57 protein-coding genes (1 of these 57 cut by a window edge) are annotated in these 57478 nt (G+C 31.2%); 31 read left to right on the top strand and 26 right to left on the bottom strand.

Going from position 1 to position 57478, the window contains the following annotated elements; translation table 11 throughout:
* Nucleotides 1–70: 70 nt before the first annotated feature.
* Nucleotides 71–1963 carry a phosphoglycerate dehydrogenase gene (serA, locus tag ACTPNM_RS12805; protein WP_274640559.1) on the top strand — a complete coding sequence of 631 codons (1893 nt, stop codon included), beginning with the start codon at nucleotides 71–73 and terminating at the stop codon, nucleotides 1961–1963.
* A gap of 69 nt (nucleotides 1964–2032) precedes the next feature.
* On the opposite strand, the gene ACTPNM_RS12800 is transcribed toward serA, so the two are convergent.
* Genes ACTPNM_RS12800 through ACTPNM_RS12790 form a run of 3 tightly spaced genes read right to left on the bottom strand, consistent with a single transcriptional unit; the run spans nucleotide 2033 to nucleotide 3897 of the window.
* Nucleotides 2033–2485: a DoxX family protein gene (locus tag ACTPNM_RS12800; protein ID WP_440122193.1), complete on the bottom strand. Its 453-nt coding sequence runs from the start codon at nucleotides 2483–2485 to the stop codon at nucleotides 2033–2035.
* 59 nt (nucleotides 2486–2544) lie between these two features.
* Complete coding sequence (locus tag ACTPNM_RS12795) at nucleotides 2545–3111, bottom strand: Crp/Fnr family transcriptional regulator (protein ID WP_440122191.1); 567 nt, start codon at nucleotides 3109–3111, stop codon at nucleotides 2545–2547.
* Between the two features lie 9 nt (nucleotides 3112–3120).
* Entirely contained in the window at nucleotides 3121–3897 is a 777-nt protein-coding gene (locus ACTPNM_RS12790; protein WP_440122189.1) for an IclR family transcriptional regulator, read from the bottom strand.
* A 148-nt stretch (nucleotides 3898–4045) separates the two neighbouring features.
* On the opposite strand from ACTPNM_RS12790, the gene kynU reads away from it, so the two are divergent.
* Genes kynU through ACTPNM_RS12775 form a run of 3 tightly spaced genes read left to right on the top strand, consistent with a single transcriptional unit; the run spans nucleotide 4046 to nucleotide 7895 of the window.
* Nucleotides 4046–5305: a kynureninase gene (gene kynU, locus ACTPNM_RS12785; RefSeq protein WP_440122188.1), complete on the top strand. Its 1260-nt coding sequence runs from the start codon at nucleotides 4046–4048 to the stop codon at nucleotides 5303–5305.
* Entirely contained in the window at nucleotides 5306–6505 is a 1200-nt protein-coding gene (locus tag ACTPNM_RS12780; RefSeq protein WP_440122186.1) for a S41 family peptidase, read from the top strand.
* Entirely contained in the window at nucleotides 6498–7895 is a 1398-nt protein-coding gene (locus ACTPNM_RS12775; RefSeq protein ID WP_440122185.1) for an FAD-dependent monooxygenase, read from the top strand. The genes ACTPNM_RS12780 and ACTPNM_RS12775 overlap by 8 nt, the downstream gene beginning before the upstream one ends.
* Nucleotide 7896: 1 nt before the next feature.
* Here ACTPNM_RS12775 and ACTPNM_RS12770 read toward each other — a convergent pair whose 3' ends face one another.
* Entirely contained in the window at nucleotides 7897–8655 is a 759-nt protein-coding gene (locus tag ACTPNM_RS12770) for a helix-turn-helix domain-containing protein (RefSeq protein WP_440122184.1), read from the bottom strand.
* Nucleotides 8656–8888: 233 nt separating this feature from the next.
* Between ACTPNM_RS12770 and ACTPNM_RS12765 the strand changes: the two genes are divergently transcribed.
* The 14 genes from ACTPNM_RS12765 to ACTPNM_RS12700 all read left to right on the top strand — a co-directional run bounded on the left by ACTPNM_RS12765 (nucleotide 8889) and on the right by ACTPNM_RS12700 (nucleotide 24778).
* Complete coding sequence (locus ACTPNM_RS12765) at nucleotides 8889–9284, top strand: molecular chaperone Tir (protein ID WP_440122183.1); 396 nt, start codon at nucleotides 8889–8891, stop codon at nucleotides 9282–9284.
* A gap of 12 nt (nucleotides 9285–9296) precedes the next feature.
* Entirely contained in the window at nucleotides 9297–10010 is a 714-nt protein-coding gene (locus ACTPNM_RS12760) for a PspA/IM30 family protein (protein WP_440122182.1), read from the top strand.
* Between the two features lie 2 nt (nucleotides 10011–10012).
* Nucleotides 10013–10723 carry a hypothetical protein gene (locus ACTPNM_RS12755; protein ID WP_440122181.1) on the top strand — a complete coding sequence of 237 codons (711 nt, stop codon included), beginning with the start codon at nucleotides 10013–10015 and terminating at the stop codon, nucleotides 10721–10723.
* Nucleotides 10724–10750: 27 nt separating this feature from the next.
* On the top strand, nucleotides 10751–12820 hold the full coding sequence (locus ACTPNM_RS12750; protein WP_440122180.1) for a flotillin family protein: 2070 nt from the start codon (nucleotides 10751–10753) through the stop codon (nucleotides 12818–12820).
* An 81-nt stretch (nucleotides 12821–12901) separates the two neighbouring features.
* Nucleotides 12902–17740 carry a DNA repair ATPase gene (locus ACTPNM_RS12745; protein ID WP_440122179.1) on the top strand — a complete coding sequence of 1613 codons (4839 nt, stop codon included), beginning with the start codon at nucleotides 12902–12904 and terminating at the stop codon, nucleotides 17738–17740.
* 12 nt (nucleotides 17741–17752) lie between these two features.
* Nucleotides 17753–18271, top strand: a complete 519-nt coding sequence (locus ACTPNM_RS12740; protein WP_440122178.1) for a DUF1697 domain-containing protein — start codon at nucleotides 17753–17755, stop codon at nucleotides 18269–18271.
* 65 nt (nucleotides 18272–18336) lie between these two features.
* The gene (locus tag ACTPNM_RS12735) at nucleotides 18337–18747 is read left to right on the top strand and encodes a RidA family protein (protein WP_440122177.1); all 411 of its coding nucleotides are present in this window, start codon (nucleotides 18337–18339) and stop codon (nucleotides 18745–18747) included.
* A gap of 40 nt (nucleotides 18748–18787) precedes the next feature.
* On the top strand, nucleotides 18788–19444 hold the full coding sequence (locus ACTPNM_RS12730) for a hypothetical protein (RefSeq protein WP_440122176.1): 657 nt from the start codon (nucleotides 18788–18790) through the stop codon (nucleotides 19442–19444).
* A 68-nt stretch (nucleotides 19445–19512) separates the two neighbouring features.
* On the top strand, nucleotides 19513–20955 hold the full coding sequence (locus tag ACTPNM_RS12725; RefSeq protein ID WP_440122174.1) for an aldehyde dehydrogenase: 1443 nt from the start codon (nucleotides 19513–19515) through the stop codon (nucleotides 20953–20955).
* Nucleotides 20948–21166, top strand: a complete 219-nt coding sequence (locus ACTPNM_RS12720) for a DUF6500 family protein (RefSeq protein ID WP_028893065.1) — start codon at nucleotides 20948–20950, stop codon at nucleotides 21164–21166. Before ACTPNM_RS12725 ends, ACTPNM_RS12720 begins: the two co-directional genes overlap by 8 nt.
* 1 nt (nucleotide 21167) lies before the next feature.
* Nucleotides 21168–21944 (top strand): SDR family oxidoreductase, encoded by a 777-nt coding sequence (locus ACTPNM_RS12715; protein WP_440122173.1) that lies wholly within the window; start codon nucleotides 21168–21170, stop codon nucleotides 21942–21944.
* A 96-nt stretch (nucleotides 21945–22040) separates the two neighbouring features.
* Nucleotides 22041–22568: a 3-hydroxyanthranilate 3,4-dioxygenase gene (locus ACTPNM_RS12710; RefSeq protein WP_047789336.1), complete on the top strand. Its 528-nt coding sequence runs from the start codon at nucleotides 22041–22043 to the stop codon at nucleotides 22566–22568.
* Between the two features lie 20 nt (nucleotides 22569–22588).
* On the top strand, nucleotides 22589–23674 hold the full coding sequence (locus ACTPNM_RS12705) for an amidohydrolase family protein (protein ID WP_274640547.1): 1086 nt from the start codon (nucleotides 22589–22591) through the stop codon (nucleotides 23672–23674).
* Nucleotides 23675–24778: a hypothetical protein gene (locus ACTPNM_RS12700; protein ID WP_440122172.1), complete on the top strand. Its 1104-nt coding sequence runs from the start codon at nucleotides 23675–23677 to the stop codon at nucleotides 24776–24778.
* Here the strand turns inward: ACTPNM_RS12700 and ACTPNM_RS12695 are convergent.
* The 4 genes from ACTPNM_RS12695 to ACTPNM_RS12680 are packed head-to-tail and all read right to left on the bottom strand — an operon-like array spanning nucleotide 24773 to nucleotide 29913.
* Entirely contained in the window at nucleotides 24773–26170 is a 1398-nt protein-coding gene (locus tag ACTPNM_RS12695) for a TolC family protein (RefSeq protein ID WP_440122170.1), read from the bottom strand. The two genes, ACTPNM_RS12700 and ACTPNM_RS12695, sit on opposite strands and share 6 nt — an antisense overlap.
* Before the next feature lie 34 nt (nucleotides 26171–26204).
* Nucleotides 26205–27566, bottom strand: a complete 1362-nt coding sequence (locus ACTPNM_RS12690) for an HlyD family secretion protein (RefSeq protein ID WP_440122169.1) — start codon at nucleotides 27564–27566, stop codon at nucleotides 26205–26207.
* A 6-nt stretch (nucleotides 27567–27572) separates the two neighbouring features.
* On the bottom strand, nucleotides 27573–29243 hold the full coding sequence (locus tag ACTPNM_RS12685; protein WP_440122168.1) for a peptidase domain-containing ABC transporter: 1671 nt from the start codon (nucleotides 29241–29243) through the stop codon (nucleotides 27573–27575).
* Nucleotides 29227–29913, bottom strand: coding sequence for a TetR/AcrR family transcriptional regulator (locus ACTPNM_RS12680; protein WP_440122167.1), 687 nt, complete (start codon nucleotides 29911–29913; stop codon nucleotides 29227–29229). The genes ACTPNM_RS12685 and ACTPNM_RS12680 overlap by 17 nt, the downstream gene beginning before the upstream one ends.
* A gap of 198 nt (nucleotides 29914–30111) precedes the next feature.
* On the opposite strand from ACTPNM_RS12680, the gene ACTPNM_RS12675 reads away from it, so the two are divergent.
* A complete protein-coding gene (locus ACTPNM_RS12675) occupies nucleotides 30112–31650 on the top strand; it encodes a peptide MFS transporter (RefSeq protein ID WP_440122166.1) in 1539 nt (512 codons plus the stop codon).
* Nucleotides 31651–31705: 55 nt separating this feature from the next.
* On the opposite strand, the gene ACTPNM_RS12670 is transcribed toward ACTPNM_RS12675, so the two are convergent.
* From ACTPNM_RS12670 to rsfS, 6 genes are read right to left on the bottom strand one after another with little or no spacing between them, the layout of a single operon-like run.
* Nucleotides 31706–32338 (bottom strand): YceI family protein, encoded by a 633-nt coding sequence (locus ACTPNM_RS12670; protein WP_440122165.1) that lies wholly within the window; start codon nucleotides 32336–32338, stop codon nucleotides 31706–31708.
* 5 nt (nucleotides 32339–32343) lie between these two features.
* Complete coding sequence (locus ACTPNM_RS12665) at nucleotides 32344–32601, bottom strand: acyl-CoA-binding protein (protein WP_274640539.1); 258 nt, start codon at nucleotides 32599–32601, stop codon at nucleotides 32344–32346.
* A 28-nt stretch (nucleotides 32602–32629) separates the two neighbouring features.
* Nucleotides 32630–33424, bottom strand: coding sequence for a phosphatidate cytidylyltransferase (locus tag ACTPNM_RS12660; RefSeq protein WP_440122164.1), 795 nt, complete (start codon nucleotides 33422–33424; stop codon nucleotides 32630–32632).
* A 3-nt stretch (nucleotides 33425–33427) separates the two neighbouring features.
* Complete coding sequence (locus ACTPNM_RS12655; protein ID WP_440122162.1) at nucleotides 33428–34018, bottom strand: hypothetical protein; 591 nt, start codon at nucleotides 34016–34018, stop codon at nucleotides 33428–33430.
* Nucleotides 34019–34028: 10 nt separating this feature from the next.
* On the bottom strand, nucleotides 34029–35954 hold the full coding sequence (gene ftsH / locus ACTPNM_RS12650; protein WP_274640536.1) for an ATP-dependent zinc metalloprotease FtsH: 1926 nt from the start codon (nucleotides 35952–35954) through the stop codon (nucleotides 34029–34031).
* 25 nt (nucleotides 35955–35979) lie between these two features.
* Entirely contained in the window at nucleotides 35980–36348 is a 369-nt protein-coding gene (gene rsfS, locus ACTPNM_RS12645) for a ribosome silencing factor (protein ID WP_047789323.1), read from the bottom strand.
* An 86-nt stretch (nucleotides 36349–36434) separates the two neighbouring features.
* Here rsfS and ACTPNM_RS12640 point away from each other — a divergent pair, with 86 nt between their 5' ends.
* The gene (locus tag ACTPNM_RS12640) at nucleotides 36435–37172 is read left to right on the top strand and encodes a biotin--[acetyl-CoA-carboxylase] ligase (protein WP_440122161.1); all 738 of its coding nucleotides are present in this window, start codon (nucleotides 36435–36437) and stop codon (nucleotides 37170–37172) included.
* Here ACTPNM_RS12640 and ACTPNM_RS12635 read toward each other — a convergent pair.
* Both ACTPNM_RS12635 and pyrE read right to left on the bottom strand, forming a co-directional pair.
* Entirely contained in the window at nucleotides 37167–37556 is a 390-nt protein-coding gene (locus ACTPNM_RS12635) for an SRPBCC family protein (RefSeq protein WP_440122159.1), read from the bottom strand. The two genes, ACTPNM_RS12640 and ACTPNM_RS12635, sit on opposite strands and share 6 nt — an antisense overlap.
* A gap of 10 nt (nucleotides 37557–37566) precedes the next feature.
* The gene (pyrE, locus tag ACTPNM_RS12630; RefSeq protein WP_274640533.1) at nucleotides 37567–38217 is read right to left on the bottom strand and encodes an orotate phosphoribosyltransferase; all 651 of its coding nucleotides are present in this window, start codon (nucleotides 38215–38217) and stop codon (nucleotides 37567–37569) included.
* Between the two features lie 7 nt (nucleotides 38218–38224).
* Between pyrE and ACTPNM_RS12625 the strand changes: the two genes are divergently transcribed.
* From ACTPNM_RS12625 to ACTPNM_RS12610, 4 genes are all read left to right on the top strand, one after another.
* Nucleotides 38225–38830, top strand: coding sequence for an NUDIX hydrolase (locus ACTPNM_RS12625; protein WP_440122157.1), 606 nt, complete (start codon nucleotides 38225–38227; stop codon nucleotides 38828–38830).
* A 136-nt stretch (nucleotides 38831–38966) separates the two neighbouring features.
* A complete protein-coding gene (gene dnaK, locus ACTPNM_RS12620) occupies nucleotides 38967–40874 on the top strand; it encodes a molecular chaperone DnaK (protein ID WP_440122156.1) in 1908 nt (635 codons plus the stop codon).
* A gap of 75 nt (nucleotides 40875–40949) precedes the next feature.
* Nucleotides 40950–41372: a secondary thiamine-phosphate synthase enzyme YjbQ gene (locus ACTPNM_RS12615; RefSeq protein WP_440122155.1), complete on the top strand. Its 423-nt coding sequence runs from the start codon at nucleotides 40950–40952 to the stop codon at nucleotides 41370–41372.
* Nucleotides 41373–41900, top strand: a complete 528-nt coding sequence (locus ACTPNM_RS12610; RefSeq protein ID WP_440122154.1) for a hypothetical protein — start codon at nucleotides 41373–41375, stop codon at nucleotides 41898–41900.
* Here ACTPNM_RS12610 and ACTPNM_RS12605 read toward each other — a convergent pair.
* On the bottom strand, nucleotides 41895–42329 hold the full coding sequence (locus ACTPNM_RS12605; protein ID WP_440122153.1) for a DUF7738 domain-containing protein: 435 nt from the start codon (nucleotides 42327–42329) through the stop codon (nucleotides 41895–41897). The two genes, ACTPNM_RS12610 and ACTPNM_RS12605, sit on opposite strands and share 6 nt — an antisense overlap.
* Before the next feature lie 114 nt (nucleotides 42330–42443).
* On the opposite strand from ACTPNM_RS12605, the gene ACTPNM_RS12600 reads away from it, so the two are divergent.
* The 4 genes from ACTPNM_RS12600 to ACTPNM_RS12585 all read left to right on the top strand — a co-directional run bounded on the left by ACTPNM_RS12600 (nucleotide 42444) and on the right by ACTPNM_RS12585 (nucleotide 45863).
* The gene (locus ACTPNM_RS12600; protein ID WP_274640522.1) at nucleotides 42444–43757 is read left to right on the top strand and encodes an NAD(P)/FAD-dependent oxidoreductase; all 1314 of its coding nucleotides are present in this window, start codon (nucleotides 42444–42446) and stop codon (nucleotides 43755–43757) included.
* On the top strand, nucleotides 43744–44052 hold the full coding sequence (locus ACTPNM_RS12595; RefSeq protein WP_274640521.1) for a hypothetical protein: 309 nt from the start codon (nucleotides 43744–43746) through the stop codon (nucleotides 44050–44052). The genes ACTPNM_RS12600 and ACTPNM_RS12595 overlap by 14 nt, the downstream gene beginning before the upstream one ends.
* 367 nt (nucleotides 44053–44419) lie before the next feature.
* A complete protein-coding gene (locus tag ACTPNM_RS12590; protein WP_440122152.1) occupies nucleotides 44420–44965 on the top strand; it encodes an alpha/beta hydrolase in 546 nt (181 codons plus the stop codon).
* Nucleotides 44940–45863 (top strand): AraC family transcriptional regulator, encoded by a 924-nt coding sequence (locus ACTPNM_RS12585; RefSeq protein ID WP_274640519.1) that lies wholly within the window; start codon nucleotides 44940–44942, stop codon nucleotides 45861–45863. Before ACTPNM_RS12590 ends, ACTPNM_RS12585 begins: the two co-directional genes overlap by 26 nt.
* A gap of 138 nt (nucleotides 45864–46001) precedes the next feature.
* On the opposite strand, the gene ACTPNM_RS12580 is transcribed toward ACTPNM_RS12585, so the two are convergent.
* The 7 genes from ACTPNM_RS12580 to tpx all read right to left on the bottom strand — a co-directional run bounded on the left by ACTPNM_RS12580 (nucleotide 46002) and on the right by tpx (nucleotide 53478).
* The gene (locus ACTPNM_RS12580) at nucleotides 46002–46310 is read right to left on the bottom strand and encodes a hypothetical protein (RefSeq protein ID WP_440122151.1); all 309 of its coding nucleotides are present in this window, start codon (nucleotides 46308–46310) and stop codon (nucleotides 46002–46004) included.
* Nucleotides 46311–46718: 408 nt separating this feature from the next.
* Complete coding sequence (gene ribB, locus ACTPNM_RS12575; RefSeq protein WP_274640517.1) at nucleotides 46719–47861, bottom strand: 3,4-dihydroxy-2-butanone-4-phosphate synthase; 1143 nt, start codon at nucleotides 47859–47861, stop codon at nucleotides 46719–46721.
* Nucleotides 47839–49311, bottom strand: a complete 1473-nt coding sequence (locus ACTPNM_RS12570; RefSeq protein ID WP_440122150.1) for an LptF/LptG family permease — start codon at nucleotides 49309–49311, stop codon at nucleotides 47839–47841. Before ACTPNM_RS12570 ends, ribB begins: the two co-directional genes overlap by 23 nt.
* 93 nt (nucleotides 49312–49404) lie before the next feature.
* The gene (locus ACTPNM_RS12565; RefSeq protein ID WP_273693851.1) at nucleotides 49405–50058 is read right to left on the bottom strand and encodes a LolA family protein; all 654 of its coding nucleotides are present in this window, start codon (nucleotides 50056–50058) and stop codon (nucleotides 49405–49407) included.
* A gap of 39 nt (nucleotides 50059–50097) precedes the next feature.
* On the bottom strand, nucleotides 50098–52566 hold the full coding sequence (locus ACTPNM_RS12560; RefSeq protein ID WP_440122149.1) for a DNA translocase FtsK: 2469 nt from the start codon (nucleotides 52564–52566) through the stop codon (nucleotides 50098–50100).
* Between the two features lie 27 nt (nucleotides 52567–52593).
* Nucleotides 52594–52974: a diacylglycerol kinase family protein gene (locus ACTPNM_RS12555; RefSeq protein WP_124590778.1), complete on the bottom strand. Its 381-nt coding sequence runs from the start codon at nucleotides 52972–52974 to the stop codon at nucleotides 52594–52596.
* 6 nt (nucleotides 52975–52980) lie between these two features.
* The gene (tpx, locus tag ACTPNM_RS12550) at nucleotides 52981–53478 is read right to left on the bottom strand and encodes a thiol peroxidase (RefSeq protein WP_274640514.1); all 498 of its coding nucleotides are present in this window, start codon (nucleotides 53476–53478) and stop codon (nucleotides 52981–52983) included.
* A gap of 157 nt (nucleotides 53479–53635) precedes the next feature.
* On the opposite strand from tpx, the gene ACTPNM_RS12545 reads away from it, so the two are divergent.
* The 3 genes from ACTPNM_RS12545 (at nucleotide 53636) to ACTPNM_RS12535 (ending at nucleotide 55925) form a co-directional block, all read left to right on the top strand.
* Nucleotides 53636–54199, top strand: a complete 564-nt coding sequence (locus tag ACTPNM_RS12545; RefSeq protein WP_440122147.1) for a fasciclin domain-containing protein — start codon at nucleotides 53636–53638, stop codon at nucleotides 54197–54199.
* Between the two features lie 126 nt (nucleotides 54200–54325).
* Complete coding sequence (locus ACTPNM_RS12540; RefSeq protein WP_440122146.1) at nucleotides 54326–55714, top strand: MATE family efflux transporter; 1389 nt, start codon at nucleotides 54326–54328, stop codon at nucleotides 55712–55714.
* Nucleotides 55701–55925 (top strand): hypothetical protein, encoded by a 225-nt coding sequence (locus ACTPNM_RS12535; RefSeq protein ID WP_099216474.1) that lies wholly within the window; start codon nucleotides 55701–55703, stop codon nucleotides 55923–55925. The genes ACTPNM_RS12540 and ACTPNM_RS12535 overlap by 14 nt, the downstream gene beginning before the upstream one ends.
* A gap of 3 nt (nucleotides 55926–55928) precedes the next feature.
* Here the strand turns inward: ACTPNM_RS12535 and ACTPNM_RS12530 are convergent, their stop codons facing one another.
* The gene (locus ACTPNM_RS12530; RefSeq protein WP_274640511.1) at nucleotides 55929–56441 is read right to left on the bottom strand and encodes a M23 family metallopeptidase; all 513 of its coding nucleotides are present in this window, start codon (nucleotides 56439–56441) and stop codon (nucleotides 55929–55931) included.
* Between the two features lie 14 nt (nucleotides 56442–56455).
* Nucleotides 56456–57478, bottom strand: partial view of a hypothetical protein gene (locus ACTPNM_RS12525; protein ID WP_440122144.1) — the 3' portion only. The gene runs 237 nt beyond the window's last position; only the last 1023 of its 1260 coding nucleotides appear in the window; the start codon falls outside the window, past its right edge; its stop codon occupies nucleotides 56456–56458.

Raw genomic sequence — 57478 nt, 5'->3', positions numbered from 1 at the left:
GTGTTTTTAAGAAAACCTTTGTACATTCGTTGGCTTAACAACACAACAACAAAAACACAAATTAAGTAACATGAATTTAGTAAAACGAAATTTCGTTTTCGATTTCGATAGCACACTTACCAGTGTGGAAGCATTAGATGTTTTGGCCGAAATCACCTTAAATGGAAGTCCGAAAAAAGAAGAGGTTATTCAAGAAGTAACCCGCATTACCAATCAAGGAATTGATGGAGAAATGTCCTTTACGGAATCCTTAGAAAAACGTATTCGGTTATTAAGTGCTAAAAAATCTGATTTACCTTTATTGATAGAGGAATTAAAGCAGAAAGTATCTCCTTCTATAGAAAGAAATAAAGAGTTTTTTGAAAGCTTTTCTGATGATATTTATGTGATTTCAGCAGGGTTTAAAGAATTTATAGACCCTATCGTAGCTGAGTATAACATTCCGTCTGAAAGGGTGTTTGCAAATACTTTTGAATTTGATACAGATGGAGTTATTGTAGGGTTTGATACTCAAAACCCATTATCTAAGCATAATGGAAAGATAGATTGTTTAAAATCCTTAAATTTAGAAGGTGAAGTACAAGTAATTGGAGATGGTTATAGTGATGCCGTTACTAAAGAAGCAGGCGTTGCTGATACTTTTTTTGCTTATACAGAAAATGTGTCGAGAGATAAAACTATCGCAAATGCCGACCATATTACACCAAATTTAGATGAATTTTTATACGTTAACAAGTTGCCTAGAAACCTATCATACCCAAAGAACAGAATTAAAATATTATTACTAGAAAATGTACACCCTGATGCTTTTACAAAGTTAACAGGTGATGGTTTTTCTGTAGAAACTGTTTCAAGAAGTTTATCGGAAGATGAATTGATTGAAAAATTAAAAGATGTTCATGTGTTAGGAATTCGTTCTAAAACACAAGTAACTCGTAAAGTTATTGAAGCTGCCGAAAAGCTAATGGTGGTTTCTGCTTTTTGTATTGGAACAAAGCAAATTGACTTAGATGCATGTAAAGAGAATGGAGTAGTAGTTTTTAATGCTCCTTATAGTAATACACGTTCGGTAGTTGAATTAGCTATTGGTGAAATTATTATGTTAATGCGTAGTGTATTTCAAAGAAGTACAGAAATTCATAACGGTCAGTGGAATAAAACAGCACAAGGTTCAAGAGAGGTTCGTGGTAAAAAACTAGGGATTGTTGGTTACGGAAACATTGGTAAGCAACTATCTGTTTTAGCTGAGGCTCTAGGAATGGATGTGTATTATTATGATGTAGAAGATAAGTTGTCTTTAGGAAATGCAACTAAAATAGATACATTAAAAGAGTTGTTGAACATTTCAGATGTAGTTACATTACATGTTGATGATAATTCAGCAAATAAAAACTACATAGGTAAGGAGGAGTTAGCTGAAATGAAAGATGGTGCTCATTTGGTAAATCTTTCTCGTGGATTTGTGGTTGATATTGAAGCGTTAGTGGATGCATTGAAATCTGGTAAATTAGCTGGAGCAGCGGTAGATGTATATCCAGAAGAGCCAAGAAAAAATGGTGAGTTTTACACTGAATTAAAAGGGTTGGATAATGTGATTTTAACTCCGCATGTAGGAGGGAGCACAGAAGAAGCTCAAAGAGATATAGCTGATTTTGTTCCGAATAAAATTATGGCGTACATCAATTCAGGAAATACTGTAGATGCGGTTAACTTCCCCAATATTCGTTTACCTAAGCATAAAAACGCACACCGATTTTTACACATTCATAAAAACGTACCTGGAGTAATGGCAAAGATTAATAAGGTATTAGCAAAATATGAATTGAATATTACTGGGCAGTATTTGTCTACAGATGAGAAGGTTGGATATGTAATTACCGATGTGGATAAAGAATACAATCAAGAAGTGATTACTAAACTTAAAAAAGTTGAAGGAACAATTAAATTTAGAGTATTGTATTAAAAACGTATTCTAAGTAATTTATACTATTCAAGGTCTACAGTAAAATGTAGACCTTGTTTTTGTTTGTGATTACTTTTTTAAAGTAAAAAAGTAAACCCAAGCGATAAAAAAGAGTTGTAATGGAATTCTAAACCATAAATAAGAAAGTCCTTTTCCATCATAAGTTCCCGTTTGGTAATTCAAGTTTTCTAAACTAGCCTTTATGTTGGCAGGAAGCATAAGTAATAAGAATACAATAAGAATCCAACCTGTAGTTTTTTGGTAGTTAGGAAATAGTAAACCTATAGCCATTACAATTTCTAAAACACCAGTTAGTATTGTAACTATTGGCTTTGAAGGAATGAAATCTGGAATCATTTTGCTCATACCTTCAGTAAATAAAAAATGTCCTAAAGCTGTAAATAAGAGCATTGCGCACATAGCAATTCTACCAGAAAGAGAGTAGTTTATATTTTTCAATAGTAATTTTTGGACTCCTATGGAAATTAAGAATACAAATAGTAAAACAAATAAAGGTTTCATTGGATAAAAAGTTTTATTCAAAATTGATGAAACTTTCAAAAGGAGTCAATGAACTTGGGTTAATAAATTCGTTTTCTAATTCTACTCAATGCTTGTGGTGTAACACCTATATAAGAAGCTATGTATTTTAATGGAATTTGTTTGATTAGTTCAGGTCTTTCATGAAAAAGGTTAAGGTATCTTTCTTCAGGGGTGTTGTTTAACAGAGAAAGCTCTCTTTTAGACTTTAGTAAGAATAAACTTTCTGCATTTTTTCTCCCAATTTCATTACCGATAGCAGTGTTTTGATAAATATCTTCTAAATCATTAAAAGACAACCTCCATAAAATAGTAGGAGTTAAAGTTTCAATACTATATTCAGAAGGGGTCTGAGTTAAAAAAGAATCATAAGCACTAACGAAGCTGTTTTTAAATACAAAACCAAATGTTACATCATTTTCAATTTTAGGAATAAACAATCTCAAAGTACCTTCTTCAACAAAAGATAGATAGTTTTCTGTGGTTCCTTTGGTTAAGAGTATTTCCTTTTTTTGAAGCTCAATTTTTTTTAGTTTTGAAGTAAAATAGGCTGAATCTTTGTCAGAAATGTTAGCAAAAGATTGTAAAAGAGTTGTTATTTGTTTCATGAGTCAATTTTATAAACTATCAAAATCACTTAAACTCTGTTCTATGGTATTGGCTCCTTTTTGTAAAATTTGAATATAACTAGAAACATTTTCCATTTTAAATCTACTTGAAGGTCCAGAGGCACTAATACCTGCAATTACTTTTCCTTTATTGTTGTAGATAGGAATGGCAATACATACCAAGCCTAGTTCTGATTCTTCTATGTCTAATGCAAATTTTTGTTGTTGAATTAGTAGTAATTCTTCTCTAAATTTTGAAGTAGAGATAATGGTGTTTTTGGTAAAAGATTTTAGTGTAACCGAATCTAGAAAGTCTTCTTGTGTTTCTGGTGAAGCAAAAGCCAGAAGTAATTTTCCAATAGCACTTCCATTAATAGGAGCGTAAGAACCTATTGAGGTACTTATTTTGAGTCCTTGTAAACTGTCCGCTTTATTGATATGAAAAACTTGCTGCTCTTTTAAAATACCTAATAAAACAGTTTCTTGAATTTCTAAGGCAACCTTTTGTATTGGTGTATTGGTTAAATTTCTAAGTGATTTGTATATAGAAACACGATTCCCTAATTCAAATAGCTTACTACCCAATTGATATTTTTCGTTGTCGTTTTGCTGTACAGCGTTTAGTGAAACTAAAGTGCTTAGTAATCGGTATACAGTGCTTTTGTTATAGCCAGTTTTAGCGGCTAACTCTCTAACACCCCATTCTTTTTTGTCATCGGTAAAAGCATCCAAAACAGAAAAAGCTTTGATGATGGATTGATTTAAATTTTTAGAATCAGTATTCATTCTTTGAAAAATATTTTGACTAATATAATAAAAATGTGTAGATTTATAAAACACCGTTTTATTATGTGAAACGCTTTTGGTTTTATTTTGAGATTAAAATAAAGTATCTTTAGTGTTTTTAAAATGGTTTTTAGAAATATAAATAAGTATGTATAAACCAACACTTGATTACGCACAGCAGTTAGATAAAGAAGATAAATTAGCTCATTTAAGAGCACAATTTCATATTCCAAAAGACAAAGAAGGAAATGACTGGTTGTATTTTACAGGAAACTCTCTAGGATTACAGCCTAAACAAACGCAGCAATACATTCAACAAGAATTAGACGATTGGGCAAAATATGGGGTAGAAGGGCATTTTGAAGCTAGAAATCCATGGATGCCATATCACGAATTTTTAACAAATTCGATGGCAAAAATTGTAGGAGCAAAACCACTAGAAGTTGTGGTGATGAATACCCTAACAACCAATTTGCATTTGTTAATGGTGTCGTTTTATCAACCAACTAAAACAAAATATAAAATTGTTATAGAAAGTGATGCTTTTCCTTCGGATAGATATGCAGTACAATCGCAGTTAAAATTCCACGGATCTGATGCTGAAGATGGATTAATAGAATGGAAGCCTCGTGAAGGAGAAGAGTTATTACGTATTGAGGATTTAGAAAAAATAGTTGACGAACAAGGAGATGAAATCGCTTTGTTATTAATTGGAGGTGTAAATTATTACACAGGTCAATATTTAGATATCAAGCGTATTGCTGAAATAGGACATGCTAAGAATTGTATAGTAGGTATCGATTTAGCACATGGTGCTGGAAATATATCTCCAGAATTACACGAAAGTGGAGTGGATTTCGCTGCTTGGTGTACTTATAAATATTTGAATTCAGGTCCTGGAAGTTTAGCAGGGTTGTTTGTACATGAAAAACATGCGCACAACAAAGATTTACCACGTTTTGCAGGATGGTGGAATCACAACAAAGAAACTCGTTTTAATATGCGTCAACCATTTGATGTAATGCCAGGAGCAGAAGGGTGGCAGTTGTCTAATCCACCAATTTTATCCATGGCAGCAATTAGAGCTTCGTTAGACATGTTTGAAGAAGTAGGAATGGAAGCGCTTAGAGCCAAATCGGAAAAACTAACCGGTTATTTCGAGTATTTAATCAATCAAATTGATACGGCCAGCATTAAAATTATCACGCCTTCAAATCCAAAAGAAAGAGGCTGTCAATTATCTATTCAAGTAAAGAATGCTGATAAAAGTTTACACAAAAAACTAACCGAGAATAATATTATTACAGATTGGAGAGAACCGGATGTAATTCGTTGTGCACCGGTGCCTATGTATAACAGTTTTGAAGATGTATATAGAATGGTAGAAACTTTAAAAACCTTATTGTAAATGAAGAATCTGCTTATAGTTTTTTTAGTACTACTTAGCTTTAATAGTGTTGCACAAAATAAGTATCAAAAAGATTTTGATTATTTATGGGATATGTTTGATAGTTACTATGCTTACTTTGATCAAAAACAAACAAATTGGGCTGAGGTAAAAGAGATTTATCAAAAAGAAGTAGAAAAAATTTCGGATGATTCACAGTTTATAAGACTTGTAGAAAACATAACATATGAACTATATGATCCTCATACAGGCATCAATCGAAATTTAAAATCATCTTTTAGGTTGATACCTACATCTACTGATGCTTGGATAAAAATAAAAGATGGTAAATATTATATAGTAGATATCAGACCAGGTTTTGAAATTGAAGAAACAGGATTAAAAGTTGGTGCTGAACTACTTCGTATTAATAATCATAAAATTGAAGATTTAGTAGAGAAAGTACTGCCAAAATCTTTTAAAAATCCAAAGGATGATGTAAAAGAATTTTTTGCAAACCTATGGTTTGCAGGAAAGCATAATGAAGAGAGAGTGATTCTGGTACTTGAAAATGGAGAAAAAAAGGAGTATAGCCTTAATAAACCTACTGCTTCAGAAAAGGGAGTAGGAATTTTAAGTTCAAAAATTATAGAAGGAAATATTGGTTATATTAAGCTTAATAATTCTTTAGGAAATAATGATGTAATTAAAGCTTTTCCAAAAAAAGTAGATGAGTTTAAAGATACAAAAGCAATTATTGTTGATTTAAGAAGTACGCCAAGTGGAGGTAATACAGAGGTAGCTAAAAGTATTATGGGAAAGTTTATCACCAAAACAATTCCATACCAAATGCATGAAAGAGTTGGTTTAGAAAGAGAGTTTGGGATAAAAAGAAGCTGGATAGAATTGTTAACTCCTTTAGAAAATCCATATGAAAAACCAGTTTTTGTGTTAGTAGGAAGATGGACAGGAAGCGTAGGTGAAGCGATTGCTCAAGGTTTTGATAACATAAAGTCAGCAAAAGTAGTAGGAACAGAGATGGCAAAATTATTAGGAGCTATTCAATGTGAAACATTACCTAATACCAAGATCAATTTATGTTTTTCTGTAGAAAAACTGTATCATGTAAACGGTGCACCAAGAGAACAATTTATTCCTGAAATTCACACTAAAACAAGTGAAGAAACATATAAAAAAGCGATTCAAATAATAAATGAGTAAAAAAGACAACATAGTAATTATAGGTGCTGGTTTATGCGGAAGTTTATTGGCACTTCGTTTAGCACAAAGAGGATATAAAGTAGCAATGTATGAAAGTCGTCCAGATTTACGAGTTACTGATATTTCAGCAGGACGTTCCATCAACTTAGCATTATCTGATCGCGGTTTTAAAGCCTTGCGTTTATGTGGTGTGGAAGAAAAAGCACGTGAAATTTGTATTCCAATGTATGGGCGCTTAATGCACGATAGAGAAGGAAATACCTTTGCCTCTAATTATTCCGGTAGAGAAGGAGAGTATATTAACTCTATTTCAAGAGGTGATTTAAACGGAATTTTACTAACGGAAGCAGAGAAGCACGAAAATGTAAATATTTATTTTAATACAGAGTGTACCTCGGTATATATTGAAAATACTGTAGCACATTTTAAAGATTACAATACTAAAGAAGAGTTTTCAGTAGATGGTGATGTAATTTTTGGAACGGACGGAGCAGGATCAGCATTGAGAAAAAGCTACTATTTAGAAAGAAAATTCTTGTTTAGCTATTCACAAAACTTCCTTACGCACGGATATAAAGAATTAGAAATTCCTGCTGATAAATTAGGTAATCATCAAATAAGTAAAGATCATTTGCATATTTGGCCTCGTGGAGAGTATATGTTAATTGCTTTACCTAACTTGGATGGAAGTTTTACCGTAACCTTGTTTTTAAGTTATGATGAAGGAGAATACAATTTCAATAACTTAACTACTGAAGAAAAAATAACCGAGTTCTTTGAAAAAGAATTTTCAGATGCGTTGGCATTAATACCGAGTATTAAAGACGAGTTTTTAAACAATCCAACAGGAGCTTTGGGAACGGTAAAATGTTCACCATGGCATTATCAAAATAAAACCTTGTTAATGGGAGATGCAGCTCATGCGATTGTTCCGTTTTATGGACAAGGAATGAATGCTTCTTTTGAAGATGTAACTGTATTTGATACAATTTTAGATGCGCACGAAGGAGATTGGGAAGCTACTTTTAAAGCCTATGAAAAAGCACGTAAAGAAGATACCGATGCTATTGCCGATTTGGCGATTGATAACTTTTACGAAATGCGCGATCATGTAGCGAATCCTTTATTTAAGCAAAAGAGAAAGTTGGAGATGGATTTAGAAAAAACATTCCCAACCGAATATTTTTCAAAATACTCTATGGTAACTTTTAATGAAGAGATACCGTATGCAGAAGCAATGAAAAAAGGACGCGCTCAAGACAAAGCTTTGTTAAATATGGTAGCACATCATGATTTGGATGCAATTAGCGATTTAAATGAGGTATTAAAAAAGGTGCAAGAAGAAACCAACGAAATTTTAGAAGAAGATAAAATCGCAGGGTTTAGGTAGGTTATTCTAATTCTCTTTTTAATTTAAAGAATTCTTGTTCTAAAAAAGAGAGTTTGTTTTCGATGGAGGTATTAAAATCAGGAACTCTGTTAAAAAAAACGTATTGTATTTTCCATAACTCTTTAATGTCTTCAATAGAAAATGTTTTATCAGGGATGTTTTTATGATTTGCACGGAGTATTACAGAATCGTCATTGACGTATAGTCTACGTAAAATCAATTCATTTTTGACAAGAGTAAGGGTAAGTGCTCCGTTTTTTAAGTTCTTTATATTGTTGTTTGGTGTAAGTTCACCTATTACTATGTCATTAGGGTACAGTCCATTGTCATGATTAGCCATTTCTAAATTTGAAATAGTGTAAGCTCTAAGTTTTTTTTGAGAGCTAATTGGGAGTTGGATTATAGGTAAATCATTAATAAAAGAAGTATTGTTATGGTGTTCTAGGTATTGTGTGATTGCTTTTTCGGTAATACAAGGGATTTTGGAGGTAGTTTCTTTAGGTAGTTTTTCAGTTTCTAGAGTTAGACTCTCTTTAAATTGAAGTAAATTATTAACAGTAAGCTCAGAAGTTAGTAAGTTGTCTATAGGTATGCTAAAATAATTAGCAATCTTTATGATAGTGTCAATTTTAGGTTCGCTTCTACCTTCTTCATAGGCGCCTAGTGTAGCTCTTTTGAGGTTGAAGAGTTCAGCAAAAGCTTGTTGGCTTAGGCGTTTAACGCTTCTGATTTTTCTTATGTTTTTACCAAAGAATGACATATTTTGCTAATTTTATTTGCTAAATAATTTTATTTTCGTATATTTGAGCAAACAATATTAGCTAATTATTTTTGTTTTTGCTAATTTTTTTAGTTTAAAAATTAGTAGAGAGTGTTTAAAATTAAAAATTTATGTTACTAATAATATTATACTGAGTGTCTTTGGTTTTAGAAACTTTTTGTAATATTATCGCTTAAAAAGAATGCTATACAAACTAATCAAACTACTTAAGAATGAATGTACATTTTAGTAAAGTAAAAGGATTTTTACTGGAGTTAAATTTCAATATTGTAAAAGAAAATCAAGAGGAAGGTATTTTTGTTGTCGAAAAAGAAAACGAAGGGATTAAAAACTTAATTATAGGTGTTGCAAATCCAATAATCATTTTTGAGCAATATATTTTTAAAATTAAACAGCCAAATCAAGAGGTTTTTAAGAGTCTGTTGCAGAAGAATAGAGATATTATTCATGGTGCTTTTGTCTTGGATGAAAGTGGGGAGCGTGTTATTTTTAGAGATACACTTCAGTTGGAAAACTTAGATGCTAACGAGTTTGAAGCTAGCTTAAACTCACTTAGCTTACTATTGAGTGAATACTCAGATCACATTATTAATTTTTCAAAATATTAAAAAAAAATAGATATGAATTTTTTTAAAAGACTTTTTAAAATAGGGCAATCAGAAGCAAATTCTGCGATAGATAAAATGGAAGATCCTATTAAAATGACAGAGCAGGGGATTAGAGATTTAAAATTAAATCTTGAAAAAAGTTTAGAATCGCTTGCACAAGTAAAAGCATTAGCTATTAGAGCTAAAAACGATAGAGAAGAATTAACTTTCAAAAGTCAAGATTATGAGCAAAAAGCAATATTAATTTTGAAGAAAGTACAAAATGGTGATATAGAGGCATCAGAAGCAGATCGTTTAGCAAAAGAGGCTTTGATGAAGAAAGAAGAAACAAACCATAAAATATCAATGGTAAAAAAAGAAGAAACTCAATTCAGCGATTCTGTAAGTAAATTAGAACTTAATATTCAGGAAATTAAACAGAATATTAGTAAATGGGAAAATGAGCTGAAAACATTAAAAGCTAGAGTTAAAGTTTCTAAAGCTACAAAGAACTTGAATAAACAAATGGCTGATATTGACAGTGCGAGTACTGTTTCTATGTTAGAACGTATGAAAGAAAAAGTACAACAAGAAGAGGCTCTGGCTGAAGCTTATGGAGAAATAGCGAAATCTTCTAAATCAATAGATCAAGAGTTGTCTGAGGCAGCTGATGTTACTGAAACTACAGCAGAGGAAAGCTTGTTAAAATTGAAAGAAAAGTTAGGGTTAAACGATAAAGACGCATAGAATTGAACACTTTTACCGATATTATATTTTCATCAGTAAATTTACCGCTAACAATATTAGTAATTATACTATTACTATATTGGATAGTAACCATGATTTCTGGAATAGATTTCGATTTAGATGTAGACGTAGATATTGATGCAGATTTCGATATAGACACAGATTCAGGTATTGAAGGAGGAAATGCAGATTTTCATGATGTTTCAAATGCAGAAGTAAATAAAGAAGATGTATTAGGGAAGAAAAGAAAACCACTAAAATGGTGGCAAATATTTCTTATTTATTTCAATTTTGTTGGTTTGCCTTTTATGTTCACATTTACTTGTTGGATTTTTATTTGGTGGATTTGTACAGCATTTTCTACAGTTTTAACGGGTAGTATAAATAATAGCTTTGGATTTGTGCTAATGTTAATAGGTTTTTTACCGTCACTATTCATTAATAAAATATTCACAACACCTTTTAAAAGTTTTTTTAAGAACTTAAATCAGCATGGAGACTTGCCGATAGAAATAGTAGGTAGAGTAGGTGTTTCTTTATCTAATATCAAAGAAAAAAAATTAGGTTCAGCTGAAGTAAAAGCTGAAGGGACTCATTTATCGATAAATATTAAATCGTTAGATGGAAGTCCAATACAATATAGAGAGCAAATCTTGATTATAAAACAGAGTCAAGATAAGTCTTTTTATTACGCACAATCATATATTAATTAAAAACAAAAATTTTTTAAAAAAAGAACTATGACAAACAGTTTATTACAGGTTATTGGAGTAGGAGTAGGCTTAATTCTATTCCTTATTATTCTATACTTTGCTATAATAGCAATGTTCTACAAAAAGGTACCACAAGGAGAAGCTTTAATACGTACAGGTTTTGGAGGAACCAAAGTGGCTACAGATAAAGGAATGTATGTTATACCTGTGTTTCACAGGGTAGAAATTATGGATATATCTGTGAAGAAAATCCAAATAGAACGTTTAGGTAATGATGGATTGCTTTGTAAGGATAATATGCGAGCAGATATTAAAGTAGCCTTCTTTGTAAGGGTTAATAATGAGGTAGAATTCATCAAGAAAGTAGCACAAACTATAGGTTGCGATAGAGCATCAGATATTTCAACACTAGAAGATTTATTTGAAGCAAAATTTTCTGAAGCATTAAAAACTGTAGGTAAGAAGTTTGAGTTTACTGAGTTATATGAGGCTCGAAGAGAGTTTAGAGATGAAATTGTAGATATAATTGGAACAGATTTAAATGGATACACACTTGAAGATTGTGCAATTGATTATTTGGAACAAACATCTGTATCTTATTTAAAAGCAGATAATATTTTAGATGCTGAAGGGATTAAGAAAATTACTGAATTAACAGCTGCGCAGAATATCAAAGCAAACTTGATTAAAAGAGACGAAGAGAAAACTATTCGAAAGCAAGATGTAGAAGCACGTGAAGCTATTTTAGAATTAGATAAACAATTAGCAGAAAAGGAAGAACAACAGAAACGTGAAATAGCAAATGTTAAAGCTAGAGAAGAAGCAGAAATCTTAAAAGTTAATCAAGAAGAGCTATTAAAATCAGAATCTGCAAGAATAGCAACAGAGGAAAAAGTACAAGTTGCTGAAGAAAATAAACAACGACAAGTTATTGTAGCAGCTAAGAATAAATTACGTACAGATGTAGTTGAAACTGAAAGAGTAGAGAAAGACAGAATGTTAGAGGCTACTGAGCGTGAAAGAATAGTTACATTAGCTCAAATAGAAAAAGAAAAAGTAGTTGAAGTAGAAAAGAAAAACATACAAGATGTTATTCGTGATCGTGTTACTTTAGAAAAAGGAGTTGTTGAAGAGCAAGAGAATATGAAAGATATTCAGGCATTTAAAACTGCAGAAAGAGAGAAACAAGTTACAATTACATTAGCAGAAGCAAAAGCTCAAGAAGATTTAATCAAAACAATTAAAGAGGCAGAGGCACAAAAAGAAGCAGCAAAACAAAAAGCTGAAGAAATTAATATTGAAGCACAAGCGCATAAAGAAGCTAGTGAAAAAGAAGCAGATGCACGTAAGACATTAGCAGATGCAAAAGCAAAAGAAGAAGCTACTTTAGGAATGTCAGAAGCACAAGTAATGCATGCTAAAGCTGATGCTAGTGAACGATATGGTACTATGGAGGCTCTTATTATAGAGAAGAAAGCAAAAGCAGAGGCTGTTGGAGTTGAAGCAAAAGCAGAAGCGTTGAGGAAAGAAGGAATGGCAGAAGCCGAAGTTATAAGAGAAAAAGCCTTAGCAGATGCGGCTGGAATTGAAGAGAAAGCAGCAGCAATGAAAAAGTTAGATGGAGTAGGTAAAGAGCATGAAGAATTTAAACTACGCTTAGAAAAAGACTTAAAAGTAGACTTAGCACACATCAACATACAAAAAGATATTGCAGATGCTCAAGCAGATGTAATTGGACAAGCATTAAAATCTGCTAAGATTGATATAGTTGGTGGAGAAACTATGTTCTTTGAGCAAATAATGGGACAAATAACTAAGGCTAAAGGACTAGATAAGATGATTGAAAATAGTAGTAATTTACAAGAGGTAAAGGATGCTATATTAAGTAGTGATGATGTAAAAGGGAACTTAATGGAGCGTGTAAGAGATTTTGCTGTAAAATATGGAATTTCTTCTGATGATATTAAAAACTTAACAATAGCTAACTTATTAATGACTCTAAAAGACAGAGCAACATCTGATGATGATCAAACGCTTTTAGGAAACCTTTTTAGTTTAGCAAAAGGATTAGATATTTCTAACAAGAAAATGGGTTAAAAACACTTTTCCGAGCATTGATTATTCAATGCTCGGAACATGTTTAAGTGTTATAATATTAATTTTAACTCGTAATTTTGTATGGATAATCAACAACTTGATGGCGGAACTTATGAAATTATTCAGAGTCGTCTTCAAAAACAAAAAAAAGAGCTATTAAACAGGTTACAAAGATTAAACGAAGCTAGAAAAAATGTATTTGGTACTGTTGAAACAAAGCTCATAGCAAACGATAGAATCAATACAGAAAATAACTGTATTGCAAGAGATATTGTTTCTTTAGGAAATACTTCAATCTTTGGATATAATGTTCATTTTGGATTAAGAACATCCATTAAATTATCAGATGTTTTTAGTGCATATGAGTTTAAGGAAAATCGTTTTCAACCTAAATCGCTAGACTTTCTTCATAACGAAACTTTTATAAGTGACTTTACGAACTTATATAAATATTATCGAAATACCATTTTTGCAAAATTTGCAATTATCGACAATTACCTTCATATGGTTTTTCAGTTAAGTGAAAATAAAACTGATATAAAAACTTTTAAATGGTTAATAAAAGAAAATGAGTTAGTTTATGTTGATAATAGAAGCGAACACGAGTACAGGTTTCCTAAACAACACGAATTCAACTGGCAAGAAGTAACAAGAGATATGCACCGTTATGGAACATATTCTCACATATCTATTCTAGATAAGGTTTTTGTTGAAACCATTGGAGGAGATCTTACTATAAAAATAGAAGATAACACCGATGAAGGAAAAGGAATTTTAGAAGAGCCTGTTGAACATGTTGACCAAACATTAGATGACGGTCAATTTCGTTATGCTGATTTAGGTAATCTTATTCTTCTTGAAATAAAACCATTTCAAGAAAAAGCACGTTACTTTATTTATAATCACAAACTACAAGAAGTTCAAAAAGTTAATAGTATTAAAGATTGTGCGGTATTATTACCAGATGATCAAGGACTTATTTTTCCTGACGGATATTATTTGCAAACAGGTCAGTATAAACTTTTTGAAAATAACACTAAAGATGTAAAGTTTCAAGAGAAAATAGTTTCTCCTAACGGAGAAGACTTTTTGTATGTGTTTTATGCAACCATAAGAGGGCTTTATATATTAATGTCTTACAATATTATTGAACAAGAGGTCAAAACGCCCATCGTTTGTAATGGTTTTACGATTTTAGAGGATGGAGAGTTGTGTTACTTCAAAACCGAAAATGAACAAACAAAACACCATGTTGTTCAAATTTGGCAAACCCCTTACGTAAAAACAGATACGATTCCTTCTTTACATGAAGACACGTTGTTGTATAAGATAGGGAACAAGGATATTGTAAAAGCAATGGCAGAATGCCATGAACTGATAACACTTTTAAACAAAGAAGATAGTTATGCTGGCTTATACAATGATATTGCTAAGAAGTCGAATGATATTAATAGCAGTTATTACTGGATTAATGACTCTGAAACAGAGCAATTAAGTATACCTGTAGCAGAAATAAACGATGCTGCAAATGCTGCAATTGAAGAATTTGAGAAAGTAACTCAGCTAAAACAACAAGCAGTAAAAGAAGGTAAAATAATTCAAGAAAAATCAGATGAACTTTTAAGTAAAATCAAAAGTACATCTTTTAAATCTATAGAAGATTTTGTTGAATTGTTGAACCAACTAAGAGTATTAAGAGGACAAGTTATTAGTTTAAAAGATGTTCGTTACATAGCAATTGATGTATTAGAAAAAATTGAAAACTCTATAGAAGAACAGAGTACTATTATATCAAAAAGATGTGTAGAGTTTTTATTAAATGATCAAGCTTTAAAACCATACCATAACCGTGTTCAAGAGAAACAAGAACAATTAACATCTATAAAAAAAGTAGTAGATGCAAAAAAGCTCGAAAATGAAGTAGATCAAATAACAACAGATTTAGAGCTCTTAATTGAAATAGTAACAAATTTAGAGATTGAAGATACCTCACAATCAACTAAAATTATTGATAGCATATCTTTAATTTTTGCAACACTAAATCAATTAAAATCAGGGATTAAAAATACGATTAAATCTCTAGGTAATAAAGAAGCCAAAGCTGATTTTGCAGCTCAGTTAAAACTCATTGATCAAAGTATTATAAATTACATTGATATGGCTAATACGCCGGAAAAATGTGATGAGTTTCTAACAAAGGTTGCAATTCAATTAGAAGAAATAGAAGGGAAATTTGCCGATTTTGAAGAGTTTATTTCTCTGATTATTGAAAAGAGAGAAGAAGTTAATAATGCTTTTGATACTCGAAAAAATGCGATACTTGAAAAAAGAAACAAAAGAATAGAAGCCCTAAATGCTGCTTCTGAAAGGATTTTAAAAAGTATCGCAAAAAAGGCTCAAAGTTTTCCATCAATAGAGGATATCAATGGGTATTTTGCTGCTGACTTGATGATTAACAAATTAAGAGATATTGTTGGTCAATTAAAAGAATTAGAGTCAGTAGGTAAAGCAGAAGCTATTGAAACGCAACTTAAGGTAGCTAAGGAAGACGCGTTAAGAAAACTAAAAGACAAACAAGAATTATATGAAGATGGAGAAAATATAATTCGCTTAGGAAAACATAAATTTGGAGTTAATAAACAGCTATTAGACTTATCAATAGTTTATAAAGAAGAGACGTTATACTATCACTTAACCGGAACAAATTTTTATCAAGAGGTTAGGGATAAAACCATATTGGAATCTGAGAAATATTGGAATCAAGAATTAATTTCTGAAAATAATTTAGTTTATAGATCTTCTTATTTAGCGTATAAACTGTTTACTTCTTATGCTACTGAAGAGTTACTAAAACATAATGAACAAGATTTATTGCATTTAGTTCAAAAAGAAAGTAGCGGTTTATTTGTAGAAGGGTATGTAAAAGGAGTGCACGATGTTGATGCATGTAAAATATTATATACGCTTACTCATAAACATCACGAATTAGGGTTGTTAAGGTATCAATCAAATATAAGGGCGTTTGCTCAGTATTTTTGGAATTCATTAATTAAAGAAAGTCAAGATTATTATAATTTTTCCATCAAGGCTTCAGGAGAAGTTTTAAGATATTTTCCTAAAAGTAAAGAATACGATTTTTTAATAGAGAAGTTACAAGAAGAAATAATTACTTTTTCAGAAGAAACTTTATTGTTTTCTAAAGAATTAGGAAAAATAATAGCTAGTTATTTATTTAATCAATTAAAGAGTACTAATTCATTTGTAGTTAGCGCTATTGCATTGGGAATAAAAGAAGATTTTATAAAATACTTAACAAAGCAAGATGCATTACATGTATTTAAAAGTAACCTAGAAAAGACTACGAATTATAAAGCAAAAATTCAGTTGACTAAACAATGGGTAAGCTCATTTATAGCATCCATTGAAGGAAATGAAAATTACACAAATGAAGTAATTTCTTTATTATTATTTCATCATGAACCTAATGCTACTTTGCATATAAACCCTGAAGAAACAATTAAAGAGTTAAAAGGAGAGCATAATACTATTATTGAAGGGAACTTTGAATTTAACTATCATGAATTTATTGAGAAATTAGAGTTTTTTTCAAAAGAAGATGTTCCCAACTTTTTAGCATATAAAGAGGCTAAACACCTGTTAGTTGAAGATTTAAAAGAGACATTGAAGTTAAATGAGTTTAAGCCTAGAGTATTATCTTCATTTGTTAGGAATAAATTAATAGATGAGGTTTATTTTCCCCTAATAGGAGATAATTTATCGAAGCAATTAGGAACAGTAGGAAATAATAAACGTACAGATAGAATGGGGATGTTACTTTTAATATCGCCACCAGGTTACGGAAAAACTACTTTGATGGAGTATCTAGCCAATAGGTTGGGATTAATCTTTATGAAAATTAATGGTCCAGCAATAGGTCATGAGGTAACATCTGTAGATCCAGAAGCAGCTACAAATTCAGCGTCTAGGGAAGAACTCAAAAAATTAAATTTAGCATTTGAAATGGGGGATAATGTAATGTTGTATTTAGACGATATTCAACATTGTAATCCTGAGTTTTTACAGAAGTTTATTTCTCTTTCGGATGGAACAAGAAAAATAGAGGGAGTATATAATGGAAAGCCCAAAACGTATGATTTAAGAGGGAAAAAGTTTTGTGTAATTATGGCAGGAAATCCCTACACCGAAAGCGGAGATAAGTTTCAAATACCTGATATGTTAGCAAACAGAGCAGATATCTATAATTTGGGAGATATTATAGGAGATACAGACCATTTATTTAAGCTTAGTTTAATAGAAAATTCATTAACATCAAATCCTATATTACATCAATTAAGTAGTAAGTATTTTGAAGATGTTTATGCGTTAATAGATAGAGTTGAAAATAATACTCAAGAAGGAGAGTTAAAAGGAAATCATACTAAACAAGAAATACAAGATTATATTTCGGTATTACAAAAAGTAATAACTATAAGGAATACCATCTTAAAAGTAAATAAAGCATATATTGAGTCGGCTGCAAAGGAAGATGAATATAGAACAGAACCCTCTTTTAAGTTACAAGGTTCATATCGTGATATGAATAAGCTAGTAGCTAAAGTAGTACCAATAATGAATGATAATGAGTTAAAAAGATTGGTATTGTCTCATTATGAAAGTGAGTCTCAAACATTAACTTCTTCTGCAGAGGCAAATTTATTGAAATATAAAGAATTGATAGGAGATATATCAGAGAATGAAGCAAATAGATGGAACGATATAAAAGAAATATTTATTAAGAATAATAAGCTTAAAGGTTTTGGAGGTAAAAATGAAATGGCTCAGATATTAAACCAAATGATGTCTTTTTCAGATAATTTAGAAGGAATTAAAGAAGTTTTAAGAAAAGGGTTAGAAGACTAAAACAGGTTAAAAATGAACACAATTATTATTTTATTGAGAGGAATTAATGTTTCAGGAAAAAATAAAATTCCAATGAAAGAATTAAGAACTCTATTACAAGAACTAGGGTATAATGATGTAAAAACTTATATTCAAAGTGGAAATATTGTGTTAAAAACAAATGAAGGATTAAAAGAGGTAGAAAAGAATATTCATATAAAAATTAAAGAAAAATATGGTTACGATGTTCTTGTACTAGCAAAAGAAGTAAAAGAAATTGAAGAAATTCTAAAAAAGAACCCTTACAGTAATTTAGCAGAAAAACAAATATATTTTACCTTCTTATTCAATGAAACTAAAATAAATGAGATAGAAGTAGATGCGAAAGAAGATGAATACACAATCTTAAAAGATGTGGTTTATGTGAATGCAGCCGGAGGATACGGAAAAACAAAATTGACGAACAATTTTTTTGAAAGAAAGTTAAAAGTTTCGGCAACTACTCGTAACTTTAAAACCACAAATCATTTAGTAGAACTAGCTAAATCATAAAAAACGCTTTAGATCAAAGGGAGAAATCTTACGTTAAATGCGTTTGGAAGCAAAAAAGATAAAACATGGACAGTAAAGTAATCAAAGGAAAAGCAATACCAAGAGGGAAGTTTCCACATGTAAAACAAGTAGGAGATTTTATTTATGTATCGGGAACTAGCTCAAGAAGACCTGATAATTCTTTTGAAGGTGTTGAGGTAGATGAATTTGGAACCACCAACTTAGATATTAAGAAACAAACCCGAGCGGTAATTGAAAATATCCGTGATATTTTAAACGAAGTAGGAGCAGACTTATCTGATATTGTAGATGTAACTTCATTCTTGGTAAACATGAATGATTTTGGAGGGTATAATAAAGTATATGCTGAATACTTTGACTATAACGGACCAACCAGAACTACCGTAGCAGTACATCAATTACCACATCCTCATTTATTGATTGAGATTAAAGTGGTAGCGTACAAGAAAAAATGAAAAGAAAAACAAATTAAATATTAAAAACAAAGAAATTAAAATGAAAAACAAATTAATCAACGTATTCGCTTTCGCAATTGCTTTTTTATTTATAGTATCATGCAGTAGTAATGAAGAAGATGTTTCAAATCAAATAAATAAGTCAGAATATTCATGGTATTTTTCAGGTAAGTTAAATGGAGAATCATTTATTTATGGTCAAAAAATAGATGAATCAACGGTAACTTATGAAATTGGTACAACAAACACACAACCTTCAACATGTGTATATTCATCTGATAATGGTTTTTCATATAATTCTGGTATTTATCCTAGCTTTGATGATACACTTCCAACAATGGATATAGAGTTTAATAGAATGCATATTTGTTCTGATGGAGAACAAAGCGATTTATTCAATAGTTTATTTGACGAAAAAAGTTATGATTTTGCTATAAATGATAATGATATAGATATGAATGCAGGAAAGGTTGGACTTTATTATTATTCAAGTGCAAATTCTACTTATGGTTATACAACTTACAATGGAGACCAAGTAGGGAGTTCTTTTAAAATCACTAGTAGTACTCAATATGATAGTTATTCATTGGGAAGATTGTTAGAAGGAGAATTCAATGCTATCTTTTACAATGAAAATGATTTATCTGATAAAGTCGAAATTACTGAAGGGCACTTTAAAATTATTGTGACTCCTTAAAGTTGATTTTTTATAATATTATAGGTTATTAAAATAAAAGAGTCTTGATTCTTTAATCTGTGAATGAAATGAATATTAAAAACTACATAAACGGAGAACTGATAGCGCCAGTAGAAAATAATTATATAGATAATTACAATCCGTCTATTGGAGAAGTGTATGGACAAATTCCAAATTCTACTAAAGAAGATGTAGCATTAGCGTATAAAGCAGCGAAGGCAGCATTTCCAGCTTGGTCGAATACTACGTTAAATCAACGTAGAGACATTCTTTCCAGAATAGCACAGTTAATTCAGCAAAGATTGCCTGAATTGGCAGAAGCTGAGGCAAAGGATAATGGAAAGCCATTGAGTTTGGCTACTGCGATAGATATTCCAAGAGCATCGTCAAATTTTCAATACTTTGCAGATGCAATTACACAGTTTTCCTCAGAAGCTCACGAGAGTGTTGGTTTAGGAGCAATGAACTTTACTCTGCGTCAACCTATTGGTGTAGTAGCGTGTATTTCTCCATGGAATTTACCATTGTATTTGTTTACCTGGAAAATAGCTCCAGCAATAGCAGCAGGGAACTGTGTGGTAGCAAAACCTAGTGAAGTAACCCCAATGACAGCGTATTTATTAGGAGAAATTTGTAATGAAGCAGGTTTGCCTAAAGGTGTATTGAATATTGTTCACGGATTAGGAACTACTACAGGTCAAGCGATTATTGAGCACCCAGATATCAAAGCAATATCATTTACAGGAGGAACGGCTACAGGAGCACACATTGCACGTACAGCTGCACCGATGTTTAAGAAACTATCGTTGGAGTTAGGAGGTAAAAATCCGAACATCATTTTCGCTGATTGTGATTATGAAAAAATGCTAGAAACTACGGTGCGTTCATCGTTTGCGAATCAAGGTCAGATTTGTTTATGCGGAAGTAGAGTTCTTGTTGAGGAAAGTATTTATGAGCAATTCAAAAAAGACTTTGTTCAAAAAGTATCACAGCTAAAAATAGGAAACCCTTTTGATGCAGATACCAACATAGGGGCTTTAGTATCAAAACCACATTTAGAAAAGGTAAAATCATATATAGATATTGCAGAGGAAGAAGGAGGTAAAATACTTTATGGAGGAAATAAGGTAAATGTAGAAGGTAGTGAGAATGGATACTATTTAGAGCCTACTGTTATAGAGGTTTCTAGTAACCAATGTAGATTAAATCAAGAAGAGATTTTTGGACCCGTAGTTACTATCATGTCTTTTAAAACAGAAGATGAGGCGTTGCAATTAGCTAATGATGTGGTGTATGGATTGTCATCAACATTATGGACCAATAATTTAACAAGAACTATGCGAATATCTAAAGAGTTGCATACAGGAATTGTTTGGGTAAATACATGGTTATTACGTGATTTAAGAACTCCTTTTGGAGGGCAAAAAGCAAGTGGAGTAGGACGAGAAGGAGGTTTTGAAGCGTTACGTTTTTTTACAGAACCAAAGAATGTATGTATAAAATATGAATAAGGAAATAAAGGAAAAAATAATTGCTGTTTGTGAAGAGAAGATTGCTAAGAAAGGAGAGAACGTAGGGCTTTCGTTTTATGCATTTTTTAAGAATAAAAATGATAACCCGAAAGTACTGATGGAAGTGGCAACTTGGTGGATTCAAACACATCAGTTAGACCATTTTGAGAAAGCAATTAAGATTAAACAAATGATTCAGAATAACGAATAAGATGAATTTAGAGATACAACATAAAAATGCCTTGGTATGTGGTAGTACACAAGGAATAGGAAAAGCAGCAGCAATACAATTAGCTCAAGAAGGCGTAAATGTAACTTTAGTAGCTCGTAGCGAAGATAAATTAAAAGCTGTGTTGGCAGAACTACCAAACAATAATCAAAATCACGGGTATTTGGTAGCAGATTTCACCAATCCAACAGATTTAAAAGAGAAGTTAGAAGCAACGAATTTACAGTTTCATATTTTAGTGAATAACACAGGAGGCCCGGCAGGAGGTCCTGTATTCAATGCAAAATTAGAAGAGTTTGAAAGAGCTTTTACGATGCATTTAAAATGTAATCATGTGTTGGTACAAGCGGTAGTGCCGTTTATGAAAGAACAAAGTTATGGTAGAATTGTCAATGTAATTTCTACTTCAGTAAAACAACCATTAGATGGATTAGGAGTTTCAAATACCATTCGTGGGGCAGTGGCAAACTGGAGTAAAACATTGGCGAATGAGTTAGGTCAATTTGGAATTACAGTGAATAATGTATTACCAGGAGCTACAGCTACAGAACGTTTGACAGAAATTATCAATAACAAAGCTGCTAAAACAGGTAAGTCGATAGATGAAGTTGCAGAAATGATGAAAAATGCTTCGCCAGCAAAACGTTTTGCTAAACCTGAAGAGGTAGCCAATGCTATTGTGTTTTTAGCAAGCGAAAGAGCAAGTTTTATCAACGGAATTAATGTTCCTGTTGATGGAGGTAGAACAAAATCATTATAAAAGAATCAAGAATAAAGACTTTTAGAAACAAGACTATTTAAGTATCTTTAAAACAATCTTAATTATTGTGTGTAAAAGTCTAAAAATCTAAATAAAATGAGCAAGTTAGTACAGCCTTTAAATTTCAAAAAGTGGATTGATGAAAACCGTCATTTACTAAAACCACCAGTAGGAAATAAACAAGTATGGGATAACGGAGAGTATATCGTAATGGTTGTTGGAGGTCCTAACAATCGTAAAGATTATCATTACAATGAAACACCAGAGTTTTTCTATCAGTTAGAAGGAGATATGGTGCTAAAAATTATTGATGATAAAGGTGAAATGATTGATGTTGAAATTAACGAAGGCGATATTTATTTATTACCAGGAAAAGTACCACACTCGCCACAACGTAAAGCAAATACGGTAGGTTTGGTTATTGAATATCCACGTGATGAAGGTATGATGGATGCTTTAGAGTGGTATTGCGAAAACTGTGGACATCAATTATATCGAGAAGAATTTGCTTTAGATAATATTGAGACAGATATGCCAATAATTTTCGATAAGTATTATTCTGATAAAGAAAAATGTACCTGTGATAAATGTGGTACTGTGATGGAAGCACCAAACAAAGCATAAATTTTGCAATAGAAACCAAAATGAAAAAACGCAAATTAAGAATAAACGGACATTCGCATTTATTGCCTTATCCAGAACAAATTCCGCAGTTTATGAAAGACAAAGGAATTTTTTGGGTAGATAAGGATAGGAAATTCATGTTACAAAAAGATTGGAGTCGACCAGTAACGGATTCTAGTTTCTTTTTAGATGAAAAACTAGCATGGATGGAGCATTTTAAAATTGACCATGCGGTTGTTTTAAATCTATCTCAATTATATGGAAATGGTTTACGCTTGGAAGAAATGAAACAAGCTTTACGTTTTCAAAACGATTTTAATGCACGTGTGCAGCATGAAAATCCGTCGAAATTTACAACAGGCTTTGTAGTACATCCTGGGTTTGTACGTGGTGCTTTATGGGAAATAGAACGTTGTGTTGAGGTATTAGGAATGCGCTTGCTATGTTTGCCTACACATTACATGGATACCATTGGTACTTGGCGTTGTATTTTTGATGAAGAGAACGAACCTATTTTTGAATTAGCTGATAAATACAATTTAGCGGTTGAAATTCATCCGTATGATGGAGAAAAATTCATCAAACTACAAAATACAAGTTGGCGTTTTCACTTAATTTGGATGTTGGCGCAATGTGCAGATGCCTATCACTTTTTAACGTTAAACGGATATTACGAGAAATATCCTAATATGCGTGTGTGTTTTGCTCACGGAGGTCAATTAGCTCAAATGAATTTAGGGCGTCGTATACAAGGATTTGACGGAAGACCTGATTTATTTGAAGGAAAACAACATCCTCGTAAAGCTGTGGGGCATAAAAATATATTCTTTGATACATTGGTTCATGATACTGGTTCGTTAGATTTATTGATTAAAAATCAAGGAGCAAAGCAAGTATTAATAGGGTTGGATGATCCGTATCCATTGGGTGAAATGGAGAGTGAAATTCAATCATCATATCCGGGAAAAATTTTAGATTTAGCTATTGATAGAAATATTATTAACGAGCAAGAAAAAGATGAAATGTGGGAAGATAATGTATTACAATGGTTGTTTGGAGATGATAAAAAAGCAAAAAAGGATTTAGTTTCTAAAATCTTACAATAAATGGCTGAAGTAACACAGTTTCATAACTTACTACATACGTGTATTTCATTTATCGGAGCTGTGTTATTACTAGCAATTTACTATAATATAAGAAAGCGATTTAAAGAAGTTCTAGAAGAAGGTAATTCAATAAAAAGAGTTGATAAAGGTTTGTTATATTTCAGCTTTGGAATGCTAGTTTGGGTAACTTCAGGTATTTGGGCACTACTAGCGAATTATTTCACTTTTGAGAAAACAACAACTCATCAAGTAGGGGTGAATATTCTATCAACTGTAAATAACTTATTCTGGTTGATGGCATTGTATTATGTACACGATGCTCCTAAGTTTATTTACAGAAATGAAAAGAATGTAAAAATTATAGCACTAATAATTGTTGTTGTAGCTTCTATAACGTTATTATTCTCTTCTTTATTTGGAAATGAATTTTATTATGGAGTAAAAATAGCGGCACTTCCAGATGTTTTACTAACGACTTTTTTGTGTTTTTTAATGGGAGTTTCTTTTTATAGAACTTTCATGTATAGGGATTTAAAGTTGGTCGCTTTTATATCGGTTATAGCAATTGTATTGTTATTTATTTCTCAGTTATCTGATGTTTTAATTGGCTTTGATAATGAGTTTACAAACCAATTAATTAGGGTTATAGCCAAAACATCATTAGTATCAGTGTTTTTGGTATTAGCGACAAGTTGGGTAATACAACTAGCGCATACACCAAAGCCTAATGAAATGAAAATTCAGTTTTTAGATTGGTCGCTGATAAAATTAACCATTCCATCTAAAGGAATTGTAAATGCTAAAATAGATTTTGGATCTAAAACAACACAATACAAGAACCTGTTAACATTTGCTTTCAGGAGAAAATATTTAGAAGCAGACAAACAAGCAATTATAGTAAATTCAGGAGGTGACATTAAAAGTCAAACATACGTTACTAGAATTATAGATAATATAAATTCAATTTTGAACCTTGAAGAAGAAAAATTAGAGCGCAAAGATTTAATCACATTTATAGGTGAGAGTAAGTATCGTTTGCGAATCCTTCCTGAGCATATAGTTATTGATGAAGCTTTGTTAGAGGAATATAAACAACAATTATAAGCTATTTAATTTACCTAATAGCTTTATAAGTTTTCCTTTGGTTTTAGCAAACTCGTATTGATTTTTAATTTCTTTCAATTTACTTTCAATTAATTTCACTTCTCTGTAATTAATTAAGAAAATAGAACTTTCTCCCAAAGAAAACTTACGCTCTTCACTTTTTACAATTGTATTGTAGTCGCTTACAAGGTTTTTTAAAATATTATTTTGTTTTTTATATGATGTAATTTCTTGTTCGGTAGCAGTTATTTTATTTTGTAATGAGACTTTGGTTGATGCAATCTCAAAGTCGATATCTTGTAACTTTAATTTAGCAAGTTTTAAATCTCCTCTAGATTTACGTAAGAATAAAGGGATGCTAACTTGAAGAGAATTTTTATAATTCGCAGTACTAAAAGCATCAAAATTGTTCACTTTTGAAGCAAGCAAATTATATTGAAAATCTACCTTAGGTAATAAATTATTTACTTTCAGTTGTTTGTTTATTTCTAGGTTTCTTTTCTTTAACTCCAGTAACTTTAATTTAGGGTGATTTTCAAATTCATTGTCAAATAAAGTAGTTATAGAGGTATTTAAAATAGTATCAATGTTAGAAAAAGTAGTAATATCTGGAACTATTTCTTCTTTTAACTCCATAGGAATATTGTTTCCTATCCATAAGTAATTAGAGAGCTCTAGCTTAGATTTAATGTATTTAATATTCGCTTTTTCTAGGTCTAACTTTCTGTTTTTTAAATTGATATTAGCCTCTAAAGTATCTATAGCTGGTTTATCACCAGCTTTGAAGCTTTTCTTTACGTTTTTTAATCTAATATCTGCGTTAGCGTAATAGTCTCTGTATACATTATAACTCTGATAATACTGCAACCAGTTTAAGTATGTGTTAATAGCTTCAAATAAAATATCATTAATCAATAGCTGTTGTTCTAATTCACCTTGTTGATTATAGAGTTTAGCTTGTTTTAAAGTAGCCATCCTTTTGTTAATAAATAAGTTTTTAGCTAAAGAAACAGATATTCCAACGTTATACAAACCATTTTCAGGAGTGTTATGTTCCGGGTTTAAATACTGGCCAGAATTATTTTCATAACTACCTTTTAACTCTATTCCATACCAAGTTGGAATTTTAAAGGTTGAATTTAATTTTTTGTAATAATCCTTGCCTTTAAACTCTTTTCTGTCGTAGTCTACTTCTATTTTAGGATCAAAAGTACCTCTAGCTTTTAATAATTTAGCCTCATTGGTACTTGTAATAAGTTCAGCTTGTTTTATAACAGGATGATATTTTTTTACATAACCTAAATATTCCTCTAAACTAAGTTGAGTACTTAAATTATTTTGTGCTGTAGCTATAAAGCTTAGTAACAAAAAAAGGATAGTTAACCTTTTCATCTATTTGTCTTTTTATTGTTTTACTGAGTAGTTATTAGGCTTCTTTTTTTGAGCCTTTACCACTCTCTTTATTTTTTGGTTGGTAGAAGTTAGGAGGGAAGCTGTTAATCTGTCTCCATAACTCAAACCAAATAGGTACATTTTTCAATAAGGCAATAGTTTTTGCACCAGAACCTACTCTAATAGCTTTTGGCCAAGGCTCTTGCTCGTTATTTGGAACAATTAAAACACGATACTTCCCATTGCTACTAATAAAATTTTCTATAGCTACAATTTTGGCACCATAAGTTCCGTATGATACATTAGGCCAACCACTAAATACCATAGCAGGCCAACCATCAAACTGAACGCGAACTTCTTCACCAATGTGTATCAGCGGTAAATCTATGGGTTGTATATACATTTCAACAGCCAAATCGTAGTCAGCAGGCATAATATTTACTAATTGTTCACCTTCTTTAAAAGTTTCACCAATACCAGACTTTATAGCTTTATTAATATACCCATCTTGTGGAGCAGTAATGTATAATAATGAACTTCGTTTACTGTAATTAGCTAAGCTAGTTTCGAGTTTTGAAACTTGAACTTCTGCTTCATAAGCACCAGATTGCGCGCTATACAAGCTACTTTCTGTTTTAGATAATTTATCAGCATAAGAAGCTTGTGTACTACTAATAGCTAATTGTGCATTGATAATATTATTTTTAGAAGTAAAGAATTTATTTTCTTGAGAAATTAATTTAGCTGATAACTCTTGAAGTTTCGCTCTTTTTTCTTCAACATCTTTTACAGCTTTTAAGCCTTCTTTTTCTAAGGTAACAGTTCTATCAAACTGAGTTTGAGCTATTTTTTGTTTTATTTTAATAGCTTCAAAATCAATACTATCACTTTTAGTCTTTAAATAAGCTTGTTTTAATTTGTTTTTTGCTTGCTCTAATTTAAGTTTTCGCTCTTTTTTAATAGCAATAATTTGATTTTGTAGAGCACTAATTTTATTGTTATATGCTTTGGCAGATAGTGTTTTAGAGTTTAACTGTTTACCAGTTCTTTCAGCAAGTTTAGTGTCAAAATAGCCACTTTTTATTTCTGAAATTCTTAAAATAGTATCTCCTTTCTTTACAAAATCTCCCTCTTGTACAAACCATTCTTCTATACGTCCAGGTATTTGAGATTGTAGTGTTTGTGGACGTTGATTAGGTTTTAAAGTAGTAACATGTCCTTCACTGGATACATTTTGAGTCCAAGGTAAAAATAAGATAACAACCAAGATAACAGAAAAGACTAGTAAAAATCTTTTAAATAATTTGTGGTACTCTTTTGTAAAAATGTCTTTTCCAGATTTGAATTTTGTGATATCTATTTGATCTGAAACGGTGTTTTTTGATATATTTAACATGATTACCTAGGATTTAAAGTTAGTTATACTACCTTTTTCAAGGGTAATTTGTTTGTTGCACTTCTTTTTCCAGTGTTCATTACGGCTTACAATAATTAAACTCCATGGTTGAGAAACATCAGTAATGAAATCAATTATCTTTTCAGCTTCATCTTTTTCAAACAAATCAAGCGGATCTTCCAAAATGAGAAGTTTTGGTTTTTTAATGATTGCTCTAGAAAGAATAATTTTTTTAGCTACTGTATAAGCAATGAGTTTCCCTTCAGGTTTTAAATAAGTGTCTAAACCTTTAGGTTGTTGTTTTAGAAATTCTGTTAGTCCTGTAATTTTAAAAATACTGTATATTTCCTCGTCAGTGATAGATGAATCTCCAAAGGTTATATTTTCTCTAATAGTTCCTTCAAAAGGAGTTTCTTCAGAAAGAGACAACCCCAAGTTAGCTCTATAATTATTAGTAAAAATACCTTTTAATGATAAATCATTTACAAAAATATCTCCAGATGTTGGTTCAATTAAACCAGAAATTAATTGTATTAAACTAGATTTTCCAGAGTTACTACTTCCTTGGATTAAAACCCTATCGTTAGGGTTTATTTCAAATGAAACATTGTTAATTACTGGTTTTGGTCGGTTGTTAACAACATAGGAAACGTCTTGAAGTTCAATTTTAAAAGGTTTGTCTCTGTTAACGCTACTACCTTCTTGCTGTTCTATTGGTTTATCAATAACTTCTCCTAATTTTTCTATAGATGTAAGTACATCGTAAAAAGATTCAAGTCCTAAAATTAATTTTTCCACAGAATTCATAATTAGGATGATAATGATTTCAGCAGCTACAAATTGACCAATATTCATTTGTTGTGTCAGTACTAAAAAACCACCTATAAGTAATAAGCCAGCGGTAATAATTACTTTAAAACTAATCATTTGAATATACTGCATAACAAGTACTTTAAAGTGACTTTCTCTAGATTTTAAATAATCATCTACTAGAATATCACTTTTTTCTAGAGCTAATTTTGTTTTCCCTGATAGTTTAAAACTGATAATAGTTCTTGCTATTTCTTGCAGCCAATGTGCTACTTTATATTTGTTTTTTGATTCTATTAAGCTCGTTTCTAATCCTTTTTCTGCTGTATACTTAAAAACAACATAGATTAATAGTAAAACTAACAATCCAAAAATGATAAAAAATGGATGATAAAACGAAAGAAGTAATAAGGCAAAAACAATTTGTAATAGGGCAGAAGGTGCATCAATTAATATTTTTGAAATACCTTTTTGAATGGTTAGTGTATCAAAAAAACGATTGGCAAGTTCAGGAGGATAATAGTTTCTTAGTTCAATCATCTTAATTTTAGGAAAACGATAACTAAGCTCTATTGATGCTCTGGTAAAAATTCTCTGCTGAATAGTTTCAATAATCCTAAACTGCATTAGTTTTAAAATTCCACTAAAGGCAACACCAGCAGTTACCAGTATAACTAAAACAATCCAAGAAGCAGAAACCTGTGCTGCTTGTAATAAGTTTATAATGGCTTGTACACCTAAGGGTAATGATAAAGCAACAATACCTTCAAAAATGGCATAATATGCTATTTGTAGTGTGTCTTTTTTCTCTAGGTTTATTAATCTTAGAAATCGTTGCCACGGAGTTAGTTTATTTTTCTCTTTCATTAGAAAGTACGTTTAAAGTTAGTTCAATAAAAAAGGAGGTAGTAGTTGTGCTTTCATCACAATTGGTTAGTGACTTAAAATGTGATTTTACAAATTGCTGATGTAAAATTCCTTCAATTATAGTGCTTGCAAGTGTTAATGGATGTTTGTAAGAACTGTTATAATTACTAATTATTTCAGCAAAACGTTTTACTACTTCTTTGTACAATTTAAAAAATCCTTCTTTATTTTCAGTATCTACTTCTTTAGTAGAGTACGATTTTGAGTTTTCGTTAATTACTATTAAGTTAAGTAAGGCCTCATTAATATGTGAAAAGTTATTGTCTTTCTCAGCTTTTCTAGCCAGAACCTCAATCGCTTTAATTAATTTATCTTTTGGGTTACTAATACTATAAGTTTCTATTACTAATAAATATTGAATCCACCCCCAATACCAAGAAGTTAAGTAAACTAAGAGTTTATGTTTACTTTCAAAGTAACGATATATAGAGCTTTCGTTTGAGCCTATTACTTTACCAAGTTTTTTAAAGTTGAAACTTTCAAAACCAATTTCTTCAATGAGTATAATACTATTCTCTATTATTCTTTTACCCAAATCAGAGGTCTCAGGGTCTTTTATATATATTCCTGAAGGGATTTCTATTTTTAAATTTGATAGTAAATTTTTCATAAATAAAAATTAATAGTGCAAATATAATAGTAAAACTATCATAAAAGCGTTTAAAGATATTAATAAGATGTTAATTTTTAGCCTTTAAATAGGTTACAAAAACTCACAAAAGCTTATTTTTTACTACAATTAACTACATGTCTTCTGTTTTTTTAAGTTGAAAAATATATTCGTAAAAACTTAAAAATTATTAAACATATGAATTCAAGAACAGATGTTTTAGGACATCCAAGAGGATTACTGTATTTATTTTTTGCTGAATTATGGGAGCGTTTTTCCTTTTATGGAATGCGGGCATTGTTGGTATTATACATGACCAAACATTTATTATTTTCTGATGAAATGTCATTCGGAGTGTACGCTGCATATATGTCGTTAGTATATGTAACTCCAATGATTGGAGGAATGTTAGCTGATAAAGTTTTAGGATTTAGAAAAGCAATTGTTTTAGGAGGGGTGTTAATGGCACTAGGACATTTCTTTTTAACTTTTGAACATCCAGTATTTTTTTATGGCTCATTATCCTTAATTATTGTTGGAAACGGTTTTTTCAAACCAAATATATCTTCATTTGTTGGTAAACTATATGCCGAAGGAGATAATAGGAGAGATGCAGGATTTACTATTTTTTATATGGGAATTAATATTGGTGGAGCGGTAGCCCCGTTATTATGTGCATGGTTAGCTGAGTTATATGGTTGGCACTATGGATTTGTTTTGGCAGGAATAGGAATGTTGTTAGGATTGTTAGTTTTTAAAGGAGGGCTTAAGAAAAATGTTTTTGAAGATAAAGGAGTAGTACCAAATCAAGAATTATTTGAAGAAAAACAATTTGGAGTAAAAAAAGGAAACTTAGTAACAATTGGAGCACTTTTGTCTGTTCCAGTATTTGCTTTGATAGTTTATTATCATGAGTTTGAGCATTACTTGGTTTGGATTGTTTCGTTATTTCTGATATTGTTTTTAATTAAGATTTTACGAACTGTGACTTCCAAAGAACGAAAAAAACTTTCTGTAGCTATATTTTTTACTGTTTTGTATACATTGTTTGCGGCAATTTTTGAACAAGCTGGTAGTTCATTGACTTTGTTTGCAGACAGAAATGTCAACTTAGTAGGAATAAATGCTGCTCAAACTAATAGTATTAATTCTACTTTTATAATTCTAATGGCAATCCCTTTTTCTATACTTTGGGGTTATTTACATAGAATACATAGAAACCCAAATTCTGTTGTAAAATTTGGATTAGGCTTATTGTTTTTGGGGGTAGGTTTTATAACTTTTGGATTGTCAGGTTATCAAGTTGACAATTTAGCTAAAACCCCAATGGTATATTTAATTTTAGGATATTTTATACTAACTACTGGAGAGTTGTTTTTGTCTCCCATAGGTTTGTCTAAAATGACAGAATTATCACCTGTAAAATATATTGCTTTTATTATGGGAGTATGGTTTTCAGCAAACTTTTATGGTCATTTTTTTGCAGGAAAAATAGCTAAATTGACTACAGTTGTCAATGGTAGTTTAGGAGTGTTTTCTAAAGGCTTTTTTGGAAAAGTAACAGAATTGTTTACTGGTTTGTCATCGAAAACAGTTATGGAGCAGCCTGAGGTTTTTCATCAATTATATTCGTACGTTTCTGTATATGCTAATCTAGGAGTTATTTCAGCAATCATAGGTTTGTCAGTAATTGCTTTTTACAAACCAGTAAGAAAATGGATGTTTGAAGTACATTAAAAATAAAAAGCCTCAGAAATTATTCTGAGGCTTTAAAATATATTTTAATCTATTTTTATTTAAAAACAGATGTAATGTTTAAAGCTACTTCATCCCAAGTTTTTGAAACTCCATCAGCCCCTTTGTGTAAATCTTTACAAGCGGTATTTAAAGAATCTAAAGCGTTTTCAGCTTGCCAATCGGTAATTTTCATAGTTGCATTTAAGCTAAACTCTTTTCCATTTAAAGTGTATTTAAAAGGAAGTTTTTTAGTAACACCATTCATAGTTAAATTAGCGTGACCAATAGAATCATTTTCTAAAACTAATTTACCAGAAAGTAATTCAGTGTTGTCCATAACTCCGAAGAAAAACTTTTTAATTTTAAAGTCTCTACTAGTATCTTTTGTAAAAATACTACTTACAGGAATAGAAAATTCAGCATTGTTGATAGCTTCTTTAGCTGTCTCAGCTTCACCACCAGCAGTAATATTTACTTTTTGGAACTGTCCATTTACAGGTACCTTTTCGGTAGTTTTATAAGCTGTCCAGTTTATTAAGTTGTCAGCGTCTTGTAAAACAAATGCAGCTTTCTTTTCTACTTTAACTTCTTCCTTTGTAGTTTCTGTTTCTTTTTTTGCCTCTGATTTACAAGATGTCATTTGAAAAACTGTAAAACAGATAACTAAAGAATAAACGATTTTTTTCATGAGATTTATTTTATGATTGAATTTACTAATTTAATATATTCTTTTTTAGCTTCTCGTTCACTCATACCTCTAAGTTGCATCCAAGCATTAAATTTAAAGGCATTTCGTAAATCACTATTGTCATTAAATGTAAATCTATCTCCCTTTACCGCTTGTTTATAGTAAGCATATAAGCGTAGCATAACATCAGGAGGTAGTTTTTCCTCTAGATCAGATGCTATTTTATAAGCTTCTTTAAACTTTAAATCTAAATCATTTTCCATGGGGTGGATAGTTATTTATGTAGATAGTTTACATTATGTAATGTATATACAAATATACGAAGGGTGCAAGGAAAAACAAGCTATCTAGCCTATCTAATAAGCCTCCATGACCTGGCATAATTGTACCACTATCTTTTACTTTAGCTTGTCTTTTAAGTTTAGACTCTACTAAATCTCCTAAAGAACCAAAAATAGCAACTATAATAGCAATGATTATCCAATCTAAAATAGAAAAGATTCCAGAGTATTGACCAATAGTAAAACCTGCAATTATTGAAAATAATAAACCGCCTACAAAACCTTCAATCGTTTTTTTAGGAGATACCTTCTCAAATAATTTACGTTTTCCAAAGTTTTTACCTACTAAAAAAGCAAAGCTATCGTTAGTCCAAATAATAAAAATTATATAGATGACTATGTTGGGGTGATAAGAACCATTTATGAAAGGAAGATTCATTAAGAAGTAAAATGGTAATACTAAATATATAACTTGTAAAAATAGTTTTTTAGCTAAAGTATTTGTTTTAATAGATTTAGAACTTAAAAGTAAATAAAGTAAAATGACAGATCCAATTATAGTAGTGCCAAATAAATAATCAGTATACTTAAATACTGTATTTTGAAAAGTTAAATAAACAACACTTGCTAAAAGTATATATGGAACAACGTTTTTTGTTTGTATAATTTTAGAAAGTTCCCAAATACAAACAGCAGCAAACAGAGCAAGTAATCCTATATATGTTTCTGCTGAAAAAAGAATAGCAGAAATAAATAGAATAGCATAAACAAGTGCAGAAAGACTTCTTACAAAAAGGTTAGACATATTTTAAAGGTCTTCAAAGAGCAGCAAATATAAATCTTTTGTGTTATTATTACCATAACTCAAAAAATTATCATCTTCAACTTCAAACGTATAATTCTTAATAGAACTAATATTGGTTGGTATGTTGCCGCTAAAATGTGTTTTAATACCTGTTAATCCTTCTCCTGTGTTTTTTACTAACTGACTAGTAGTAGCATAAACAATAAAATGTTTTGAGAGAGACGCTAGTTTGTGACTGCCTAATTGATTAGAAGAAAATAAAATTTCTCCTTTATCGGCAATTAAATGTTCACAAGAGGTAAAAAAAGGTACAGATTCTGAGGAATGGTTTTGTACAGAAATATCAATTTTCTCGGTAATCTTTAATAAATCAAAATCGGTGCAAGTAATTTTGCGCCAATTGTTTTCTTGTAAGATGTTTTTTAAATTTTTACTTACCTCGTTTATTGATGTACAGTATAAAAACTTTCCTCCTTTATTAATAAAATGATGAACAAAAGAATCATCTAAAGACAAATGAACTTCTTGTTCGTTGACTTTTTTTTCTTTAGATGATTCTTGATATGTTTTAAATAATTTTTTGAAAAAATTCATTAAAATAAAACTATTCTTCTGTTGTAATTTGAGGTTTCTCTTCCTTTCCAAAAGGTCTGTCTCCAAAGATTTTTATTAAATCATCTTTAAAGATAACTTCTTTTTCCAGTAATAAATCAGCAAGTTCTGTTAACTTATCTCTGTTTTGGTCAAGTATTTCAATAGCTCTTTTGTATTGAGTTTCTATTATTTCAGAAATTTCTTCATCAATCTTTTTAGCAGTGGCATCACTATAAGGTTTCACAAAGGCATCATTACCTGATGAATCGTAATACGTAACATTACCTACTTTGTCATTTAAACCATAAACAGTAACCATAGCTCGAGCCTGTTTAGTAACCTTTTCTAAATCACTTAACGCTCCAGTTGAAATTTTATTGAAAATTAACTTCTCAGCAGCTCTACCTCCCATAGTAGCACACATTTCATCAAGCATTTGTTCTGTTTGAACAATTTTCCTTTCCTCAGGAAGATACCAAGCGGCTCCTAAGGATTGACCACGAGGAACAATAGTTACTTTAACTAAAGGAGCAGCATGCTCCAACATCCAACTAACAGTTGCGTGACCTGCTTCATGAAAAGCAATTACTTTCTTTTCTTTAGGAGTAATCACTTTATTTTTCTTTTCTAATCCACCCACAATTCTATCAACAGCATCTAAGAAATCTTGATGTTCTATAGCATCTTTACCTTTTCTGGCAGCGATTAAGGCAGCTTCGTTACATAAGTTAGCAATATCTGCACCAGAAAAACCTGGTGTTTGTTGTGCTAAGAATTCTAAATCGGCATTAGCAGCTAATTTTAAAGGTTTAATATGAACTTCAAAAATTTCTCTACGTTCATGTAAATCAGGTAAGTCAACATAGATTTGACGATCAAAACGACCAGCACGCATCAAAGCTTTATCTAATACATCAGCACGGTTGGTTGCAGCTAATACAATAACATTAGTATCAGTACCAAAACCATCCATTTCTGTTAATAATTGGTTTAATGTGTTCTCACGTTCATCATTACCACCAGTCATACTATTTTTACCTCTAGCACGTCCAATAGCGTCAATTTCATCAATAAAAATGATAGAAGGAGATTTTTGTTGTGCCTGTTTAAACAAGTCACGTACACGAGAAGCACCAACTCCAACAAACATTTCAACAAAATCTGAACCAGATAAAGAGAAGAAAGGCACACCAGCTTCACCAGCAACAGCTTTTGCTAATAAAGTTTTACCAGTACCAGGAGGTCCTACTAATAAAGCTCCTTTAGGTATTTTACCACCTAATTTGGTATATTTTTCTGGACTTTTTAAGAAGTCAACAATTTCTTGAACTTCTTCTTTAGCACCTTCTAAACCAGCTACATTTTTAAAGGTAGTTTTAACCTTAGTATTTTCGTCAAAAAGTTTAGCTTTAGATTTACCAATGTTAAAAATTTGACCTCCAGCACCACCACCTCCAGCAGCTCCAGACATTCTTCTCATGAAGAAAAGCCAAATAACAATTAATAAAATAAAAGGAAGGAAGCTAATGATGGTATCCATCATACTAGTTCTTTCTACATTCACTTTGTCAAAATCTAGGTTCTTTTCTTCTTTTTCCTTGTTGATTTCGTTTTCAAAGTTTTGTAAATCACCAAAGTTATATGTGTAAAGAGGTGACCCTTTTCTATAAAAAGGAGAATCTGCTAATTTTTTATGTTCTTCTTTTTTTAAAGCTTCAGGCTTTAAGAAAATTTGTGCAACATTATTGTTTTCTACAACGATTTCATTAATGTCGTTTGCTTGAAGAATTTTAGTGAACTCGTTTTTTGTAATATTACGAGAACCTAAGTTTCCAGAGTTAAAAAAGCTTAACCCTAGTAAGATAACTATTATTGGTATGTATAGCCAAAATGAGCTGAAACTAAATTTTGGCGCGTTTTTTTTATTATCACTCATAAAAAGGTGTATAAAATGTTAGCAATTATGCTGGGTTGATTTCTGTAATTTTAGCATCACCCCAAAGACTTTCAATGTCGTAAAATTCACGAACTTGTTTTTGAAAGATGTGTACAACAACGTTTACGTAATCCATAAGAACCCATTCTGAGTTTCCTTGTCCTTCAATATGCCAAGGTTTATCTTTTAGTTCTTTACTTACTATTTTTTGTACAGAGCCCGAAATGGCATTAACTTGTGTGTTCGAGTTAGCAGAACAAACTACAAAATAATCACAAACAGTGTTTTCTATCTCCCTTAAATCTAGTAATTGGATATCTTCTCCTTTTACATCATCAATCCCTTTAATAATCACAGCTAAAAGATCGTCTGTGTTTGTTTGTTTTATTGTCATTAAAAAAAATTAAGTTTTAGCAAAGTTATTATTTTTTTGCGAGTAATTTATGTAATATTGATACTTGTTTTACAAGCTAAATCTACATGAAAATAATCAAATTTAATGCCATCGACTCTACCAACACCTTTTTGAAGAATATGGTGTCAAAAGTGGTAGCTGATGATTTTACAGTTGTAGTTGCTAAAACCCAAACTAAGGGTAGAGGACAAATGAATTCTGAATGGGTTGTTGAAGAGGGGAAAAACCTCACTTTTAGTGTGTTTTCTAGGTTTACAGACTTAGATATTGAAAAGCATAAGTATTTAAACTTTAGTGTTTCGTTAAGTGTTTTTGAGGCTTTAAAGGAGTTGGGGTTACCAAACTTGGCAATAAAATGGCCTAACGACATTCTGTCAGGAAATAAAAAACTTGGAGGCATATTAATTGAAAACACCTTAAAAGGTAGTAAAATAGTGTCGTCTGTAATAGGAATTGGAATAAATGTAAATCAAGATTCATTTTCTAAAAACTTACCGAATGCTTCTTCTGTAAAAAATATCTTAGGAAAAAAAATTGATTTGGATATATTGTTAGGAAGTATTTTGAGGAAGCTAGAAGGTTACTTTAGGCTTTTAGAAAAAAAAGAATATGAATTATTAGAAGAAGCTTACTTAAAGTTTTTATACAAAAAAAATGTTCCAACAATGTTTAAAAACAGTCAGAACATTTTATTTATGGGTAAAATTATTGGAGTTTCAAAAAGTGGAAGCCTCCAAATAGAATTAGAAAACGAAACAATTCAAGAGTTTGGTTTGAAAGAGGTTTCGTTTGCTACTTTATAACTTTTCTAAATTTTCAGTTAGAGTTCCAATAAACTTCGTTAATGGAGCTTTTACCATCATTGCCATCATTGCATTAAATTCACCATTAAACTTTAAAGTAACTTGGCTTTCATTATCACTAATATCAGTAATGTCAGCAGCTAATGTAAAAGGTAATTTGCTACTTGCGGCACCTAAAGTAACATTAGAATACTCAGTTTTTTCTTTCATTATTAAACGAATTTCTGGCATACCTTTTAAACCAAAAATAAAACTATCACCATCAACTTCAAATTTTTGAGTGTTTTCAGGCATTAGTTGTTCAAAATTTTCTAATTTGGTTAGAAATTCAAATAAATCTTTAGACGATTTTTTTACAGTAACTGTATTTCCTTCTATATTCATTATTGTGCTGTTATTTATCGTTTTTATTCCATTCACTAGGAGCAATTCTCCAATCTTCTAAAGTTCGAAGTTCTTCACTAGTAATATACTTACTATCTAAAGCTTGCTCTAATAAATGTTCATAATTACTTAAAGTAGTAAGTTCTACTTTATCATTTTTAAAATTCTCTGTAGCTATATTAAAACCGTAAGAAAAAATAGCAATCATTCCTTTTACATTGGCATGTGCTTCTTTCAATGCTTTCACGGCATTTAAACTACTTTTACCAGTACTAATTAAATCCTCAATTACTACAACATTTTGTCCACTTTCTATATGGCCTTCAATTTGGTTTTGTCTACCATGTTTTTTAGGTTCAGGTCTAACATAAACAAAAGGCACACCTAGCTCTTGCGCAACTAATATACCAATTGCTATAGCACCAGTAGCAACTCCTGCAATTACATCAGGTTTACCATGTTTTTCTTCTACTAGTTTAGCAATTTCTTGTTTTAAAAAATTTCTAACAGGAGGGTACGATAATGTAATTCTGTTATCACAATAAATAGGTGATTTCCAGCCAGAAGCCCATGTAAAAGGTTCTTTGGGACTTAATTTTATAGCCTTAATTTGCAAAAGAAGCTCGGCAGTTTTTTTTGCTGTATCTTTGTTAAAATCCATAGCGCAAATGTATAAAGTTTTTGTTAATGATAAACCAATAATCTTTACAACTTCACTTAAAAATGAAGAAGGTTTTCCAGTTTATATCTACAAAAATACAATTATTGAAGAACTTATTTACAAGTTAAAAGTGGGTAAGTTAAAAGGTGTTTATATCTATTCTAATAACTTATCAGAAGATTGGTTAGATTTTAAAGTTAAGTTTAAGGTAATTACAGCAGCTGGAGGATTAGTTCTAAATAAAAGCAAAAAAATACTATTTATTTACAGAGGAAATAAATGGGATTTACCTAAAGGACGCGTTGAAGAAGGAGAAAATTTAGAGGAAGCAGCGATAAGAGAAGTAGAAGAAGAATGTGGTATAGAAAAACTAATAATTAACCAAAAGCTACTTATTACCTATCATTTATTCATGCAACAAAATGAATATCGATTAAAACAAACCCATTGGTATTTAATGTTTTCTAGCTATGAAGGAGATTTAACACCTCAATTAGAAGAAGGTATAACTAAAGTTGAGTTTAAAGATGAAAAAGAAAGAGAAAAAGCGTTTCAGAATACATTTGCTAATATAATAATGGTGTACGAATCTTATTTAAACAATGTCGATTAATGACACTCTGTCATAAAAAATGACTTGTTTTATACTTTTTTCTGTCAAAATACAAGCAAAAAACCAATGGCATACACTTTGACTAATACTACTCGTAAAATTGAATTTAAAACTTTAAAAAAGATAAATAAAGATTATGAGTAAAATTATAGGTATAGATTTAGGTACTACGAACTCATGTGTGTCTGTAATGGAAGGAAATGAGCCGGTAGTAATTCCAAATGCTGAAGGAAAAAGAACAACTCCTTCTATTGTAGCGTTTGTTGAAGGAGGTGAGCGTAAAGTAGGTGATCCTGCAAAGCGTCAAGCAGTAACTAACCCAACTAAAACAGTTTATTCTATTAAACGTTTTATGGGAAACAAATATTCTGAGTCTCAAAAAGAAGCAGATAGAGTTCCTTACGATGTTGTAAAAGGAGACAACGATACACCAAGAGTAAAGATTGATGATCGTATGTATACGCCTCAAGAAATTTCTGCAATGATATTACAGAAAATGAAAAAAACTGCTGAAGACTATTTAGGTCAGGGAGTTTCTGAAGCTGTAATTACAGTGCCAGCATACTTTAATGATGCGCAACGTCAAGCTACTAAAGAAGCAGGAGAGATTGCTGGATTAAAAGTTCGTCGTATCATCAACGAACCTACTGCAGCAGCATTAGCTTATGGATTAGATAAAGCAAGTGAAGATAAGAAGATCGTAGTATTTGACTTTGGTGGAGGTACACATGATGTTTCTATCCTAGAATTAGGAGACGGAGTATTTGAAGTATTAGCTACTGATGGAGATACGCACTTAGGAGGTGATGATGTAGATGAAAAAATCATTAACTGGTTAGCAGATGAGTTTAATGCTGAAGAAAACATGGATTTACGTAAAGATCCTATGGCATTACAACGTTTAAAAGAAGCTGCTGAAAAAGCTAAGATTGAATTATCAAGTACAACTTCTACAGAAATAAACTTACCATATATTACAGCTACAGCTAGTGGGCCAAAACACTTGGTAAGAACGTTAAGTAGAGCTAAGTTTGAGCAATTAATTGATGATTTAGTAAAAAGAACTATAAATCCATGTCAAACAGCATTAAAAAATGCTGATTTATCAACATCTGATATTGATGAAGTAATTTTAGTAGGTGGTTCAACTCGTATTCCTGCAATTCAAGAAGCGGTTGAAAAGTTCTTTGGAAAAGCGCCAAGTAAAGGTGTAAACCCAGACGAGGTTGTATCATTAGGAGCAGCAATTCAAGGAGGAGTGTTAACAGGTGATGTAAAAGACGTATTATTATTAGACGTAACACCTTTATCATTAGGAATTGAAACTATGGGTAATGTATTTACAAAGTTAATCGAAGCAAATACAACCATTCCAACTAAAAAGTCACAAGTGTTCTCTACAGCAGTAGATAATCAACCATCGGTAGATATTCACGTATTACAAGGTGAAAGAGCAATGGCGGCAGATAACAAAACAATTGGTCGTTTCCAATTAACTGATATTCCACCAGCACAAAGAGGAGTTCCTCAAATTGAAGTAACTTTTGATATTGATGCAAACGGAATCATCAAAGTGTCTGCAGTAGATAAAGCAACTGGTAAATCACAAGATATCCGTATTGAAGCTTCTTCAGGGTTATCTGATGAAGAAATTCAAAAGATGAAGCAAGAAGCAGAAGCAAATGCTGATGCTGATAAGAAAGCAAAAGAAACTGCTGAAAAAGTAAATGGAGCAGACTCTATGATCTTCCAAACAGAAAAGCAATTAAAAGAATTTGGAGATAAATTATCAGCTGATAAAAAAGAACCAATCGAAGCTGCTTTAGAAGAGTTAAAGAAAGCACACGAATCTAAAGATCTTGATGCAATTGATGCAGCAATGGAAAAGATTAATGAAGCTTGGAAAGTAGCTTCTGAAGAAATGTATAAAGCACAACAAGATGCACAAGCTAACGGAGCTGGTGCACAAGGTGGCGCAGATGCAGGAGCTTCAGCTGAAGGAGGAGATAATGTAGAAGATGTAGACTTCGAAGAAGTAAAATAACTTGAAGTTTATTTCAAACTAAAATAAAGCGAAAAGCCATTGAATACGTTCAATGGCTTTTTTTATTTTTGTATTATGCAGTTTTACCAAAAAGAAATTCAATTACCAGTGTTTGATAGAGGCTATCACTTGATTACAGATGTTCTATTAGAAGCACTACCAGAACTTAATAAAATTAAAATAGGGCAGTTTCAGGCATTTATTAAGCACACATCTGCAAGTTTAACCATTAATGAAAATGCTGATCCAACTGTACGAATGGATTTTGAGTCGCATATAAATAAAATGGTTCCAGAAAATATGCCGTACTATAAACATGACTATGAAGGAGCGGATGATATGCCTGCGCACATTAAAAGTTCTATGTTAGGATGTCAGGTACAAATTCCAATAACCAATGGCAAGCTCAATTTAGGAACTTGGCAAGGAGTGTATTTAGGAGAGCACAGAAATTATGGAGGAAGAAGAAAAATAGTACTAACAGCTTTTGGAAATTAAATGAAGTACCATAAATTCAATTTTTACAGAAGTACTTATTGTGAGTTTGAAATGCAAAGAATCAATTTTTTTGATGATATGAAAGCACACTTTCAAAGTAAATCAGGGAGTTATTACTATTATACAGAAGATGGAGTTTTTCGTTATTCTAACCATTGGGGTAGAGTTGCCAATTGCAGATGGAAAATTCAAGGAATAGATAATTATAAAAATCAGCAATATTATGTTGGGTATGCAAATTGGTCAAGCTTTTACCCATTAAACAGTATCGATAAAGTATTCTATTTAGAGGTAGACTATACAAAAGCAAAAGCAAGTATAAAAAGAGTTCAAGAAGGTTTAGAAGACAACTACTTTTTAATGAATTCAGAATTAGTACATCAACGTCTAAAGCAAGTTCAAACCTTATTTAAAGAGTACAAATGGGCGCGCTATTATGAAGAAGATATTGATGTTTTGAGAAAAAAAATAATCAATAAACTGGTAACAACAAACAAAACTCTACAGCAAATAAAGTTAGAATTATAAGTCTTTATAATCTCTATTAACGCCAAGACTAAATCCAAAACGAGTGTCGCTTTCCCTGCCTAGTCTATGAATTGCAACTTTTCCTAATGGAATTTTACCAAACTCATTATTAGTAATTTCTTCATTATTTAAAAAAAGCCTTCCTTTAAACTGTTTTTTGGTGTTGTACTCACTTCTATCTTCTTTATTCTGATAAATATTTATAGATAAAATATTATCTCTTTCTGTATAACCACAAAAAATACCATGTGTATCCCAAATAATATAATCATTACTTTTCTTTAATTCTCTACTTGGTTTGCCTAAAACTTCAATTAAAGCATCGTAATTAGTGGGGAATGTAAGAGGTTTACTATTAATGTGTATAACGTCTGTATCGCACACTATAGTTAAGTTTTTTACTTTTTTTTTCTTAAAAAAATTAAACATGACAGTTCTTGATTTGATTAACGGGGGTTGAACGTAAAACTAAAAAATAAATTTTAACTAACTCCTTTCTCTTTTAGTTAAATTTGCTTTTTAGATATAAAACCCTAATAAATAATGAACATACCTCAAACGAGTTTTCCTCGAATAATAATTATAGGAGGAGGGTTTGCAGGATTGGCAGCCGCAAGAGCTTTAGAAAACCAAGAGTTACAGGTAGTTTTAATAGATAAACATAATTACCATACTTTTCAGCCTTTATTATATCAAGTAGCAACAGGTGGGTTAGAACCTGATAGTATAGCATTTCCTTTAAGAAAAAGATTTAACGATGTAGAAAATTTTTTCTTCAGGTTAGCAAAAGTTACTCAAATAAATGCAGAGAAAAACTATATAGAAACTACAATAGGAGACTTAGAGTATGATGAGTTGATTATAGCTACAGGATCAACAACTAATTTCTTTGGTAATACTAACATTCAACGGTATGCAATGGAAATGAAATCGGTTCCACAAGCATTAAATATTCGTAGTTTGGTGTTAGAAAACTTTGAAGAAGCACTATTGGTTACCGATTTAGAAAAACGAAGAGCGTTAATGAATTTTGTTATTGTTGGTGGTGGACCAACAGGAGTAGAGTTAGCTGGAGCTTTGGCTGAAATGAAAAAGGGTATTTTACCTAAAGATTATCCTGATTTGGATATCCGACAGATGAAAATTAACCTTATTCAAAGTTCAGGAGAGTTATTAAAAGGAATGAGTAATAAAGCTTCAGAAAAAGCAGAAGACTTTTTAATAAAACTTGGGGTAGATGTATGGAAAGATCTTCGTGTATTGGATTACGATGGAGAGACTGTAACTACTAATGGTGACGATCATTTTAAAGCACAAACAGTTATTTGGGCTGCGGGAGTAAAAGGAGCTGCTGTAAATGGTTTAAATAAAGAGTGTATAGTTGAAAGAGCCAATCGATTTAAGGTAGATGAATATAATAAAGTAATTGGATATGATAATATACATGCTATTGGAGATGTAGCATGTATGAAAACTAAGGATTATGAAAAAGGGCATCCAATGATGGCACAACCAGCTATTCAGCAAGGTAGGTTGCTAGGAAAAAATATTTTAGCAAAACTAAAAAGTAAAAAGCAAAAACCATTTGTGTACAATAACAAGGGGTCAATGGCAACTATTGGAAGAAATAAAGCAGTAGTAGATTTATCTAGTTGGAAATTTCAAGGAGTTTTTGCTTGGTTTATCTGGATGTTTGTGCATTTGTTTTCACTTATCGGATTTAGAAATAAAGCAGTGGTATTTATGAATTGGGTATATAACTATGTACGTTTTGATAGAGAAACAAGGCTTATCATCCGTCCTTACAAAAAGAAAAACAAGTATAGTTTTAAAGAACAAGAAAATGGCAATCACTAGAAATGTTAAGTGTCCAAACTGTGGAGTTTTTAATAAGAATAGGGATTACTGTAAAAACTGTAACACATTAATTTCTTTTGAAAAAAAACAAGAACAAAAAGTTACAGCATATAAAGAAGAAGAGCTTAAGAAGGCAAAACATGAAATTGAAAATCCCAATTTAGCAGAACGATTAAAAAGGAATCCATTTTGGTTGTATCGAGTTGCTGGATGGATTTTGTATTCAGCATATTTATTAGTAAGTGCTATTGGCGCTTTAATAGCATGGTTTGTAGCTATGGTAGCAGCAGGGTAGGTAACGTGCAAAAAAAAATACTTACATATTACTTTATAGTTTCAATAGTTATAGGAAGCATTATCTATGTTGCGCAAAAGTTAAGTGTAAAACTTCCCTCTACCATTAATAATTATGTAAACGACTTTTTAATAATACCTATTGTATTAACAGTATGTCTCTTTATTTTACAATGGAGCAGAAATGATAAGAGCTTTCAAATTTCTTTAGGAGTAGTACTTTATATATGTGTAATATATTCAGTGCTATTTGAGTTTGTTTTACCTAAATATTATACAAGGTATACAGCCGATGTATTAGATGTTGTTTTATATTTTGCTGGAGGCTTTGTATTTTTCGTTTTGCAAAAAAAGGATAGTAGTAGCACATGAAACATCAATTAATAATTTTATCAGACCTTTGGGGAGTTACAGATGCTAGTTGGGTTGCTATGTATGTGGATAAATTGTCAGAAGACTTTCAAGTTACCTTTTATAGTAGTTGTGAACTAGCAGAGATACCTGAGAAAAGCTTATTAGAAAAAGAACGACATAACTTTTTTGTAAATGGAGGACTTGAGAGAGCAGTTAAAAACTTAGTAGAGGTAGAACAAGAACGATTTACTGTGTTAGCTTTCAGTATAGGAGGAACTATAGCTTGGAAAGCCTGTTTAAAAGGTTTAGATATTGAAAAACTTTATGCTATTTCATCCACAAGATTACGTTATGAAACAGAAAAACCGAAAGCCGAAGCAATACTTTATTTTGGAGAAGAAGATAACTACAAGCCAAATAATAATTGGTTTGAAAAAATGAAGGTAGATTATAGTATAATTCCGGAGAAAGTACATGAAATGTATAAGGAAGAAGAGTTTGCTAAATGGTTATGTTTACTAATAAAAAGTAGTTATGAACCCACATCAAAAAATACCTAATAAAACAGCTGTACGCATAAGTAATGCTATTGATTTTATTGAAGAAAATTTAGAAAAAAAACTTATTTTAGAAGAAATAGCAGAAAAAGCATATTTCTCTCCATATCATTTTCATAGACTTTTTAAAGCCGTAACTAAAGAAACGGTTAATGATTTTATTACTAGAAAGAGAGTAGAAAAGGCAGCTTCTTTTTTACTAAATAAAAAGAATAAAACGGTTACAGAAGTATCCGAAATAGTAGGTTTTGCAACTTTGTCATCATTTTCAAGGGCTTTTAAAAAGTTTTACGGAATAAGTCCTGCCGATTTTAAAAAAGAAAGTTCACTAAAATATAGCAAGATTTGTAAAACTGAAAGCAAGAATGGAGAAATAGAAACACAGTTTGAACAATACATTTGTAACATAGATAAAAACTTAACATGGATGCAAATGAAAGCTAAAACCGAAGTAAAAAAAATGCCAACTTTAAAAGTTGCCTATCTGACACATCTAGGAAAAATGGAAGCGGTTGGTAATACCTACAATAAATTGATGCAATGGGCTTATCCTAAAGGGTTAATGCAGCAGGAAAATTTAAGAATGTTAACGGTATATCACGACAGTCCAAAAATTACTGATGAAGACAAAATAAGAATGAGTGTTTGTTTAACTTTAAATTCAGAGGTAAAAACTGAAGGAGAAGTGAGTGTAAAAGAAATCCCCGAAGCAAAATGTATAGTATCTCGTTTAGAAATTACTCCGTCGGAATTTCAACAAGCATGGGAAAGTAGTTTTGTGTGGATGAGTGAACATGGTTTCAAAAAAGCAGATCAAGATCCGTATGAGATTTTTTACAATAACCCTAATGAACATCCAGAAGGGAAATGTATTGTAGATTTCTGTATTCCTGTGGAGTAGAAAGTTATCGTAATACTATAGGTGTATATTGCATAGAACCCCTTAGGATACTATGCAATATTTAAATTTTATAAGATAATACTATCTAGTGAGCTAACGATTAAGGTTATGTGCAGAGTAAGTTATTACAGCTGTTCCTTATGATAATTCTTTTAGAGAAGTGTTTGGCTTTGAAGATAGCATGCTTCTAACAATAAAATAGCTAGCTAACCCACAAGCTAGACCTGTAATTGCAGCAGGAAAAATAGTGTCATCACTTATTCCTACTGTAGAGGCAAATATTACAATTCCCAAAATTTCTGCCCCAAACCAAGAGCCAATCATTATACCTCTCCACTTTTTAGGATTTTCTCCTTTTTCTTCTGCCAATTCAGCTATTTTTTTACCTAAAAAAACTATTGCTAATATTTCTAACATATTTTTGTTTTGATCAAATTTTCTTTTCACTTTTAATTCTCAATGTATACAACTAACATATGAGCATAATAAAAAATTACTATTATATTCTTTAATAATAAATAGGAAGGAATTTATAGCAACTTTTATAGCGTCAAATATAAAAAAAATAAACATAAAAGATATTTAATTATTATTGGGGTTATACCCCAAGGATAATGGAAATGATACACCAAGCCTAATTGGGGTGTCTTTTCCAGCATAAGGGGAGTGACACTTCCATAGTAAGGAGAGTAATATTCACTGCCTAAAAGATGTGTTTTCAAACAAACTATTTGTTGTAGAAAAATGTTAGTTAATTAGTAAGATTGAAAAAGAAGACTGTAATTACCGATAGTTATATAAAACAAAAATCCCGAGTTTATTAACTCGGGATTTTTGTTTTATATTATTTTTTGATTAGTAATTTACGTAATCAACAATTTCTAGTCCGTAACCAATCATACCTACACGTTTGGTTTGTTTGGTGTTAGAAACTAAACGTAGTTTGTGAATGTGTAAATCGTGCAAAATTTGTGCACCAATACCAAAATCTTTGTTGTCCATAACTACATTAGGAGCTTTCATTTCTCCTTTAGCTTGATTTTCTTTTAAAATACGAAGTCTATTTAATAAGTTCAATGCTTGCATTTGTTGATTAATAAACAAAATAGCACCTCTACCTTCATCATTAATAACCTTAAACATTTGGTCAAGCTTTTTATCAGCGTTGTTAGTTAAGGTTCCTAATATATCATTGTTTACCAAAGTAGAGTTTACACGAGTTAAAATAGGTTCGTTTTTACTCCATGTACCTTTAGTCAAAGCAATATGCACTTGGTTATTGGTAGTTTGTTGGTAAGCTCGTAAACGGAAATCACCAAAACGAGTTTGAATATTAAAGTCTTCTTTCTTTTCAATTAAAGAATCGTGTTCCATTCTATAAGCCACTAGGTCTTCAATAGAAACAATTTTTAAGTCAAACTTTTTAGCAACTTTCATTAGTTGAGGAAGGCGAGCCATAGTACCGTCTTCATTCATAATCTCAACGATAACGCCAGCAGGTTCTAAACCAGCTAGACGAGCAAAATCAATGGCAGCTTCAGTATGCCCAGTTCTACGTAATACACCTCCATTTTTAGCTTTTAAAGGGAAAATATGTCCTGGTCTAGCTAAATCAAAAGGTTTAGTGTCTGGGTTTATTAATGCTTGCACAGTTTTAGCTCTATCTGAAGCAGAAATACCAGTAGTAACACCATTTCCACGTAAGTCTACGGATACGGTAAAAGCAGTTTCCATTGGGTCGGTATTGTTACTAACCATCATTCCTAGCTCTAATTCTTTACAGCGAGTTTCAGTAAGAGGGGTACAAATTAATCCACGACCATGTGTTGCCATAAAGTTGATCATTTCAGGAGTAATTTTTTCAGCAGCTGCTAAAAAATCACCTTCATTTTCACGATCTTCATCATCAACTACGATAATAACTTTACCGTTTTTAATGTCTTCTATAGCTTCTTCAATTGTATTTAATTGAATGTTAGTTGGAGTTTGTGTTGTCATTATGTTGTGGTTTTCTCTTTTTAGAGAATAAGTTTTTTACAGAGTTTCGTATTGGAGCAAAAAAACCATTAATGTCAAATAGTCCTTTGTCTTTAGTAGCTCTAACAGTTAAAGTTATAGCCAAAGGTAGCATTAAAAATACACTTAGCCAAGAGCCAGTAATGGCTGTAAGTGAACTTTCTTCTGCTAAGTTTCTTCCAAAAGTATTAGAGAAAAAGTATAAAACGTAAACTGCGATTGCTAAAATCATAGGCAACCCCATTCCACCTTTTCTAATAATAGAACCTAAAGGAGCACCAATAAAGAAGAGTAATAAGCAAGAAAGTGAAAAGGCTACACGATTGTAAAACTCAATATCATATAAGTTTAAATACTTACGTTTGTTTTTTAAAGTGTCTTTGTTAGACTTATTGTTGTTTATAGTACGCTCTAATTTAGAAGTGGCTACAGAGAGAATACTTCGTTTCTCTTTTAACTCAAAGTTTTCAAGAATATCTAATGAAAGGTCTTTGTTTATTAGTGAATCAGGATACTGATGTAAATCCTCCACATCAATACTCAAAAATAGATTTTTGGCTCTACTTTTAACAAAAGCATCGTAATTTTGTTTCAATGTTGGCAAAGTATCTTTTAGCTGAGCCAAACTTAACATGTTGTAGTTTGTTTTATATTTTTCTTCTTCTAAATCATCATTACTAAAAGAAGAAATATCAATATTAATGGTGTACTTTTCAAAATCGGCGTACGAAGCAGGCATTTTTTCTCGCTCCTTAAACGAAGCTCCATTTTTTAAGTGATGCTCAAAGTAATAACCGTCTTTCAAGACTAAAGTCATATAACGACTACCTTCTTCTGAAAGTATTTCACCGCTTTTTGCAGTAATAATTTTGTTATTTCCTTTTTTAGAAGACAAATCATAAATCATTACCTCTTTTAAAAGATTGTCTTCTTCTCCGTATTTTTCTTTAAACTTTATTTGGAAGTTAGGTAGCTCTGTATTAAAGCTTCCAGCAACTAAAGCAATGGCAGGTTGTTTTTTCTTAATGTTAACCTTCATATTTAATTGCTTAAGCATTGCATACGGGTAAACATAATTTAGAAATAGAAAATTAATACCACTTAAAAATATAGCTAAGAAAACAATTGGGCGAACCATTCGTTGTAACGAAACTCCAGCAGATTTTGCTGCAGCGAATTCGTAATTTTCAGATAAACTACCAAGTGTCATAATAGAAGACAGTAGGACACCAATAGGTAAGGCTTGAGGAGCTACAAGAAGTGTTGTATACCACAAGAATTTTAAAATAATACCAATACCAATACCTTTACCAGCAAAATTATCAAAAGCCAACCATAACGCTTGCATTACCAGTACAAATAGAATGATAAAGAAGGTTGCTAAAAAGGGAACTATAAAGCTTTTTAATATATATCTGTCTAATGTTTTCACAGATGCAAAGGTAGTAGGTTAGTGGAATATAAACACAAAAGTTTTGTTAATGATTTTTAAAGTAAATCAGTAACAAAACTTTTATATAATTTTTTAGTCAATATAGTATCCTTGCTTAGCGTATTTATTTCTGTCGAAAGAAAAAAGTTGAGCAGATATAGGCTGGTTACTTTTAAACTTAGTAATAGTAAAGGTAGTTTCAGCACCGTTAGATCCTATTTGTGTTAATTTGTAAATGTGTTTTGTTTTAGCATCAATACCTAATTGAACTTTAACAATATCAGAGTTACTGTCAATAGGAGTAAGGTCTATATACTGAACTTTACGCCCATTACTGTTTTTTAAAGCTCCCATTTGGTAATTATAACCTTCTTTATAAAAAGTTAATAATTTAGAAGGATAAATAAAACCGTCTTCTTCATCTAAGTTACCATTATTAATACTAACTTCTTTTTCGTCTTGGTTGATAACAACTAACTTTTTTCCATCAAAAATAAAGGTGTTTCCAAGGTAGTCTAAGTTATATTTTTCACCAGATAAAGTAATTTCACCTCTAATAGGAGGGTCATTGGTAATACCAGCTTCTTTATTTATTAAAGAAGAGTTAAAACCGATAACCATATTTCTGTAGGTACCCATTTTATTTGAAACTTCGTCAAGCAATTTTTTTGCATCAGAAGAATTTGTTTGTCCCATAGCACTAATGCTAATACATAATCCAATAAATAATAATCCTATTTTTTTCATCGTCTTTCTTATTTCCACTTTCGGAATAGTTTATAATTATTAATTCTTTTCACTCTCTAATAATTGCTCTAAGGCAATTAAATCAGGTACAAGTACTTGTCGTGCTTTACTACCTTCAAAAGGACCTACAATACCCGCGGCTTCTAATTGATCTATCAATCTACCAGCACGGTTGTAGCCTAACTTTAATTTACGTTGCAATAACGATGCCGAACCTTGTTGCGCGGTAACAATAACTTCAGCTGCTTCTTTAAACAGTTTATCTCTGTCTGCGATATCAACATCAAGATTTGTGCCACCTTCTTCTCCAACATACTCTGGAAGTAAATAAGCCTCAGGGTATGCACGTTGAGAGCCAATAAAATCAGTAATTTTTTCTACTTCAGGTGTGTCTACAAAAGCACACTGAATTCTGGTAATATCATTTCCTCCAGAGTATAATAAATCACCTCGACCAATTAACTGGTCTGCTCCAGGAGCATCTAAAATAGTTCTAGAGTCAATTTTTGAAGTTACTCTAAAAGCAATTCTAGAAGGGAAGTTTGCTTTAATGATACCTGTAATTACATTTACAGATGGACGCTGCGTTGCTACAATTAAATGAATACCAATAGCACGAGCTAATTGTGCTAAACGTGCAATAGGAGTTTCTACTTCTTTACCAGCAGTCATAATTAAATCAGCAAACTCATCAATTACTAAAACAATGTAGGGTAAAAAGCGGTGTCCGTTTTCAGGGTTTAGTTTACGAGCCTTAAACTTAGCGTTATACTCTTTAATGTTACGAACCATAGCATTTTTAAGCAAGTCGTAACGGTTGTCCATTTCAATACATAAAGAGTTTAATGTATTAACTACTTTAGTGGTATCAGTGATAATAGCATCAGAATCATCTGGTAATTTTGCTAAGTAATGACGTTCTATTTTGTTGAATAGTGTTAATTCTACTTTCTTAGGATCAACTAATACAAACTTTACTTCAGCAGGGTGTTTTTTGTATAGAAGTGATGTTAAAATAGCATTCAATCCTACCGATTTACCTTGTCCAGTAGCACCAGCCATTAATAAGTGAGGCATTTTGGCTAAATCGATAACAAAGGTTTCATTTGAAATAGTTTTACCTAAAGCAATAGGAAGTTGCATTGGTGATTCTTGGAATTTCTTTGAAGAAATTACCGAATGCATAGATACGATAGTTGCTTTTTTATTAGGTACTTCAATACCAATGGTTCCTTTTCCAGGAATAGGAGCGATAATACGGATTCCTAAAGCTGATAGCGATAGAGCAATATCGTCTTCTAAGTTTTTAATTTTAGAAATACGTACTCCTGCTTCAGGAACAATTTCATATAAGGTAATGGTTGGTCCTACAGTAGCTTTTATTTGGGCAATACCAATTTTGTAGTTTTTTAAAGTTTCTACAATTTGGTTTTTCTTAGCTTCAAGCTCAGTAGGGTCAACAGAAATACTTTCGTTGTATTCTTTTAGTAAGTTAAAAGAAGGAAACTTAAAGTTACCTAGTTCTAAGGTAGGATCAAATTCACCAAAATCTTTGAGTAATTGATCAGATAAGTTTTCGGTAACACTTTTTTCTTCTGCAATTTTTTCAATAGCAACCTCTACTTCTTTTTTGCTGTCCTCTGATATATTTGTTGTAGGGTCATTATTTTGGGTGATGTCTAAAGAAATCTCTTTATTTTTTTCATTATCAGTAGTTTCTTCAACACCAGAATAGTTAGAAATAGTTGGTTGTAAATTTTCTAGAGATAATTCAAAGTCTGATTTATCTTTTTTAGCTTCTTCAGTTTTAGAAACTTCAGAATTGGTGTTAACATCAGTATCGTTTACAATAGTAGAATCGTCTCTGTTAACTTTTGGATTGTTTTTTACAGCATTAGCTTTTTTCTCTTTATTAACTTTTACTTTTTCGCTAATTGCTTCAGGAGTAATACTAAATCGGATGATTAAATAAGCAACTAAAAAGAAAATGAGTAAAATAGCCAGACCTGTTTTACCTAAGAAAGTTTGAAGATATTCATTTAATTCAAAACCAATTACTCCTGATAAAAGGGCATGCTTTTTTTCAACAAAACCAAGAGCTGTAGCGAGCCAAAGCATGATTAAAATAGCCCAATTCCATGAGGTGATAATTCTTTTTAAATTGGTTTGTAGTAAAATTCTAGCACCAGTTAAAAACAATGTTAAAGGGATAATAAAAGCTCCTAAACCAAAACCTTTGTATACGAGGAAATTACTTAGTTTAGCACCTATTTTTCCTAGTAAGTTTTTAGTAGGGATAGTTTTATCTGCAAATTGACTTAGTGTGCTTTGGTCTTCTTGCCAAGAGAAGAAAAAAGAAATAAAAGCAACAGTTAAAAATATAGAAAACAATAACAGAAAAAAACCTAAAATAGTTTGGTTTTGTCTGTTTGAAAAAAAGGTCTTAATCTTTTTTATGATAGATGTTTTTGGCTGTTTTTTTTGAACAGTTGTCTTCTTTTTTGCCATGTATTTTTGTTAGAAATAAATTGAACGCTACAATATAGCTATTATTTTAGGAAGGTAAATTATCCCAGCAATAATTAGTGATATAAAGGCAGCAAATGCAGGAGCACCAGCAGCAATATCTTTAATAAAGCCTATTTTTTTATGATAATCAGGATGTATAAAATCAGCTACTTTTTCAATAGCTGTGTTTAAAGCTTCTGCTACTAAAACAATACCAATAGCCAAAGTTTGAATCATCCATTCTGTTGCAGATATATTAAAGTAAAATCCGAAGATAGTAGCAATTAAAGCAAATGTAAGTTGAGCTTTTATACTATCTTCTGTAGTTATTAATAACCACATTCCTTTTACTGCAAATTTAATACTACGTATGCGTCCTTTTAAAAAGCCGTCATTCGGGTTCTTCATATATTTTTAAAGAGCTTTTAATGCAGCTTCATAGTTAGGTTCATCTACAGTTTCATTTACTTGTTCTGTATAGGTTACATTACCATTTTCATCAATGATAACAATAGAACGAGAGTGTAAGCCAGCTAAAGGCCCTGTAACAATTTCTAATCCATAGTCTTTACCAAATCTACCAGCAGCAAAATCAGATAGCATTACTACATTTTCAATGCCTTCAGCACCACAAAAACGACCTTGAGCAAAAGGTAAGTCTCTAGAAATACATAAAACTTTAGTGTTTTCTAAGTTGGCGGCCTTTTTATTGAATTCTCTAACAGATGTAGCACAAGTACCTGTATCGACACTTGGAAAAATATTTAAAATTAATTTAGAACCACTAAAGTCACTTAAATTCTTTACAGATAAATCAGTAGCAACTAACGAAAAATCAATTGCTTTAGTTCCATTTTTAGGTAAGTTACCTATTGTTTCTATTGTGTTACCTTTTAGAGTTATTGAAGCCATTTTATATGTGTTTTAGGAAAATCAAAAATAAGAATTATTAAATAACTTATGAGAATATTCTAAGTTTTCCTGAGGAATTTAATTTTTTGCAAAACCAAGAGACAATCTTTTTCGTAGGTATGATTAAATAGAAATATTAATTTAAAAATCATTATTTATGAAAACCTTAAACTTTTTAAAAGTAACCGTTTTAGCAGTCGCTTTATTTACCAGCTATAGTATTACGGCACAAGAAGACACAAAAATGGTTGGAGGTGCAGAAATGTATCCATCAAAAAACATTGTGCAAAATGCTGTAAATTCTAAAGATCATACAACATTAGTGGCTGCTGTAAAAGCAGCAGATTTGGTAGATGTTTTATCTAGTAAAGGACCTTTTACAGTTTTTGCTCCTGTAAATAAGGCTTTTGATAAGCTTCCTGAAGGAGTAGTTGAATCGTTATTAAAACCAGAAAACAAAATGAAGTTACAGACCATTTTGAAGTATCATGTTGTTGCTGGTAAATGGAGTGCAAACGAACTAGTGAAGTTAATAAAAGATAAAGGAGGTAAGGCTTCTATAGAAACTGTTAGCGGAGGTAAAATCACAGCATGGATGAAAGGAAAAAATGTTTACATATCTGATGCAAGTGGGGGTAAGGCAAAGGTTACTATTACAGATGTAAACCAATCTAATGGAGTAATTCATGTAATTAATAGCGTTTTATTACCAAAGTCATAAAAACTAGAGTAAATTGTAATTATTTGATGTTATAAAAACCGCTTTTTTAAGCGGTTTTTATTTTGTCATATCCCTGTATTATTTTAGATAACAGTTGTATTTTTGCAAGCTGAAAAGAGTACTAAATTGAACATTAAGCAATATACATCAGAATTTAAATACAATTTAAAACTTGCAGCTCCTGTAATGTTGGGGATGTTGGGACATACTTTTGTGAGTTTTATAGATAATATAATGGTAGGACAATTAGGAACTGCAGAGTTAGCAGCGGTTTCATTGGGTAATAGCTTTATGTTTATAGCTATGTCGTTAGGTATTGGTTTTTCTACCGCAATAACTCCCTTAATTGCCGAAGCAGATTCTTCTAATAATTTTACACAAGCAAAATCAACTTTTAAGCACGGACTTTTCTTGTGTACTATGATGGGGATTATGCTATTTTTAGTAGTTTTCTTTTCTAAACCATTAATGTATTTAATGAAGCAACCTATAGAAGTGGTTGAGTTGGCGATTCCATACTTAGACTTGGTAGCTTTTTCATTAATTCCGATGATTATTTTTCAGGCATTTAAACAGTTTAGTGATGGAATGTCAATGACACGCTACCCTATGTATGCGACATTGATAGCTAATGTGTTGAATGTATTACTGAATTACTTACTTATTTACGGTAAGTTTGGTTTTCCTCAATTAGGTATCGTGGGAGCTGCATACGGAACGTTGCTATCAAGGTTTGTAATGGTAGTATATTTATGGTGGTTGTTAAGTAAAAAGGAACGTTCAAAACGTTTGGTTACTAATATCAAGTTTTTTGTGCTAGATACTTTAATGATTAGAAAAATCATAAATTTAGGTACACCAAGTGCTATGCAAATGTTTTTTGAAGTAGCCATTTTTACGGCAGCAATTTGGTTAAGTGGATTGTTGGGGAAAAATCCGCAGGCAGCGAACCAAATAGCGTTGAATTTATCTTCTATGACATTTATGGTAGCAACAGGATTAAGTGTTGCCTCTATGATTAGGGTAGGAAACCAAAAAGGATTAAAAAATTATAAAGAATTACGAAGAATAGCATTTTCAATATTTTTCTTAGGAACTATACTGGCAGTTATATTTGCTACTTTTTTCTTTGTTTTTCACAAATCATTACCAAATTTATATGTTGATTTAAGCGATGCTGAGAATTATGCAGATAACATGGAGGTAATGGCTATAGCAGCAAATTTGTTAATTGCGGCTGCAATTTTTCAAATTAGTGATAGCATACAAGTTGTAATGTTAGGAGCTTTACGTGGTTTACAAGATGTAAAAGTACCTACATTAATTACTTTTATATCGTATTGGGTAGTAGGTTTTCCTATTAGTTTTTTCTTCGGTTCAGAAGAAATGTATGGAAGCTTTGGTATTTGGTTAGGTTTACTAGCAGGATTAACTACAGCATCAATTTTACTGTTTATACGATTTAACAAATTAACTATTGAACTTATTAAAACAAAACACCATGAACTTACCTAAATTTTTATTAGCAGATAATAGCGAACACCCAGAAGATATTTTTGTTTTACATACTGAGTATCCTCGTTTTTTAATTAATTTAAAAGATGATGAAATTGAGTGGTTTGAAGACTTGTCTAACGAAAACGAACAAGATTTAGCTAATGAGTTAGAGGGTTTAATTGAGGCTGCAGGGTTATTCTATGATGCTGAAATGGAAGGATTAGAATAAAAGTTATTCTTCTAAGTAATCAATAGGATTTAGATAAAACATTTTTTTCCATCCTTGTCTGTCTGAATCAACTTTCCAAACATACGGAATTAGAGATAAAATGGAATAGTGTAGGTGGGGAGCTTTCCCCACAGCATTTCCACTAGTACCAACTGTTCCAATTTCCGAATTATTATTTACAAAACTTAAAGAAGTTGTTTTTACCTCTTCTAAATGAGCATAGTAGTGTAATCTCCATTTAGGACCTAGTATAACTACAATATTTCCGCCTATACTTATTTTTCCAGAAAATAAAACTAATCCATAGGTTGATGAGGTTATTTTAGTATTTTTTTTAGCAAAAATATCAACTCCTTTATGGGTAACTGATTTTCCCCAAGGATAATACCAAAATGATTTTGGATTATAATCAGATTTGGTAGCTCCATTAACAGGAATTTTTAAGTTTTGAGGAATTAAAAAGCCTGTTAATAGAATTATTAAAAGAATAAGTAGTTTCTTTTTTATTTTAAACACGTTGTTTTATAGTTTTACCACCAAAGTTCTGTTTCTTCTTTCCATAGAATTAATCTGAAATCTTCGTAATGATCTCCATTGCCTATTGCGTGTGTATCTCTATGTCCTTTACCTAGTCTTAATTTGTGAACAAACCCAGTGTAAGAACCTACCCATAAAGTTTGTTCATCGTCAGAAATTGCAATACCACTTATGGTAGATCCTAAAAAATGCCTCCAAATACAGTTCCCGTTTTTGTCAAACGCTTTAATATACCCATATGCATCTCCTAAGATATAGTAATCTTTAGTAGTTGTACCAACATAAACTCTCATTTCATCATCAATAACTTTAAAGTTATCAGCTTCATCTACATAAGATTCAACTTCTATTCCATTTAAGTTGTCAGTATCTACTCCAATAGTAATTCCATTATAAAAATGGCAAGAATTTGCAATAAGTTGCTTGTCGTCTTTAGAAAAAAGACAAAAATGAGGGTATGAAGATTGTGGACCTATTTCTCCGATTTGATTTCCTTCGCTGTCCATTACTCGATGGTCGAAAGATTGATCGCCGACTACAATATATTTATTGTTATTTGATAAAGTAGCGTTTTCCATAGCTATATATGAGTCCCATTCTTCATCTTCTAAATCAGGTTCAGGATGTATCATGTTTATTGAGTTTTTAGAAACAAGATATATCCCTTCAGAAGTTGTGACAAGTACTTTTTTACCATCATTAAAAGGCGTCATATTTGAAATACCTAACTTATTTATGTCTCCTAATTCAAATGTTTCGATAATCTCTCCATCCCATTCTTTACGAGTAATTAATATACCAGGTGTTTTAACAGTAAAAATGTTATTTTGATGAGACTTTCCAATGGCTTCGATAGTATCGTCTAATTTGATTAGTGTTTTGTTGTCTAGAATATATGCTTGTCTCTTCTGATAGGAAGTACCAACAATGAAAACAATTTTTTCATCCTCAATAAAACATAGTTGTTCAATGCTTTGTCCTTTCTCTTTAAAATATTTTATTAACGGAGTATGAGC

It is taken from the genome of Tenacibaculum sp. Ill, from assembly GCF_051938915.1.
In the GTDB taxonomy this organism is placed as follows: Bacteria; Bacteroidota; Bacteroidia; order Flavobacteriales; family Flavobacteriaceae; genus Polaribacter; species Polaribacter larymnensis.
This window is presented reverse-complemented; position numbering and strand designations above follow the sequence as displayed.

What these genes read in the sequence shown, in the direction of transcription:
- serA (WP_274640559.1), top strand. Translation starts at nt 71, where the DNA reads ATGAATTTAGTAAAACGAAATTTCGTTTTCGATTTCGATAGCACACTT.
- ACTPNM_RS12800 (WP_440122193.1), bottom strand. Translation starts at nt 2,485, where the DNA reads ATGAAACCTTTATTTGTTTTACTATTTGTATTCTTAATTTCCATAGGA.
- ACTPNM_RS12795 (WP_440122191.1), bottom strand. Translation starts at nt 3,111, where the DNA reads ATGAAACAAATAACAACTCTTTTACAATCTTTTGCTAACATTTCTGAC.
- ACTPNM_RS12790 (WP_440122189.1), bottom strand. Translation starts at nt 3,897, where the DNA reads ATGAATACTGATTCTAAAAATTTAAATCAATCCATCATCAAAGCTTTT.
- kynU (WP_440122188.1), top strand. Translation starts at nt 4,046, where the DNA reads ATGTATAAACCAACACTTGATTACGCACAGCAGTTAGATAAAGAAGAT.
- ACTPNM_RS12780 (WP_440122186.1), top strand. Translation starts at nt 5,306, where the DNA reads ATGAAGAATCTGCTTATAGTTTTTTTAGTACTACTTAGCTTTAATAGT.
- ACTPNM_RS12775 (WP_440122185.1), top strand. Translation starts at nt 6,498, where the DNA reads ATGAGTAAAAAAGACAACATAGTAATTATAGGTGCTGGTTTATGCGGA.
- ACTPNM_RS12770 (WP_440122184.1), bottom strand. Translation starts at nt 8,655, where the DNA reads ATGTCATTCTTTGGTAAAAACATAAGAAAAATCAGAAGCGTTAAACGC.
- ACTPNM_RS12765 (WP_440122183.1), top strand. Translation starts at nt 8,889, where the DNA reads ATGAATGTACATTTTAGTAAAGTAAAAGGATTTTTACTGGAGTTAAAT.
- ACTPNM_RS12760 (WP_440122182.1), top strand. Translation starts at nt 9,297, where the DNA reads ATGAATTTTTTTAAAAGACTTTTTAAAATAGGGCAATCAGAAGCAAAT.
- ACTPNM_RS12750 (WP_440122180.1), top strand. Translation starts at nt 10,751, where the DNA reads ATGACAAACAGTTTATTACAGGTTATTGGAGTAGGAGTAGGCTTAATT.
- ACTPNM_RS12745 (WP_440122179.1), top strand. Translation starts at nt 12,902, where the DNA reads ATGGATAATCAACAACTTGATGGCGGAACTTATGAAATTATTCAGAGT.
- ACTPNM_RS12740 (WP_440122178.1), top strand. Translation starts at nt 17,753, where the DNA reads ATGAACACAATTATTATTTTATTGAGAGGAATTAATGTTTCAGGAAAA.
- ACTPNM_RS12735 (WP_440122177.1), top strand. Translation starts at nt 18,337, where the DNA reads ATGGACAGTAAAGTAATCAAAGGAAAAGCAATACCAAGAGGGAAGTTT.
- ACTPNM_RS12730 (WP_440122176.1), top strand. Translation starts at nt 18,788, where the DNA reads ATGAAAAACAAATTAATCAACGTATTCGCTTTCGCAATTGCTTTTTTA.
- ACTPNM_RS12725 (WP_440122174.1), top strand. Translation starts at nt 19,513, where the DNA reads ATGAATATTAAAAACTACATAAACGGAGAACTGATAGCGCCAGTAGAA.
- ACTPNM_RS12720 (WP_028893065.1), top strand. Translation starts at nt 20,948, where the DNA reads ATGAATAAGGAAATAAAGGAAAAAATAATTGCTGTTTGTGAAGAGAAG.
- ACTPNM_RS12715 (WP_440122173.1), top strand. Translation starts at nt 21,168, where the DNA reads ATGAATTTAGAGATACAACATAAAAATGCCTTGGTATGTGGTAGTACA.
- ACTPNM_RS12710 (WP_047789336.1), top strand. Translation starts at nt 22,041, where the DNA reads ATGAGCAAGTTAGTACAGCCTTTAAATTTCAAAAAGTGGATTGATGAA.
- ACTPNM_RS12705 (WP_274640547.1), top strand. Translation starts at nt 22,589, where the DNA reads ATGAAAAAACGCAAATTAAGAATAAACGGACATTCGCATTTATTGCCT.
- ACTPNM_RS12700 (WP_440122172.1), top strand. Translation starts at nt 23,675, where the DNA reads ATGGCTGAAGTAACACAGTTTCATAACTTACTACATACGTGTATTTCA.
- ACTPNM_RS12695 (WP_440122170.1), bottom strand. Translation starts at nt 26,170, where the DNA reads ATGAAAAGGTTAACTATCCTTTTTTTGTTACTAAGCTTTATAGCTACA.
- ACTPNM_RS12690 (WP_440122169.1), bottom strand. Translation starts at nt 27,566, where the DNA reads ATGTTAAATATATCAAAAAACACCGTTTCAGATCAAATAGATATCACA.
- ACTPNM_RS12685 (WP_440122168.1), bottom strand. Translation starts at nt 29,243, where the DNA reads ATGAAAGAGAAAAATAAACTAACTCCGTGGCAACGATTTCTAAGATTA.
- ACTPNM_RS12680 (WP_440122167.1), bottom strand. Translation starts at nt 29,913, where the DNA reads ATGAAAAATTTACTATCAAATTTAAAAATAGAAATCCCTTCAGGAATA.
- ACTPNM_RS12675 (WP_440122166.1), top strand. Translation starts at nt 30,112, where the DNA reads ATGAATTCAAGAACAGATGTTTTAGGACATCCAAGAGGATTACTGTAT.
- ACTPNM_RS12670 (WP_440122165.1), bottom strand. Translation starts at nt 32,338, where the DNA reads ATGAAAAAAATCGTTTATTCTTTAGTTATCTGTTTTACAGTTTTTCAA.
- ACTPNM_RS12665 (WP_274640539.1), bottom strand. Translation starts at nt 32,601, where the DNA reads ATGGAAAATGATTTAGATTTAAAGTTTAAAGAAGCTTATAAAATAGCA.
- ACTPNM_RS12660 (WP_440122164.1), bottom strand. Translation starts at nt 33,424, where the DNA reads ATGTCTAACCTTTTTGTAAGAAGTCTTTCTGCACTTGTTTATGCTATT.
- ACTPNM_RS12655 (WP_440122162.1), bottom strand. Translation starts at nt 34,018, where the DNA reads ATGAATTTTTTCAAAAAATTATTTAAAACATATCAAGAATCATCTAAA.
- ftsH (WP_274640536.1), bottom strand. Translation starts at nt 35,954, where the DNA reads ATGAGTGATAATAAAAAAAACGCGCCAAAATTTAGTTTCAGCTCATTT.
- rsfS (WP_047789323.1), bottom strand. Translation starts at nt 36,348, where the DNA reads ATGACAATAAAACAAACAAACACAGACGATCTTTTAGCTGTGATTATT.
- ACTPNM_RS12640 (WP_440122161.1), top strand. Translation starts at nt 36,435, where the DNA reads ATGAAAATAATCAAATTTAATGCCATCGACTCTACCAACACCTTTTTG.
- ACTPNM_RS12635 (WP_440122159.1), bottom strand. Translation starts at nt 37,556, where the DNA reads ATGAATATAGAAGGAAATACAGTTACTGTAAAAAAATCGTCTAAAGAT.
- pyrE (WP_274640533.1), bottom strand. Translation starts at nt 38,217, where the DNA reads ATGGATTTTAACAAAGATACAGCAAAAAAAACTGCCGAGCTTCTTTTG.
- ACTPNM_RS12625 (WP_440122157.1), top strand. Translation starts at nt 38,225, where the DNA reads ATGTATAAAGTTTTTGTTAATGATAAACCAATAATCTTTACAACTTCA.
- dnaK (WP_440122156.1), top strand. Translation starts at nt 38,967, where the DNA reads ATGAGTAAAATTATAGGTATAGATTTAGGTACTACGAACTCATGTGTG.
- ACTPNM_RS12615 (WP_440122155.1), top strand. Translation starts at nt 40,950, where the DNA reads ATGCAGTTTTACCAAAAAGAAATTCAATTACCAGTGTTTGATAGAGGC.
- ACTPNM_RS12610 (WP_440122154.1), top strand. Translation starts at nt 41,373, where the DNA reads ATGAAGTACCATAAATTCAATTTTTACAGAAGTACTTATTGTGAGTTT.
- ACTPNM_RS12605 (WP_440122153.1), bottom strand. Translation starts at nt 42,329, where the DNA reads ATGTTTAATTTTTTTAAGAAAAAAAAAGTAAAAAACTTAACTATAGTG.
- ACTPNM_RS12600 (WP_274640522.1), top strand. Translation starts at nt 42,444, where the DNA reads ATGAACATACCTCAAACGAGTTTTCCTCGAATAATAATTATAGGAGGA.
- ACTPNM_RS12595 (WP_274640521.1), top strand. Translation starts at nt 43,744, where the DNA reads ATGGCAATCACTAGAAATGTTAAGTGTCCAAACTGTGGAGTTTTTAAT.
- ACTPNM_RS12590 (WP_440122152.1), top strand. Translation starts at nt 44,420, where the DNA reads ATGAAACATCAATTAATAATTTTATCAGACCTTTGGGGAGTTACAGAT.
- ACTPNM_RS12585 (WP_274640519.1), top strand. Translation starts at nt 44,940, where the DNA reads ATGAACCCACATCAAAAAATACCTAATAAAACAGCTGTACGCATAAGT.
- ribB (WP_274640517.1), bottom strand. Translation starts at nt 47,861, where the DNA reads ATGACAACACAAACTCCAACTAACATTCAATTAAATACAATTGAAGAA.
- ACTPNM_RS12565 (WP_273693851.1), bottom strand. Translation starts at nt 50,058, where the DNA reads ATGAAAAAAATAGGATTATTATTTATTGGATTATGTATTAGCATTAGT.
- ACTPNM_RS12560 (WP_440122149.1), bottom strand. Translation starts at nt 52,566, where the DNA reads ATGGCAAAAAAGAAGACAACTGTTCAAAAAAAACAGCCAAAAACATCT.
- ACTPNM_RS12555 (WP_124590778.1), bottom strand. Translation starts at nt 52,974, where the DNA reads ATGAAGAACCCGAATGACGGCTTTTTAAAAGGACGCATACGTAGTATT.
- tpx (WP_274640514.1), bottom strand. Translation starts at nt 53,478, where the DNA reads ATGGCTTCAATAACTCTAAAAGGTAACACAATAGAAACAATAGGTAAC.
- ACTPNM_RS12545 (WP_440122147.1), top strand. Translation starts at nt 53,636, where the DNA reads ATGAAAACCTTAAACTTTTTAAAAGTAACCGTTTTAGCAGTCGCTTTA.
- ACTPNM_RS12535 (WP_099216474.1), top strand. Translation starts at nt 55,701, where the DNA reads ATGAACTTACCTAAATTTTTATTAGCAGATAATAGCGAACACCCAGAA.